54 protein-coding genes and 1 other annotated feature (1 of these 55 running past the window's edge) are annotated in these 57,671 nt (G+C 33.7%); of the genes, 8 read left to right on the top strand and 46 right to left on the bottom strand.

Annotated elements, in window-relative coordinates:
• The 22 genes from HALSAC_RS0113720 to HALSAC_RS0113615 all read right to left on the bottom strand — a co-directional run.
• Window positions 1–157: the 5' portion of an L-lactate MFS transporter gene (locus HALSAC_RS0113720; protein ID WP_027340747.1), read on the bottom strand. Its footprint begins 1,070 nt before the window's first position; 157 of the gene's 1,227 nt are visible here — the first part of the coding sequence; its start codon is at window positions 155–157; its stop codon lies beyond the left edge, outside the window.
• A gap of 386 nt (window positions 158–543) precedes the next feature.
• A complete protein-coding gene (locus HALSAC_RS0113715) occupies window positions 544–1,341 on the bottom strand; it encodes an ABC transporter ATP-binding protein (RefSeq protein ID WP_027340746.1) in 798 nt (265 codons plus the stop codon).
• Window positions 1,334–2,233 (bottom strand): ABC transporter permease, encoded by a 900-nt coding sequence (locus HALSAC_RS0113710; protein ID WP_027340745.1) that lies wholly within the window; start codon window positions 2,231–2,233, stop codon window positions 1,334–1,336. The genes HALSAC_RS0113715 and HALSAC_RS0113710 overlap by 8 nt, the downstream gene beginning before the upstream one ends.
• A gap of 11 nt (window positions 2,234–2,244) precedes the next feature.
• Window positions 2,245–3,222, bottom strand: coding sequence for an ABC transporter substrate-binding protein (locus HALSAC_RS0113705; RefSeq protein ID WP_027340744.1), 978 nt, complete (start codon window positions 3,220–3,222; stop codon window positions 2,245–2,247).
• Window positions 3,223–3,601: 379 nt separating this feature from the next.
• Window positions 3,602–4,792, bottom strand: a complete 1,191-nt coding sequence (coaBC, locus tag HALSAC_RS0113700) for a bifunctional phosphopantothenoylcysteine decarboxylase/phosphopantothenate--cysteine ligase CoaBC (RefSeq protein WP_027340743.1) — start codon at window positions 4,790–4,792, stop codon at window positions 3,602–3,604.
• A gap of 8 nt (window positions 4,793–4,800) precedes the next feature.
• The gene (gene rpoZ, locus HALSAC_RS0113695) at window positions 4,801–5,001 is read right to left on the bottom strand and encodes a DNA-directed RNA polymerase subunit omega (protein WP_027340742.1); all 201 of its coding nucleotides are present in this window, start codon (window positions 4,999–5,001) and stop codon (window positions 4,801–4,803) included.
• A 32-nt stretch (window positions 5,002–5,033) separates the two neighbouring features.
• Window positions 5,034–5,618, bottom strand: coding sequence for a guanylate kinase (gene gmk / locus HALSAC_RS0113690; RefSeq protein WP_027340741.1), 585 nt, complete (start codon window positions 5,616–5,618; stop codon window positions 5,034–5,036).
• Window positions 5,619–5,647: 29 nt separating this feature from the next.
• Entirely contained in the window at window positions 5,648–5,893 is a 246-nt protein-coding gene (gene remA, locus HALSAC_RS0113685; RefSeq protein WP_027340740.1) for an extracellular matrix/biofilm regulator RemA, read from the bottom strand.
• A gap of 256 nt (window positions 5,894–6,149) precedes the next feature.
• Complete coding sequence (locus tag HALSAC_RS0113680; RefSeq protein WP_027340739.1) at window positions 6,150–6,635, bottom strand: hypothetical protein; 486 nt, start codon at window positions 6,633–6,635, stop codon at window positions 6,150–6,152.
• Between the two features lies 1 nt (window position 6,636).
• Window positions 6,637–8,160 carry a sensor domain-containing diguanylate cyclase gene (locus tag HALSAC_RS16670; protein WP_027340738.1) on the bottom strand — a complete coding sequence of 508 codons (1,524 nt, stop codon included), beginning with the start codon at window positions 8,158–8,160 and terminating at the stop codon, window positions 6,637–6,639.
• A gap of 217 nt (window positions 8,161–8,377) precedes the next feature.
• On the bottom strand, window positions 8,378–11,167 hold the full coding sequence (ileS, locus tag HALSAC_RS0113670; protein WP_027340737.1) for an isoleucine--tRNA ligase: 2,790 nt from the start codon (window positions 11,165–11,167) through the stop codon (window positions 8,378–8,380).
• 138 nt (window positions 11,168–11,305) lie between these two features.
• Window positions 11,306–11,530, bottom strand: a binding site (T-box leader).
• Between the two features lie 70 nt (window positions 11,531–11,600).
• Window positions 11,601–12,305, bottom strand: a complete 705-nt coding sequence (locus HALSAC_RS0113665; protein WP_027340736.1) for a 5'-methylthioadenosine/adenosylhomocysteine nucleosidase — start codon at window positions 12,303–12,305, stop codon at window positions 11,601–11,603.
• 94 nt (window positions 12,306–12,399) lie between these two features.
• Window positions 12,400–12,963, bottom strand: a complete 564-nt coding sequence (locus HALSAC_RS16665) for a DivIVA domain-containing protein (RefSeq protein WP_027340735.1) — start codon at window positions 12,961–12,963, stop codon at window positions 12,400–12,402.
• Between the two features lie 11 nt (window positions 12,964–12,974).
• On the bottom strand, window positions 12,975–13,772 hold the full coding sequence (locus HALSAC_RS0113655; RefSeq protein ID WP_245579485.1) for a photosystem II electron transport protein, Sll1252 family: 798 nt from the start codon (window positions 13,770–13,772) through the stop codon (window positions 12,975–12,977).
• Window positions 13,773–13,782: 10 nt separating this feature from the next.
• On the bottom strand, window positions 13,783–14,049 hold the full coding sequence (locus HALSAC_RS0113650) for a YggT family protein (protein WP_027340733.1): 267 nt from the start codon (window positions 14,047–14,049) through the stop codon (window positions 13,783–13,785).
• Complete coding sequence (proC, locus tag HALSAC_RS0113645) at window positions 14,049–14,858, bottom strand: pyrroline-5-carboxylate reductase (RefSeq protein WP_035571925.1); 810 nt, start codon at window positions 14,856–14,858, stop codon at window positions 14,049–14,051. The genes HALSAC_RS0113650 and proC overlap by 1 nt, the downstream gene beginning before the upstream one ends.
• A gap of 94 nt (window positions 14,859–14,952) precedes the next feature.
• The gene (locus HALSAC_RS0113640) at window positions 14,953–15,654 is read right to left on the bottom strand and encodes a YggS family pyridoxal phosphate-dependent enzyme (protein ID WP_027340731.1); all 702 of its coding nucleotides are present in this window, start codon (window positions 15,652–15,654) and stop codon (window positions 14,953–14,955) included.
• A gap of 244 nt (window positions 15,655–15,898) precedes the next feature.
• Window positions 15,899–17,212 (bottom strand): PhoH family protein, encoded by a 1,314-nt coding sequence (locus HALSAC_RS0113635; protein WP_027340730.1) that lies wholly within the window; start codon window positions 17,210–17,212, stop codon window positions 15,899–15,901.
• Between the two features lie 107 nt (window positions 17,213–17,319).
• Complete coding sequence (locus tag HALSAC_RS0113630; protein WP_027340729.1) at window positions 17,320–18,240, bottom strand: biotin/lipoyl attachment domain-containing protein; 921 nt, start codon at window positions 18,238–18,240, stop codon at window positions 17,320–17,322.
• Between the two features lie 159 nt (window positions 18,241–18,399).
• A complete protein-coding gene (locus HALSAC_RS0113625) occupies window positions 18,400–19,116 on the bottom strand; it encodes a glycerophosphodiester phosphodiesterase (RefSeq protein ID WP_051412240.1) in 717 nt (238 codons plus the stop codon).
• A gap of 330 nt (window positions 19,117–19,446) precedes the next feature.
• Complete coding sequence (putP, locus tag HALSAC_RS0113620; RefSeq protein WP_035571923.1) at window positions 19,447–20,934, bottom strand: sodium/proline symporter PutP; 1,488 nt, start codon at window positions 20,932–20,934, stop codon at window positions 19,447–19,449.
• A gap of 183 nt (window positions 20,935–21,117) precedes the next feature.
• Window positions 21,118–22,581, bottom strand: a complete 1,464-nt coding sequence (locus HALSAC_RS0113615) for a sodium-dependent transporter (protein WP_245579484.1) — start codon at window positions 22,579–22,581, stop codon at window positions 21,118–21,120.
• Between the two features lie 269 nt (window positions 22,582–22,850).
• Here HALSAC_RS0113615 and HALSAC_RS0113610 point away from each other — a divergent pair, with 269 nt between their 5' ends.
• Window positions 22,851–23,522: an HD domain-containing protein gene (locus HALSAC_RS0113610; RefSeq protein WP_027340725.1), complete on the top strand. Its 672-nt coding sequence runs from the start codon at window positions 22,851–22,853 to the stop codon at window positions 23,520–23,522.
• 41 nt (window positions 23,523–23,563) lie between these two features.
• Here the strand turns inward: HALSAC_RS0113610 and HALSAC_RS0113605 are convergent, their stop codons facing one another.
• From HALSAC_RS0113605 to HALSAC_RS0113560, 10 genes are all read right to left on the bottom strand, one after another.
• Window positions 23,564–25,033, bottom strand: a complete 1,470-nt coding sequence (locus HALSAC_RS0113605; RefSeq protein WP_027340724.1) for a glycoside hydrolase family 32 protein — start codon at window positions 25,031–25,033, stop codon at window positions 23,564–23,566.
• A 255-nt stretch (window positions 25,034–25,288) separates the two neighbouring features.
• On the bottom strand, window positions 25,289–26,653 hold the full coding sequence (locus tag HALSAC_RS16050) for a sucrose-specific PTS transporter subunit IIBC (RefSeq protein WP_035571922.1): 1,365 nt from the start codon (window positions 26,651–26,653) through the stop codon (window positions 25,289–25,291).
• Between the two features lie 236 nt (window positions 26,654–26,889).
• The gene (locus tag HALSAC_RS0113595; RefSeq protein ID WP_027340723.1) at window positions 26,890–27,900 is read right to left on the bottom strand and encodes a LacI family DNA-binding transcriptional regulator; all 1,011 of its coding nucleotides are present in this window, start codon (window positions 27,898–27,900) and stop codon (window positions 26,890–26,892) included.
• A 94-nt stretch (window positions 27,901–27,994) separates the two neighbouring features.
• On the bottom strand, window positions 27,995–28,948 hold the full coding sequence (locus HALSAC_RS0113590; RefSeq protein ID WP_027340722.1) for an aminoimidazole riboside kinase: 954 nt from the start codon (window positions 28,946–28,948) through the stop codon (window positions 27,995–27,997).
• Between the two features lie 66 nt (window positions 28,949–29,014).
• Entirely contained in the window at window positions 29,015–31,261 is a 2,247-nt protein-coding gene (locus tag HALSAC_RS0113585; protein ID WP_027340721.1) for an amino acid permease, read from the bottom strand.
• 197 nt (window positions 31,262–31,458) lie between these two features.
• The gene (locus tag HALSAC_RS16045; RefSeq protein ID WP_027340720.1) at window positions 31,459–32,763 is read right to left on the bottom strand and encodes a chloride channel protein; all 1,305 of its coding nucleotides are present in this window, start codon (window positions 32,761–32,763) and stop codon (window positions 31,459–31,461) included.
• A 26-nt stretch (window positions 32,764–32,789) separates the two neighbouring features.
• A complete protein-coding gene (locus HALSAC_RS0113575; protein ID WP_027340719.1) occupies window positions 32,790–33,455 on the bottom strand; it encodes a potassium channel family protein in 666 nt (221 codons plus the stop codon).
• A gap of 269 nt (window positions 33,456–33,724) precedes the next feature.
• On the bottom strand, window positions 33,725–34,174 hold the full coding sequence (locus HALSAC_RS0113570; RefSeq protein ID WP_027340718.1) for an OmpH/Skp family outer membrane protein: 450 nt from the start codon (window positions 34,172–34,174) through the stop codon (window positions 33,725–33,727).
• Between the two features lie 280 nt (window positions 34,175–34,454).
• Window positions 34,455–35,270: a peptidoglycan editing factor PgeF gene (pgeF, locus tag HALSAC_RS0113565; protein ID WP_084804533.1), complete on the bottom strand. Its 816-nt coding sequence runs from the start codon at window positions 35,268–35,270 to the stop codon at window positions 34,455–34,457.
• A 7-nt stretch (window positions 35,271–35,277) separates the two neighbouring features.
• On the bottom strand, window positions 35,278–35,583 hold the full coding sequence (locus HALSAC_RS0113560; RefSeq protein WP_027340716.1) for a hypothetical protein: 306 nt from the start codon (window positions 35,581–35,583) through the stop codon (window positions 35,278–35,280).
• Between the two features lie 143 nt (window positions 35,584–35,726).
• On the opposite strand from HALSAC_RS0113560, the gene HALSAC_RS17185 reads away from it, so the two are divergent.
• Window positions 35,727–35,903, top strand: coding sequence for a hypothetical protein (locus tag HALSAC_RS17185; RefSeq protein WP_156924202.1), 177 nt, complete (start codon window positions 35,727–35,729; stop codon window positions 35,901–35,903).
• Between the two features lie 48 nt (window positions 35,904–35,951).
• On the opposite strand, the gene HALSAC_RS0113550 is transcribed toward HALSAC_RS17185, so the two are convergent.
• The 5 genes from HALSAC_RS0113550 to HALSAC_RS0113530 form a co-directional block, all read right to left on the bottom strand.
• Window positions 35,952–36,389, bottom strand: a complete 438-nt coding sequence (locus HALSAC_RS0113550; protein ID WP_027340715.1) for a hypothetical protein — start codon at window positions 36,387–36,389, stop codon at window positions 35,952–35,954.
• 185 nt (window positions 36,390–36,574) lie between these two features.
• A complete protein-coding gene (locus tag HALSAC_RS16040; protein WP_051412239.1) occupies window positions 36,575–37,063 on the bottom strand; it encodes a Spy/CpxP family protein refolding chaperone in 489 nt (162 codons plus the stop codon).
• Window positions 37,064–37,239: 176 nt separating this feature from the next.
• A complete protein-coding gene (locus HALSAC_RS17180; RefSeq protein ID WP_156924201.1) occupies window positions 37,240–37,401 on the bottom strand; it encodes a hypothetical protein in 162 nt (53 codons plus the stop codon).
• 45 nt (window positions 37,402–37,446) lie between these two features.
• Complete coding sequence (locus HALSAC_RS0113535; RefSeq protein WP_027340714.1) at window positions 37,447–39,276, bottom strand: HAMP domain-containing sensor histidine kinase; 1,830 nt, start codon at window positions 39,274–39,276, stop codon at window positions 37,447–37,449.
• Complete coding sequence (locus HALSAC_RS0113530; RefSeq protein ID WP_027340713.1) at window positions 39,269–39,952, bottom strand: response regulator transcription factor; 684 nt, start codon at window positions 39,950–39,952, stop codon at window positions 39,269–39,271. The genes HALSAC_RS0113535 and HALSAC_RS0113530 overlap by 8 nt, the downstream gene beginning before the upstream one ends.
• Before the next feature lie 264 nt (window positions 39,953–40,216).
• On the opposite strand from HALSAC_RS0113530, the gene HALSAC_RS0113525 reads away from it, so the two are divergent.
• Window positions 40,217–40,723 carry a D-glycero-alpha-D-manno-heptose-1,7-bisphosphate 7-phosphatase gene (locus tag HALSAC_RS0113525; RefSeq protein WP_027340712.1) on the top strand — a complete coding sequence of 169 codons (507 nt, stop codon included), beginning with the start codon at window positions 40,217–40,219 and terminating at the stop codon, window positions 40,721–40,723.
• 666 nt (window positions 40,724–41,389) lie between these two features.
• Here the strand turns inward: HALSAC_RS0113525 and pdxR are convergent.
• Window positions 41,390–42,862 carry a MocR-like pyridoxine biosynthesis transcription factor PdxR gene (pdxR, locus tag HALSAC_RS0113520; protein WP_035571921.1) on the bottom strand — a complete coding sequence of 491 codons (1,473 nt, stop codon included), beginning with the start codon at window positions 42,860–42,862 and terminating at the stop codon, window positions 41,390–41,392.
• 301 nt (window positions 42,863–43,163) lie between these two features.
• Between pdxR and pdxS the strand changes: the two genes are divergently transcribed.
• Entirely contained in the window at window positions 43,164–44,045 is an 882-nt protein-coding gene (gene pdxS, locus HALSAC_RS0113515; RefSeq protein WP_027340710.1) for a pyridoxal 5'-phosphate synthase lyase subunit PdxS, read from the top strand.
• Between the two features lie 126 nt (window positions 44,046–44,171).
• The gene (pdxT, locus tag HALSAC_RS0113510; protein WP_027340709.1) at window positions 44,172–44,774 is read left to right on the top strand and encodes a pyridoxal 5'-phosphate synthase glutaminase subunit PdxT; all 603 of its coding nucleotides are present in this window, start codon (window positions 44,172–44,174) and stop codon (window positions 44,772–44,774) included.
• A gap of 22 nt (window positions 44,775–44,796) precedes the next feature.
• Here the strand turns inward: pdxT and HALSAC_RS0113505 are convergent, their stop codons facing one another.
• Window positions 44,797–45,252 carry a PTS sugar transporter subunit IIA gene (locus tag HALSAC_RS0113505; RefSeq protein WP_027340708.1) on the bottom strand — a complete coding sequence of 152 codons (456 nt, stop codon included), beginning with the start codon at window positions 45,250–45,252 and terminating at the stop codon, window positions 44,797–44,799.
• A 262-nt stretch (window positions 45,253–45,514) separates the two neighbouring features.
• Between HALSAC_RS0113505 and HALSAC_RS0113500 the strand changes: the two genes are divergently transcribed.
• Window positions 45,515–46,255: a PHP domain-containing protein gene (locus HALSAC_RS0113500; protein ID WP_027340707.1), complete on the top strand. Its 741-nt coding sequence runs from the start codon at window positions 45,515–45,517 to the stop codon at window positions 46,253–46,255.
• Window positions 46,256–46,407: 152 nt separating this feature from the next.
• Window positions 46,408–47,493 carry a tRNA 2-thiouridine(34) synthase MnmA gene (gene mnmA / locus HALSAC_RS0113495; RefSeq protein WP_027340706.1) on the top strand — a complete coding sequence of 362 codons (1,086 nt, stop codon included), beginning with the start codon at window positions 46,408–46,410 and terminating at the stop codon, window positions 47,491–47,493.
• 163 nt (window positions 47,494–47,656) lie between these two features.
• Here mnmA and gdhA read toward each other — a convergent pair whose 3' ends face one another.
• Window positions 47,657–48,997: an NADP-specific glutamate dehydrogenase gene (gene gdhA, locus HALSAC_RS0113490; RefSeq protein WP_027340705.1), complete on the bottom strand. Its 1,341-nt coding sequence runs from the start codon at window positions 48,995–48,997 to the stop codon at window positions 47,657–47,659.
• Between the two features lie 305 nt (window positions 48,998–49,302).
• Here gdhA and HALSAC_RS0113485 point away from each other — a divergent pair, with 305 nt between their 5' ends.
• Window positions 49,303–49,812: a ferritin family protein gene (locus HALSAC_RS0113485; protein ID WP_027340704.1), complete on the top strand. Its 510-nt coding sequence runs from the start codon at window positions 49,303–49,305 to the stop codon at window positions 49,810–49,812.
• 174 nt (window positions 49,813–49,986) lie between these two features.
• On the opposite strand, the gene pepF is transcribed toward HALSAC_RS0113485, so the two are convergent.
• The 6 genes from pepF to HALSAC_RS17310 all read right to left on the bottom strand — a co-directional run.
• Window positions 49,987–51,795: an oligoendopeptidase F gene (pepF, locus tag HALSAC_RS0113480; RefSeq protein ID WP_027340703.1), complete on the bottom strand. Its 1,809-nt coding sequence runs from the start codon at window positions 51,793–51,795 to the stop codon at window positions 49,987–49,989.
• Between the two features lie 132 nt (window positions 51,796–51,927).
• Window positions 51,928–52,356, bottom strand: coding sequence for a nuclear transport factor 2 family protein (locus HALSAC_RS0113475; RefSeq protein ID WP_211231351.1), 429 nt, complete (start codon window positions 52,354–52,356; stop codon window positions 51,928–51,930).
• A 769-nt stretch (window positions 52,357–53,125) separates the two neighbouring features.
• On the bottom strand, window positions 53,126–54,538 hold the full coding sequence (locus HALSAC_RS16660; protein ID WP_027340701.1) for a DNA cytosine methyltransferase: 1,413 nt from the start codon (window positions 54,536–54,538) through the stop codon (window positions 53,126–53,128).
• A gap of 77 nt (window positions 54,539–54,615) precedes the next feature.
• Window positions 54,616–55,086 carry a PmeII family type II restriction endonuclease gene (locus HALSAC_RS0113460; RefSeq protein WP_483788282.1) on the bottom strand — a complete coding sequence of 157 codons (471 nt, stop codon included), beginning with the start codon at window positions 55,084–55,086 and terminating at the stop codon, window positions 54,616–54,618.
• 147 nt (window positions 55,087–55,233) lie between these two features.
• Complete coding sequence (locus HALSAC_RS0113455; protein ID WP_027340699.1) at window positions 55,234–56,232, bottom strand: LD-carboxypeptidase; 999 nt, start codon at window positions 56,230–56,232, stop codon at window positions 55,234–55,236.
• A gap of 966 nt (window positions 56,233–57,198) precedes the next feature.
• Window positions 57,199–57,671: hypothetical protein (locus HALSAC_RS17310; protein WP_035571920.1), on the bottom strand; the 473-nt coding region annotated here is incomplete at its 5' end.

Raw genomic sequence — 57,671 nt, 5'->3', positions numbered from 1 at the left:
TTTGAGTAGCACTTATACCAAAAAGTTCCTCAACTGGCTTTCTAAATATACTCCAAGCATATACAGTACCCATACACATAAAGATTATAAGTCCTAAAGGTATGTACATCCATCTATTCTTTTGTTGCGAAAATTTCTGATCCTCTACAACTTCCATCTTTCAATTCCTCCCTTATCAATACTCATTTAAAATATCTACTATTTGAAATCAATAGGAATAATGTAATTTCTTACTCCTATATCATTATTTTTTAAATTTAAAACTGCATATTATACTATTTATAATTATCCCTAAGATATACTATACCAAAATCCCCATCTATTTTCAAGGATTTATTAATATTTATTCATAGTTTGTTAATAATTATGCAACTTCCTTTATATTTAAACCCTCTCTAGCTACTGGCTTTTAGCTAAAAACTTTAAAACCTACTTTAGTGGATATAGTTAGCTAATAGCTAGCAACTAGCAGCAAGTATCTATCCATTAATTTACACAAAAAGATTGAGGCCATTTCTGACCTCAACCCCTATTATCTTTCTCCTATTGAGCTAATAATATTCTATCATTACTTAAGCGACTTCCTCGTGCTCTGCTAAACTGCTCTAATAAACCTTCTATTGTCATCTTCTCTCTCTCTTTTCCGCTAATATCTAAGACGATCTCACCCTTATCCATCATTATAGTCCGATCTCCTAAATCTAAAGCTTGATTTAGATCATGGGTTACCATTAGTACTGTTAAATTGTACTCTTTAATCAACTTCTTTGTTATATCTACTATATTTTTAGCAGTTTTTGGATCTAGGGCTGCGGTATGCTCATCTAATAGTAATACCTTTGGTTTCTCTAAAGTAGCCATTACCAAAGTGAGAGCTTGCCTCTGCCCTCCAGATAAGAGACCTACCTTATCACCTAACCTGTCTTCTAACCCTAGCCCTAAGATACTTAAAGCCTCTTTAAACTCCTCCTCACGCTTAGAGTTGATACCCAGCTTCAAGCTTAATCTGGAACTTCGTTTAAGGGCCAACACCAAATTCTCTGCAATCGTCATCGAGGCTGCTGTTCCCTGTAATGGATCTTGAAAGACACGACTAATAAGGTTGGCCCGTTTATAATCGGGAAACGATGTAACATCTATTCCATCTATAGATATACTCCCTTTATCTAAAGGAAAATTACCTGCAACTGTATTTAACAAAGTAGACTTTCCTGCACCATTACTACCAACAACAGTTAAAAACTCTCCACTCTTTAACTCCAAGTCCACATTCCTTAAAGCCACATTTTGATTAATCGTACCCTTATTAAAGACCTTTAAAGCACCTTTAACCTTAAGCATCAACCTCACCCTCCTTAGATCTAAAAATACCTAAATTAAGTTTTTTCAACTCTGGTCCACCTAAAGCTAATATCACAAGAAGAGCAGTCATTAACTTTAAGTCATTAGGGTTTAAATTCAACCTTAAAGCTGTCATTATTACTAAGCGATAGATTACTGAACCAAAAAGCACCCCAAGGGTTGCCCACCATATCTTATCACTTCTAATTAAGGTCTCTCCTATAATCACTGAAGCCAAACCGATAATAATAATACCAATACCCATACCTACATCAGTAAAACCTTGATATTGGGCTACTAAAGCGCCTGAAAGCGCAACTAACCCATTAGATAGACCCAGCCCCAAAATAGTCATTAAATCAGTATTTACACCTAAACTCCTAATCATCTTCTTATTATCACCTGTTGCAATTAAAGCCAAACCCAATTCAGTTCTTAAGAACCAATCGATTAGAACTTTCAAGATTATTACTGTTATTAGAAAGAAGATCAACCTATCTCTTCCAAAGATATTTAAGCCTCTAAAGTGATCAAAAATCCTAACCTCATTTAGAAGAGAGATGTTGGCCCTTCCCATCAACCTTAAATTAATTGAATAGAGTGCCGTCATCGTTAAAATTCCCGATAATAAACCAGTAATCTTTAGCTTAGTATGCAAAAGACCTGTAATTACTCCTGCTAAAACTCCAAATATAGATGCTACTAACGTCGCTACCAAGGGGTTGGCCCCAGAAACTATCATCTTAGCAGCTACTGCTCCTCCTAATGGGAAACTCCCATCCACTGTCAAATCCGGAAAGTCCAGTATCTTAAAGGTTAGATAGACCCCTAAAGCCATAATTCCATATACTAAACCTTGTTCTATAGATGGTACGATAAAATTCAAGTTCAATTTTACTCCTCCTACTCTATTACCCTCTTAGCTTCTTTGATTAACTCTTCATCTAATTCTATACCCATTGCTTGAGCTGCTTTAAGATTGATTACCAAATCTGTATTCTCTAGATATTGAATAGGCATTTGGGCTGTATCTGCCCCTTCAAAGACTTCAATAGCCATCTTGGCAGTTTGACGACCTAATTGATAATAATTGATACCTACAGTTGCCAACGCCCCTTCTTCTACTGCATTGTCCTCACCAACTACCAAAGGTATGTTACTCTCGTTAGCTACACTCACCACCGATTGAATTGCCGATATAACTGTATTATCAGTTGGAATATAGATAGCATCTACCCTACCATCTAGAGATTGTGCACTCTGATAAACCTCATTACTTGAACTTACTGTAGCTTTTACCAACTCAAGTCCTAACTCATCTGCTGCTTTTTGGGCCAAATCTACTTGGACTACAGAGTTACTCTCTCCAGCGTTATAAAGAATCCCTACCCTTTGAACATCTGGTTTTATCCTCTGAATCAATTCTAATTGCTCCTTAACCGGTGTTAGATCACTTGTACCAGTTAAGTTACTTCCAGGTTTATCTAAACTGTCAACCAACCCTGCACTCTTTGGATCAGTTACCGCTGTAATCAAAATTGGTGTCTCGTTTATATTATTTGCTACCGCCTGAGATGTTGGTGTTGCAATGGCTAAGATCATATCTAAATTATCATTAGCAAATTGGTTAGCAATTGTCTGAGCTGTTGACATATCACCCTGTGCATTCTGATAATTATAAGTAACTCCTTCTCCATCTTTATACCCTTGCTCTTCTAATACATCCATAAACCCTTCTCTTGCTGCATCTAAAGCTGGATGTTCTACAATCTGAATAACTCCAATTCTTTTTTCTCCATCCTGACTAGCTTCTTCACTACTACACCCAATTAAAATTAACCCTAATAAAAATATACTAATAAAAGTAATAACCTTCTTCATACACTTCTCCTCCTCGATTTCTCTTATTATTTAATATCATATACAAAAAAACCACTCCCGTAGGACTGGTTTATACTAAAAATAGATATAGCTATACTACACCCATTTAATAAACAATATCTCCTACCAAATTACTGTTCTACTTTTTTATCTACACTAATACACTAAATCCCTACAGCCTTACATACTACAAATCCTACTTAGCTACAAATTACCTATTACAAACTACAATGTAACGAATGTTATTGGTATTATACTAGATTATAATTAATTCTGGTGATCTTGTCAAGAAAAGATTCATAGAAAATCATTATAGACAAATATATTATTAACCTTTTCCTAATTAAATAACAAAAAAAGCAGGGTAAAACCCTACTTTTTATAAAAGAATATTTAATTGATCCAAAATCTTATCCGCTATTACTAATTTATTAGATTTAGGAATTTCAACTTCCTTATCTTCACTAATAATTACCACTTGATTAGAGTCAGATGAAAAACCTGTATCATCCTTGCTAATATCATTAGCTACTATCAAGTCTGCTTTCTTTCGCTTTAATTTAGATTCAGCATTCTCTATAATATTATCTGACTCTGCTGCAAAACCTACTAAAACCTGATCCTTTTTATCCTTACCTAAAGAGGCCAAGATATCTTCAGTTCTATCCAATTCTAAAGATAAAGGTCCTTCCTTCTTCTTCAACTTAGAATCCAACCTTCTTTTGGGACGATAATCAGCTACAGCAGCCGCCATAATAATAGCATCTTGACCCTCTCTATTCTCTAAAACTTCCTTATACATATGGGATGCACTCTGGGCTATTATAATATCTACACCCTTAGGAGGGCTTAATTCAGTTGAAGCAGATACTAAAGTTACATCCGCACCCCTAGCTTTAGCCATCCTTGCTAAAGAATAACCCATCTTTCCAGAAGAGTTATTACCAAGATACCTTACAGGATCTAATTCCTCTCTTGTACCACCAGCAGTTATCATAATTCTTTTACCCTTTAAATCCTCTTCTTGGGCTAGGAGATACGCAACTGCATTATTTACGATCTCTTCAGGGTCTGGTAACCTACCTCTTCCTTCATAACCACAGGCTAAATAACCAGCATCAGCTTCAATCACCTTATAACCCTTCTCCTTTAAATAAGACAGATTTTCTTGAAAAATAGGATTGTTATACATATTTACATTCATAGCAGGAGAAAGAACAACTTTAGCTTTAGTTGCCATAATCGTTGTTGACAACATATCATCAGCAATCCCATTAGCAATCTTTCCTATTATATTTGCTGTTGCAGGTGCTATCAACATCAAATCAGCCTTATCGGCCAAAGATATATGCTCAACATCCCAATAATGAGCTTTTCCAAACATATCTACAACGACTGGGTTATGACTTAAAGATTGAAAAGTCAGAGGAGTTACAAACTCTGTAGCTGCTTTGGTCATAATAACGTTTACCTCAGCCCCCAACTTCTTCAATCTACTTACTATATCTACAGCTTTATAAACAGCTATACCACCAGTAACTCCTATAACAATCTTCTTCCCCTTTAACATAGTATAACCTACTCCTCATTAATAGGACGCAATTTACCTGCAACAACCTCTTCTAAAGCTTTAGAAACATCTTTAGCGCCTTGATACTCTTCTAAAACCTCATCTTCCCCATCATTTATCTTTCTTGCTCTTTTAGCTGCTATAATAATTGCAGTAAAAGCAGATCCACATCTATCTACTAGATCATTCATATCAGGATAAGCTAACATTTTTTAAAACCTCCCTAACAAATTATAAAAATTTATTTTATCATACACCTTTGAGCAATAATAACCGACCTTAATTTATCCACTGCTCTATCTACTTCATCATTCACTATTAAATAATCATAATTTTTAGCTTCTTCTAATTCTTTGGTTGCATTCTCCATCCTCAAATCTATTACACTATCACTTTCAGTTCCTCTTTTAGTGATCCTATCCTTTAGATCTTCTAAAGACGGTGGGGCTAAAAAGACAAAGACCCCTCCACTAAAGTTATCTCTAACCTGCTTAGCTCCTTGTATATCAATTTCAAGAATAACATCTTTTCCTTTTGCTAAAGTCTCCTTTACATAGTTCTTAGGTGTCCCGTAATAATTATTATGTACTTTAGCCCACTCAATAAATTCACCATCATCAACTAAATTTTTAAATTTATCCTTGGACATAAAGAAGTAGTCTATCCCATCTACTTCACCTTCTCTTGGCTTACGAGTGGTAGCAGATACTGAATATGAGATATCATTATAATCCTGCAATAAACTCCTCAACACTGTTCCTTTTCCTACTGCAGAGGGACCAGATAAAACTATTAAGTTACCTTTATTATTCTTAGAATTTAACATTATTACTATTCCCCCTAACCCCAAACTTTTTATTCATCATCTACTAGTCTTTGTGAAACTGTCTCTGGTTGTACAGCCGATAATATAATATGATCACTATCAGCAATCACTACAGCTCTAGTTCTACGCCCATAAGTTGCATCAATTAACATACCCCTATCTCTTGCATCTTGAATAATCCTTTTAATCGGTGCAGACTCTGGACTTACAATAGCAATAATTCTATTAGCTGCTACTATATTCCCAAAGCCAATATTAATCAACTTAATACTCATTTTAACTCCTCCTTTAATTAATTACTTCAGATAAATAATACATACTAACCCTCTTCTACTCATCTATGAAAGTTTTAGGTTAACTCTTCTTAATTAAGATTTAAAGAATGATAGAATCAATCCATACCCCAAGCCTTAACACTGATTTTATGATATTTTTTTATAAATCTATCTCTTATAATTAAATCTTTTAACTATAGACTAGTTTATAATATATCATATATACAATATTATTTGCAAGAAATTTATTATAAAATTACCTTTCTATAAGCCTCTCTCTAACCTCTTGCACAATTAATTGATGAGTATTATAATGAGAAAATAAGTAAGAAATTAAAATATCATAGTCCCTTTGGTTAATCTTTTTATAATAAAGTAATGTATCTAAAATTGGAACCGGAAACCTCTCCTTATCTAAAATAGCTAGTAATTTGTCCTCACCATCGGGCATTTTTGCATAAATTTTCAAAGCAAAACTTGCCGGATTAAAGGGACAAGCCTTAGCCTTTTCAACCTTGTATCTATCAATTGACAGATTACAAAAGTCACAGTTGCTACTTGGTGTTGCAACCAAATAGCTTATCTGTTCAAAGGAGAACTCTAATTCACTTAACTCATATCCTAATTTCTTAAGCCTTCTCTTAGCTAGAACGGATAAGGTGATAAAATAAATTTTTTCAGCAAAAAAGATTAATACTAATAAATAAATTAACATAGCTATATTTATTGTATGTGTCGACATATTAACCCTCCCTTCTGCCACTTAAGTATTCCTTATAAGTCTTTACATTATTTCTCCCTGAATTTTTGGCATAATAGAGAGCTTCATCAGCAACATTTAATAACTCACGATCAGTTTTAGCGTCTTCAGGAAAAATTCCAATACCTGTACTGATAGTAACACTACCATTTGGCTGAGTCTGCTCTTTCTTAAACTCTGTTTTAAAGACCCTCTCTCTAACTCTTTGAGCAATAACTAAAGCTAACTCTTCTGATACATTAGGCAATATTATAGCAAATTCTTCGCCTCCAAATCTGCATACTATATCATCATCTCTTACACTATCATCTAATATCTTAGCTAACTTAACTAAAGATTCATTGCCCAAGGGATGACCATTATTATCATTATAAACTTTAAAGTAATCTATATCAATCATTAACAGCGCCATAGGCTTCTCCAAGTTCTTAGATTCCTCTATTTTTTCCTCCAAGCTAATTTGAAAGTATCTCTGGTTATATAGCCCTGTTAAATTATCCTTGATTGCCATATCCTCTTTTAACTTATGAAGTCTAGCATTCTCTATCGCTAAAGCAGCTTGATTGGCAAAAGGCATTAAAGAATCTATCTTTTTATAAGTTATTTTTCTTTGATTTGCTATGTTATCTACCGAAATTAATCCAATAGTCTTACCTTTAACAATTAATGGTACTAAGGCAAAGGAGCCCATATTAAGTTTAGCTGCTAATTGAACTTGAAACTTATCATCTGGGTTAATAGTACTTATATTATAAGGGATCATCTCCTCTATTACTTTTGTTGCAATATTATTATTTCCTAAGTCAATTGATATCTCTTTAACAATATCATTTAATCTCTTATCACTTAATTCTAACTCCTCTTGAATAGATATCATATCTTCTAAATTTATCTTGTTAGCCGCTACATTCTGCCATGTCTGTAAACCTTCTTGCCTGGTTAATGGGCCAATCCCAAGCTCTCCCTTTATTTTACCCTCATCTACTAAAAATAATATAGCTCGGTTAAATCCTAGACCATAACCTGCAGTTATTGATGATATTATTATCTGCAAAACCTTATTTAATTCTAATGTACCCTGCAATATAGCACTGGTTTCTCTTAGTACTCTTAACTCCTTAATTTGCCCGGCTAAATTCAAATTCAATGCAATATTCTTTTTTAGACCTGATTCCACCTTATAGTATATATCTCCCCCAATTAATAGGATAACCACAAAATATACAATATGAATAAAGTTCCATTGATATAAAAACACAAAAAGGAGGGAAAATAATAAAGACACTATCCCACCTTTTATTCCACCTACTAAAATACTTATAACCATATATGAATATATAGTAAATATACTCAGATCACCAAAAAAAGACTTATATATTAGCAATATTAATAGCAAAGCAATTGACCTTATCAACTTAGATTGATGTTGGTCTAAATTAAATAAAGAATAAAAAAGAATAACTAAAATCGGTATTACTATAAGCAACAAATAAAAAACATTTAACATTTAATTCTCCCCCCCTTTTTACTTTTTATATGATTAATTAATTATACTATATTAAACCTATATTAATGCCAGAAAATCCTTTTACAGTCTATATAATTCACTAAAAATAGATAAATACCTTCTTAGTCATTAAATATATTCTAATATTTAATTTATAAAAAATTAACCACTAAATAAAAAAGACCTAGAATTGATATCAATTCTAGGTCTTTTTTATTTATAATTTACTTACTACTTCTAAACACCTTGGGCATATCTTTGGATGATTTTCACTATCTCCTATACCTTCACTATAGTTCCAACAGCGATCACATTTATCTCCAGGTGCTTGTGAGATACCAACTTTAATATTTCTCTCTTTTCCAGGATAAATCTCTTCTTCTCCTTTTTCTAACACATCTATAGAAGCTACCTCCACCCTTGATACTATAAATAACTCTTTCAAGTCATCAAATTTATTCAAGAAATTATACTCTTTATCAGAAGCATATATCTTTACAGAAGCATCTAAAGAGTGACCAATTACTTTATCCTTACGGGCCAACTCTAATGCTTTAGATACATCCTTTCTTATTGCTAAAAATTCATCGAATTTAAACTCTAAACTTTCATCTAAATAAGACTCTTTAAATTCTGGCCAATCCTCCAAAAAGATACTCTCTTCTTTTCCTTCTCCAGGTAAATGATCCCAAACTTCTTCTGCAGTATGAACTAATATTGGAGCAACAACCTTAATCAATGTAGTTAGAATTTCATACATTGCTGTTTGACCAGATTTACGGATAAGGCTATCCTCTTCTAGAGTATAAAGTCTATCTTTTAGTACATCCATATAAAAGGAGCTCAATTCAACTGTACAGAAGTTATGAACACCATGATAGATTCTATGGTACTCATAAGCATCATAGGCCTCTTCAATCTCTTTAACAAGCTTCTCTAGCTTTAATAGCACCCATCTATCTAATTCAGTCATATCTTTAGAATCGACTTTATCTTTTACTGGATCAAAGTCATATAAATTGCCTAATATATACCTAGAAGTATTTCTGATTCTACGATAAACCTCAGAGTTCTCCTTTAATATCTTATCGGAGACTCTAACATCCTCTTTAAAGTTAGAAGAAGCAACCCATAACCTCAAGATATCAGCACCATATTGTTTAATGATATCATGTGGTGATACTACATTACCTACTGATTTTGACATCTTCTTACCTTTTTTATCAACAGTAAATCCGTTGGTTACAACTGCTTTATAAGGCGCTTCACCCCTTGCAGCAATAGAAGTTAGTAATGAAGAGTTAAACCAACCACGGTACTGGTCAGTACCCTCTAAATAAAGATCAGCAGGTCTATCCAAGATATCATAATTCTCTAAGACAGCAGCATGGCTTGCTCCAGAATCAAACCAAACGTCCATAATATCCGATTCTTTATCAAATTCTTCTCCACCACAAGACTCACACTTAGTTCCAGATGCTAAAATTTGACTTGCATCTAACTCATACCAAACCCCTGACCCTTCTTTAGCAAATAACTCCTTTACAGTCTCAATAGTCTCTTCAGTTACTAAAGGATCTCCACAGTCCTGACAATAAAAGATAGGAATTGGAACACCCCAAACTCTCTGTCTAGATATACACCAATCAGTTCTATTTTCGATCATATTACCGATTCTCTTCTCTCCCCACTCCGGGTACCAATCTACCTTGCTAATAGCTTCTAAAGCTTCGTCTTTGATATCTTCAACAGAAGCAAACCATTGCTCAGTAGCTCTAAAGATTACTGGCTCCTTACATCTCCAACAATGCGGATAGGAGTGATCAATGAAGTTTAGATTCATTAGAAGGTTATCCTTCTTCAAAAGATCTGTTACAATAATGTTGGCGTCATCATAGTAAACCCCCTCAAAATCTTCTCCAGCTTCTTCTGTAAAGCATCCATTATCATCCATAGGAGCAAATACATCTATATCATATTGTTGACAGATAACATAGTCATCATGACCATGGCCTGGTGCAGTATGTACACAACCAGAACCTTGTTCTAAAGTAACATGGTCTCCTAGAATTAACTTAGATTCTCTATCATAGAAAGGATGTTTACAATTAACTCCTTCCAAATCTTCACCTTTAAACTCAGCTACTATTGAATAATCTTCAATACCACAGATATCCATCACCTTATCTGCTAATTCTTTTGCAACTACTACTCTATCTTCTTCAGTTTCAACTATTACATACTCGAAGTCTGGATGGACGGATATGGCCAAGTTAGAAGGAATTGTCCAAGGAGTAGTAGTCCAGATAACTACATAATCATCGCTAGTTAATTCTTCTCCTCCTAATACTTTACCATCCTTTACGGGAAACTTAACAAAAATAGATGGCCCTCTTCTATCATCATACTCAATCTCTGCTTCAGCTAAAGCAGTACCACAGCTAGTACACCAGTGTACCGGCTTTAAACCTTGGTATAGAAGTCCTTTTAAGGCCATCTTACCAAATACATCAATCTGTTTGGCTTCATATTCAGGGTTTAAAGTAATATATGGATTATCCCAATCTCCCCAAACACCCAGTCTTTTAAATTGTTCTTTCTGTCTTTCTACATAACCTAAAGCATAATCTTTACACTCTTCTCTTACTTCAGAGATACTTAAATCTTTAAATTTATCACCTAACTCTTTGGTTACCTTATTTTCAATAGGCAATCCATGGGTATCCCATCCTGGTACATAAGGGGCTTGGAAACCTTTTAGATGATTATACCTTGTAACAACATCTTTTAATATCTTATTTAAAGCATGACCGATGTGTATATCTCCATTGGCATAAGGTGGCCCATCATGTAAAATAAACTGCTTAGCACCTTCCCTCTTCTCTAATGCTTTCTCATAAACCTTGTTCTCTTCCCATTTTTTTTGTAACTTAGGCTCTTTTTTAGATAAGTTGGCCCTCATTGAAAACTCTGTCTTAGGTAAATTCAAAGTATCTTTATAACTCATCATCCACACTCCTTGTTTTATTATAAAAGCTATCAGCTGTCAGCTGAAGATCAAAAACACATTAATAAAAAACTTAACCTTTGTAAAATCTGGAATCTCAATTCCTAATTCCTAACTACAAAAAGACCCTCATCCCTGGTAAGGGACGAGAGTCTCTCGCGGTACCACCCTAATTAATATATAATAAGCTTAATTATACATTCACTTAAAAAAGTTAACGGCCTTTACCGATCCTTCCTAATTTAAAATTTCAGAAGAATAGCTAAGAGGTGATCTTCACTAAAATTTCAGTCCCTAGGCTTCCACCATCCCCAGTTCGCTATAACTTTCACTTTAATTACTCTCCTCTATCCTTGCTTTTACTCTTTATATAATTTTGTAATTCATTATAATATAATAGAACAATTTAGTCAACCCTTATTAAAAAAGATCCTTAAATTTCTCCTAATATCCCCTTTACTATATTGTAAGAATTTCGCGCAGCTAAAGGAAGAAATTCATCAAAAGAGATATTAGCCTCACCATCTGCTTTATCTGATATAGACCTTATTATAACAAAAGGTATATTATTTAAGAAAGCAACTTGCCCTACAGAAGCCCCTTCCATCTCAGTACAAGAACCAGAAAATTTTTCTCTCAACCATTTGGCCTTGTCATTATTAGAGATAAACTGATCACCCGAAAGGACTCTACCAACCTTAACTTTAGAACCACCACCCTCACTAAGAACCTTCTCTCCTATCTCTTTAGCCATTTGAACAAGGTTCTTGTCAGCCTTAAAGGATGCTCTATTCAACTCAGGAATCTCTCCAAGTTCTCTCCCAAAAGCTGTCACATCTACATCATGTTGAACTACATCTTCTGATATGACTATATCACCGACATCTAATTGGGGGTCGACTGCTCCTGCAACTCCTGTAAAGATAATCTTATCTATCTCAAATTCATCTATTAAAATTTGAGTACAGACAGCAGCATTAACCTTACCGATACCACTCCTTACTAATACAACCTTCTTACCCTTTAGTTTACCTGAATAGAAGGTCATATTAGCTTTCTTAAACTCTTCTTCAATATCCATACCCTTCTTTAATCTTTCAATTTCAATCTCCATAGCTCCAATAATACCAAACCTCATAGCAACCCCCTTAATTTCAATTTATAATTGATACTTAAGTAGTTAATAATTAAAAATTAATTATCAAAACAAATACCATCTAAACCTACAAATATTACTCTTCCTCTTGTTTTTCTCCATCTTTCTCTAATTCAATATTTACTTTTTTTAACATACCACCTAAGGTATCAATACCCTCTTCTAAAAAAGAACTTATCCTATGTTTAAACAATCTCTCTTTTTCTAATAAATCTTTATAGTACTCTTCTTTATCTACTATCTTATCATTTGCATCTTTTAATATTTTATGTGCCTCTTTCTCAGCCTCTTCTAATAAGTTATCAGCCTTTATCTGAGCTTTACTAATAAGCTCATCTCTTTCAACTCTTGCCTCTTCTAAAATCTTATCAGCTTCTTCTTTAGCTTTATCACTTGTTGACTCAAACACCTTATGAACCTTCTTTAATGTTTGATGTAAATTTCCTTCTTCATTCTTATAGTGTTGCAATTGCTTATCTAAATCTTCTACCTCTGCTTTTAAGTCGATATTTTTTGAAAAAAGTTCTTCATAGTAAGTCGCAATTAAATCTAAGAAATCATCTACCTCTTTTGAATCATAACCACCTGTTAATTTCTTCTTAAATTCTTTGTTATATATGTCATCTGGTCTTAAAGACATTCTAACCCCTCCTAAATATACCTTTTTAGATTTAATTTGATTCTACCGCGATTAGATTCACCCAAAACCTCATCGATCTCAACCCTTCCTCTACCCCGGATTGATATTATATCATCCAAGTCTATAGAGTGAGCTGGATTATCTATAACTTTCCAATTAACTTTAACCTTACCTTGTCCTATCTCTTTGCTCATCTTATTTCTGGAAGTAGAGAAGCCAGAACTAGCTACAGAATCTAACCTTAATGACGACACTGTACTTTTTATTATTTTAACCTTCTCCTCCTCCACATTAATCCTATCAAAAGAGAACTCTTCTATCTTTACACCTATTTTATGAACCTGATCTAAGTTCATTATAATATAATCCTTGATCTCCTCTGCCACTATAGCTTGGCATGCATCTTTATTAACAAGAAGATCACCTACCATCTCTCTTTTTATACCTAAACCAAGCAGGGCACCTAAAAAGTCTCTATGACTAACCCTTTGAAACTTAAACTGCCCTTTAATATTCAAGAGAGCTATAGGACTATCAACAAGATCATTTATATAATAATCTGGCATTAGGGCTATACGATTCCTTTCAGCCCTCTTATAACCACCAAAGACCATAACCTTTAAATCAGCTATGTTCTCTAGGATAGGCTTAGCTAAGTGTAAGTGATAAGGATTTAAAAAATTAGTTGATACTGGTTGATGCCTCTTAAGGGCCAACTCTGCCTTATCTAAAATATTAGATAACTCCATTAAGTCATCCTTATCTTGTATGTGAGAAAGCATCTTTTCTTTATCTAGCAAAAAAATCACTCCTAAATATTTATAAATATATCAATAAATTAATCAATCCCCTTCTAATAATCTGCAAAACAATAAGAGCTATTATTGGAGAAATATCAATTGGCCCTAAGGGAATAAGTTCTCTAAAGGGAGCTAAAATCGGCTCTGTCATCTTGTAAGTGAACTTTAATAAATCTTTCATAAATTTATGATGAGTTGGCGGTTGTACCCAAGAAGCTATTACTCTTACCAAGATCAAATAATAATAAAATTGGAATATCAAATTAACACCTCTAATTAATAACACTAACTCTCCTCCTTTAACCTTTTAGATTTATTTGCTGATGCCTCTACTGCTTCATAAAGAGCAGAACGAAGTCCTCTTTCCTCCAAAACTTTCAAAGCTGCAATTGTAGTCCCACCTGGAGATGTAACCATATTCTTCAACTCTGCTGGATGCAAGTTAGATTCTTTGACCATCTTAGCTGAACCAATTACAGTTTGTAGACTAAGATCTAAAGCAAGTTCTTTATCCAAACCAACATTTATCCCTGCATCCATTAACGCTTCAATGATTAAGTATATATACGCAGGACCACTTCCACTTAAACCAGTAACGGCTGCCATCTGCTCTTCTCCAACCTTAGCTACTAAAGAGATTGGGCTTAACAGCTCTTCAATTATATTTCCTTCTTCTAAGCTAACAGAAGAACCTAAAGAGTAAGCAATTGCCCCCTCACCTACCAAAAGGGGAGTATTAGGCATCAACCGTACTACTTTGGCCCCTTCTTTCAAGATTTCTTCAATATTTTCAGTAGAGATTCCAGCAGCAATAGAGATAACTATCTGCGATAACTTAACCTCCTCCTTTACCTCCTCTAAAACACTAAAAATACCTTTTGGTTTAACAGCTAAGACTATATAATCTACATCAGAGACTAAATCCTTATTGTTAACTCTTCCTACTACACCATATTTCTTTTCTAACTCTCTAACTCTACTATCTTTAATATCACTTATATATATATCATCAGAAGCAAAAACACCTTCAGATAAAAAACCTTCAATCAAGGCTTCTGCCATAGCACCTGCACCAATAACTCCTATCTTATTCATCTTTCCCCTTCCCCTCATCTCTTATAAACCCTTAATAATCTTTATAATTTATTATACCATAACAACTTTAGCAATCAAGCACTAGTAAGCTTTGTCAATTATAATCTCTTTCTCCAAAAATTCCAGATCCTACTCGCAATAAAGTAGCACCCTCCTCTATAGCTACCTCAAGGTCATTGCTCATTCCCATAGAAAGTTCTTTCATCTCTACCCCCTCTATTCCTTCTTTTTTAATCTCTAAAGAAAGTTCTTTTAGCTTCCGAAAATAAGGTCTAACATTTTCAGGATCAGAAGAGTAAGGGGCTATAGTCATCAAACCTTTTACCTTTACATTATCTAAAGCACTGACTTTCTTGACAAAATCTACCCCTTCTTTATAACTAATACCGTACTTATTATCATCTTGAGCTGTATTTACTTGAACCAAAATATTCATTACTCTTTCTTCATTGTTGGCCCTCTTATTTATCTCCTTAGCTAACCTAATACTATCTACCGAATGAATAAGCTTGCAACTTGGTATTCTAGCTAAATACTTAACCTTATTCCTTTGTAAGTGTCCAATCATATGCCAATTAACCTCTTTAGAAAAGCTTTGGTACTTATCATCTAACTCTTGTACTCTACTCTCCCCAAAATCAATAATTCCCTCCTCTAAGACAACCTCCATCTTATCAAGGGAATGATTCTTTGAAACCGATATTAATTTAACCTCCGATTTACTTCGACCAGATTTCAAAAGTGCTTTATCTATTCGCCCTTGCACCTGTAAGAGTCTCTTTCTTACCTCTTCCATTATTGATAACTCCTCCTTAATTTAAACTTGGTATGTAAAAATCCAACTTGAAGTAATATATTAATCAAATAGTCAGCTATCAGCCAATGTCTTTTGTCATAAATAATTTTTAATGGCTTCCCACGAAGAGTTTAGACTTTGAAACCGAAGATTTAAAACTCACAGGTCAACCGTTAACTAAAATCACGATCTTGAAGTTCTTAAGACCTTTGGCCGATAACTAAAAACTGATAACTAGTGTAGCTTATAGACAACTTGCAGCTAATTCAGCTAATTTAGATCTTTCACCTTTATTTAGAGTCATATGACCAAACAACTTTTTATCCTTCAAACGCTCAACTACATAAGTCAAGCCATTACTATTACTATCTAGGTAAGGGTGATCTATCTGATATGGATCACCAGTTAGAATAATCTTACTATTCTCTCCAGCTCTAGTTATAATGGTCTTTAACTCATGAGGAGTTAAATTCTGGGCTTCATCGACAATAATAAATTGATCTGGAATACTCCTGCCTCGTATATAAGTGATAGCTTCCATCTCAATTAGATTCATCGCTTTCAGATCAGCAACTGGATTCCCACCATCATTATCATTACCACCTACTAAAAATTCCATATTGTCAAAGATAGGCTTCATCCAAGGGGCCAACTTTTCATCTTTATCCCCTGGAAGATAACCAAGGTCATTGCCCATTGGAACGATAGGCCTTGTAACTATCAACTTCTTATACTCCTTCTCTTCAACAACCTTTTGCAGACCGGCTGCCAAAGCCAACAAAGTCTTTCCGGTCCCTGCCTTACCAACTAAAGTCACCAACTTAATATTATCATTTAAAAGCAATTCAAAAGCACATTTCTGTTCGCGATTTCGAGGGCTAATCCCCCAAACCTCTTTCTTATCAAATATAAGAGGAACCAAAGATTTACGAACCATATCATACCGACATAAAGCAGATTGTGATCCTCCAAATTCATCCTCTAAATTAACATATTGATTTGGGTGTAATTCCTCTTCCAAGCCTAATTCTTCTAATGATAAATTCTTAGTTTTAAAGAATTTATCAATCTTAGCTGGTGAAACTTTCAAATTTAAAAGACCAGAATAAAGTTCATCAACATTTACAGCATCAGTCTCATAATCTTCCGCTTTTATATCAATAGCATCAGATTTAATTCTCATATTTATATCCTTAGATACCAATATAACTGAATAGTCCTGACTTCTTTGAAGATATAAAGCTGTAGCTAATATCTTGTTATCAGCTTTATTTACATCAAGGCCTTCTGAAAAATCTTTTTCATATTCAGACTCAATCCTTACAAGACCAGAAGATTCTAATTCTACACCTTCTGATAACTTGCCTTTTTTTCTTAATCCATCCAGATACCTGGAGAATAATCTAGCATTTCTACCTACTGAATCTTGTCTCTTCTTTTGATCGTCTACCTCCTCAATTACAACCATAGGAATAATAACAAGGTTGTCTTCAAATGAAAAGATTGCCCTTGGGTCATGTAAAATAACATTTGTATCCAACAGGTAAATTTTTCTCATAGCTATTCCCCCTCTTTTTATATTAACAGGTAAATCCGATAAAAGATCATATATCAGACAATACCTGTCTCTACCTTAGAAAACATACTTTTTGAAATAATATCCAACTAGTTAACAAAGATATCAAAACCTGGTCCTATCCCCTTAATAATAGCCTTCTCTCCTACCTCTCCAATCACTTCAACTTCTCTAAAGTAATTCTTAGTATATCCATTTACCAAAACTCCTATTTTATCTTTATTTTCAATTAAAGCAGAATTGGGTATAACAATACCATGATATTGCCTTCTAACTACTTTGACCTCAGTCTTTCGTAAATTTAAGAGTTCTGGGATATATCTCCTTATCTCTATCAACATAATGTTCTGGGGATTATCAGGTATTATTTTATCTACCTTAGCTCTAAAATATTGACCTTCTACTTCTGAAAATAAAATTTCAACACCTGTTCCAACCTCATACTTTGATAATTGCTCTTGAGGTAAAAGAACTGCCAAATAGAACTTGAAATTATCAACAATTTTAAAAATTGGTCGACCGATATTTACCTTGTCACCATCTCTTATCGGGTTAGACTTTCCTTTTAAACTATTAAACCTAGAATAATCTAATTTCTCTCTCTCCTCCATCCTTAAAGTTGATTCTAAACCATCAACTTTATAACTTAAAAGACCAGACCTATAATTATATAGATCGACATTTTCTCCAGCGTCTTCAATTGTAGCAATATGGTTTCCTATACTAACCCTCCTACCTTCCTCCAGATGCAGTTTGACTATACCTCCCTTTGAAGCTAAAGTTACCTCTTCATCCCTAATTAATATTCCTTTAGTATTAAATTCATCCCTAACCCTTCCATAGGATGTGGTGATCAATCTAGTCGAATGGTATCCAAAAAAGTTAACTGCCAATATAACTAATAAAGAAAGAACTATAAGACCCATTACGACTATAATAAAGGAGTTCAAATTATACTTTTTAGGGCTTGGCTTCTCAATATAACTAGTTTTTCTTCCATAATCTCTCATAAGAACCTACCTTACTTTATAAAAATTTTAAATCTATCTATATTTATATAATTCTCCTTCCATCACTATAATCCCTACATATTTTTTGAAATATTATAGAAAATTCATTTACTGGTCTTATATCCTTGTTATTTATATTTACTTAAATCTTACATTGAGTTATTCCTCATTTTTGAATATTTTTGGGAAATCTGTCATAATTCCATCAACTCCCCACCCACAAAGTTCATCTGCTTTTTCTTTATCATTAACCGTCCAAGTATTAACCATTAGCCCTAAACCCTTATAACCTTTAACCTTTCCCTCTGTTAATATCGAGTGATGAGGATGTACAGCCTGAAGTTTTAGCTCTTGACTAATCTTTAAAGCTTTAACTCTTGAGGAGGAAAAGATCAAGGCTAAACTAATATCTTTATCCATAGATCTAGCCATATTTAAAAGCTTTTTATTAAAAGAAGATATAATAACCTCACTCTTAAAATCTTCCTCTTCCAAAAGATCTATCACCTTCTTAACTACCAACTTTCTTTTTCTACCCATTTCCTTGATCTCAATATTTAAACTCAACTTTTCTTTTGCTAGTTCAATAACCTCTTTTAAAGTCATTATTCTTTCTCCTTTGAATTCATCTCCAAAACTACTTCCAATATCTAAAGCTTTTAAATCTAATAAGTCCATTGAATTTACAGTCCGCTTAACCCCAGCCATCCTCTTTAAATCTTTATCATGAAAAACAATTAATTCTTCATCTTTAGATAACTGCACATCCAACTCTACCATATCCATTCCTAACTCTATTGCTTTAAGAAAAGCACTTCTAGTATTCTCTGGTGCAATCCCTGAAGCTCCTCGATGCCCTATCTTGATCATCTTCATCCATCTCCCCTTTACTATCTATTTATATAGATTATAATACCATTTATTTGATTTTGCTATAATATTAACGCAAGCATTTATAGTAATAAAGTGGCACTTTCGTGCCACTAGTAATGGGTAATGAGTGAAGAGTAATGAGTAAAGTCAAAAATCTCAAAACCTCTTATAAGTCTTAGGGAACAAAGGGGTTTCTGTTTTCTTAAGGTTTTACCCATTACTGATTACTCATCACCAGTAATAAAGCTACGCTTTATTACTATAAAACAATATCCCCATATAAAAAAAGATAGCTATCACCTAAGCGATAACTATCTTTTTTATATCAAAATATTAAACTGTTATATCTCCACTGATAACCTCTCCTGCTTTAACAGCTTCTTCTACTTGATTAAACTCCTCTAGTATCTCCTCATTATCATCTACAATAAAGAAGTTCATTGTATAAATGACCAATATATTAGCTATAAACCCAGGCACTATCTCATAAAGATGGGCATCTAAGCCTACCTGCTTCCAAATAACTAAGACAAGTGTTCCTGTTATCATCCCTGCTAAAGCAGATTTCCAAGTAGTCTTCTTGGAAAACAGGGCAAAAAGAACTATCGGGCCAAAGGCTGCACCAAAGCCACCCCAAGCATAAGCAACTAGTCCCAAGACTGTATTATCTGGATTTAAAGCTAAAAATAAAGCTACTATAGAGATTAAAAGAACACAGATTCTTCCTACATGCATAAGCTCCTTTTCTGTAGCCTCTTTTTTGATTACCTTGCTATAGAAATCCTCAGTTAAAGTAGATGAAGAAACCAAAAGCTGCGAATCTATTGTTGACATAATAGCAGATAATATTGCTGCCAGTAAAATTCCTCCTACCCAAGGATTGAAGATATAAGCGATCATCTCAATAAAAACCCTCTCACTATCTGCAATCTGCGGGAACATAGGAATAGAGATTAACCCTACAAATACTGCCCCAATAAGAGAGATAAAGACCCAAACTATAGCAATAGTCATAGACTTTGGTATCTTCTTAATCGAATCGATACTCATAAACCTAGCAAGGATATGAGGTTGACCAAAGTAACCAAGACCCCATGCCAAGGTAGAGATAGTAGCTAACAAAGAGAAATTTCCATTACCAAATAAAGAAGTCGATATCTCATTTGCTAACATAGCTTCACTTATAGCCTCCATACCTCCAACTGAATTATAAGCTAATGCTGGTACTATAATAATAGCAAAGAACATTAATATACCTTGGAAGAGATCTGTCCAGCAAACAGCCAAAAATCCACCTAAGAAGGTATACAAAATAATTATAACTGCCCCTATAACTACAGCTAACGTGTAATTCATTCCAAACATAGATTCAAACAATATTCCCGACGCTACCAAACCTGAAGATGAATATATTGTAAAAAATATAAGTGTTATAAGTGCACTTATAATCCTCAAAAGACCAGTTGGATCTTTAAACCTGTCTTCAAAAAATGAGGGTAAGGTCATCGAATCGGTCTTGCCTGTATAAACCCTCAATCTAGGGGAGACAAACTTCCAGTTTAAAGCTGTACCTATAAATAACCCAATTGCAATCCAAGATTGTTCTACTCCTCCTAAATAAACTGCCCCAGGTAATCCCATAAGAAGCCAACCACTCATATCACTAGCTTGGGCTGAAAGGGCTGTAACCCAACTTCCCATACCACGACCACCTAATAAATAATCTTCAACATTTGTTGTTTTCTTATAGAAATAAAGCCCTACCCCCATCAAAAAGATGAAGTAGACCAAAAATGTAACTAAAGTTTGCGTTTGTATCATCCTACTCACTCCTCATTATCTTAATCTTAGACTATAATACCATAAAGTAAGTTTTTATTCAAAAAAACTTATAATTATAAACTTTACGTTATGCACTATATTATTCAAGTAATTTAAATTAAAGAAGTTCTCCTTGACTCTAAGGAGAACTTCTTTGTTGTCTAATAAAATTATATTCTAAAATTAAAATTTATCTATAATACCAGCAAACATAACTATAGCAATTGCAACTGGTATAAAGTACTTAAGCATTATCTCAAACCAATTAACTAAATAAACCTTTTTACTAGCTTCTGCACTCTCTTCTCCTTTTTCCTTATTAAAAGGAACTATAAGACCAGAAATTAAATAACCAAATTTACCTTTTGTATTTTTACCTATTTCTTCTGATGTATTTTTAGTTCCCCAAACATAACCAGCGAATATTGCTGTTAACAAACCACCTAAAGGCAAAAAGATATCATTAGCAAACCAATCATAAGTGTCTAAAATATCCATTCCTAAGAAACTAACATCAGAAAGAACACTATAACTTAATAAAGGTGGTATTCCTACTACAAAAATAATTCCACCAACAATAGCTGAAGCTTTCTTACGATCCCAATTATGCTCATCAACTATATAAGACACAACTACTTCAAGTAAAGAGATAGATGAAGTTACAGCTGCAATTGTCAATAAAACAAAGAATAAGAATCCAAATATTCCACCTAATGGCATCTCAGCAAAGACAGCAGGTAAAGTAATAAAGGTTAATCCTGGTCCTGCAGCTGGATCTAACCCTAAGGCAAATACTGCTGGGAAGATAGCAAAACCTGCTAACACAGCAATCAATGTATCTAAACCTACTACAAATCCGGCACTGTCACTAATACTGTCCTTATCTGACAAGTAACTACCATAAGTAATCATAGCTCCCATACCTAAACTTAATGTAAAGAATGCTTGAGCAATAGCATCGTTAAAAGTTCCTGTTGTAATCTGACTAAAATCTGGAGTTAGATAAAATGCCAAACCTGCAGATGCCCCTTCTAAGCTTATAGAACGAAATACCAATAGTAATAATAAAACAAATAATATCGGCATTAAAACCTTTACAGCTTTTTGAATTCCTTTAACTACACCAGCACTGATGATTCCTACTGTTACTGCCATAAAAGCTGCATGCCAGAACAAAGTAGAACCAGCACTACCAATATGCTCTACAAACATCACATCAAATTCTGCCCCACTAGCAAAACCAGCGATTGATTTTCCAATATAAGCCATTGACCATCCACCAATAACTGAATAATAACTCAAAATAACAAAACCTGTAAATACACCTAATCCACCAACCAACCACCATGGTGTTTTAGGAGCAATAGCTTTAAAAGCTCCAACAGGGTTCTTATGGCTCTTTCTTCCTAATGCCATCTCAGCTGTCATTACTGGATAACCTATTAATACAATAGCCACTAAATAAATTAACAAAAATACTGCTCCACCATTAGTTCCCGCTACATATGGGAAACGCCAAATATTCCCTAAACCTACTGCCGATCCAGCAGCAGCTAAGATAAATCCAAGTCTTGATGTCCAATTTTCACGATTATTCAAGCTATTCTCCATCCTTCTCACTCCTCTTTTTAATTTCAATTTTCTCATTTTTTTCGCTTCTACTCACTACTAACTACTAACTACTAAAAAACGACAAATTAACCCTTTAATCAACGTTGATGTGAATAATATGTGATAATTTAGGTTAATTATAAACTCTTTTACTTTAGATGTCAAGTAATTTGTCCATACTCTAGACTGTATATTATTAAGTAAACCTTTTTAAATATTACAAATTTATTGTTTAGTTTTAATTTTTATCTGAAAGGTGTTAAAATATCTATATACTATCAAAACAGGAGGAGAGATTATATAAAATGACTACAGTTTTAGATGTCAACAAAAAATTAAAGTTATATATCGAAAATAATATAATCACACAATATAAGAAATTTGATAAAGCACATAACAAAAAACATATATACAATGTAATAAGCTCTGCTTTAAAATTAAATACTTCTTTCAATGCAGATCCAAATATAGTATTTACTGCAGCTTCATACCACGACCTAGGTCTTGGTTATCTAAAATACAACCCTAATAAAAGCAGAAGGAGACATCATATCTATTCTGAAAAGTTAGTTCATATGGACCAGAAGCTAAAGGATTTCTTCACTCTCAAAGAGATAGATATAATTGCCCAAGCATGCCTCTATCATCGCGCTTCTTCCAAAGATAATCCTCCTAGCATCTACGGCAAAATAATCGCCGATAGCGATAGAATGGATGGCTTAGAAATAAGAGATATGATCCTTAGAGCATGGAATTACTCCAACTCCTTCTATCCTAACTTAGATATTAAAGCTAAACAGAAAGATATCTACCATCACCTAAGAGATAAATACGGTGAAGGTGGATACCTATATAACTCCTTTTATCTAAAAGAAAGTAAAGAGATGATAAAAGAGGTAATCAAAGAATCAACCGCTATCCTAGCTTCTAAAGACCGTTTTAATAGATTATTTGAAGAGTTGATAGCTAATAACTAGAAACTAGTAGCAAACAACTGCGGCACGAAAGTGCCACTATCTTAATCTAAATCCCACTTCTCTACCTTCTTCAATTTAACTTTTCCACTTTTAGCAAAGAAAGATATACCCTTACTCTCTTTATCAGGGTATATTCTAGCTGAAAATACTTCTACCCCTTCATTAACAAAGATCTCAATTGAAGATCTATCTATAAATATCTGTAGTTTCAGCTTATTTATATCTTCTAATAGAACTCTCCTAATTCCTTTACCACCTCTACCAGATCTCTCTCTACTTAAAATCAATTTCTCTCCTACAGAGTCATATTCTATTAAAGTCTCCTCTTTAGCATCTTCTGATCTTCTGACCTTAAGTCCAAAGGAGGAAGCATTCCATTCTTCGAAATGGACCAACAACTCTACAACATCCCCTTCAACCTCAACAAAATTCATTTCCTCATTGTTAAGGATGATATCATTGTAGCTAATATGATTCTTTCTTAACTCCTTTAACTCTTCAATAGGCTTCTGTATAAGTTTATTATTTTTTAAATCTAAAACTCTAGGGATGGTCATAGAGTGTATCCAGCCTTCTTCTCTCTCTATATATTTATGATCCTCTTCAGGTAATCCCATCCATCCTATTAATAACCTTCTACCTTTATCATCTAAGGTTGTCTGAGTAGCATAAAAGTCAAAACCTCTATCAAGCTCTATAAATTCACCATAGCTATACTCACCAGAATTATAATCTAAATTACCAATAACATAACCTGCCTGATAAATATTATTGTAAAGATCACCTTTAGCTTCTAATCCCTGGGGTAAAAAAATTAAGACATCCTTTCCTTTTAACGAAAATAGATCTGGACACTCCCACATATAACCAAAATATCCAAAACCATTATAATTACTACCACCTATAATATTAATATATTCCCAAGACTTTAGATCTTTAGACCTATATAATAAAACCCTTCCCTCTTCTTCTATAGTTTGGGCTCCAATTACCATATACCAATAGTCCCCTTCTTTCCAAACCTTAGGATCTCTAAAGTGGGCTGTATAACCCTCAGGTTGCTCTTTAATAACAGGATCATCTTCTTTCTTGAATTCAATACCATCTTCACTGCTAGCTAAAATTTGATAAGCACTTCTAACCCCATCATTCTTTACATTACCTGTATAAAGAAGGGTAAATTCACCATCATTATCGACTGCACTACCTGAATAGCAACCATGGGACTCATAACACTTAGTTGGAGCAAGAGCTACAGGAAGCTCTTCCCAATCAATCAGATCTTTACTCTTATAATGACCCCAATATTTGAGCCCACTCTCTGCAGAGAAAGGATGAAACTGATAAAAGAGATGGTATTCTCCCTTAAATTGAACAAAACCATTAGGATCATTTAACCACCCAATTGGTGGCATTATATGATACTTCAGTCTATAATAGCCATCCTTAACCTTATCACGATTCTCTTCTATATACTTATTGGCTTCTCTCAACATCTCGTCTCTCTTCATAACCTTCTCCTTTCTTTCGTTTAATAGTAATAAAGCGTCACTTTATTACTGGTGATGAGTAATCAGTAATGAGTAATGGGTAAAACCTTAAAAAAACAGAAACCCCTTTGTTACCTAAGACTTATAAGAGGTCTTGAGATTTTGACTTTACTCATTACTCTTCACTCATTACCCATTACTAGTGGCACGAAAGTGACACTTAATTACTTATATTCTTTCAAATTGAAAAAAAGGGGGCTTGCCCCCTTTTTTAATTTATTTCACATCGTCAAATCCTATTGCCCAAACCGATGCAAAAGCACCACCGAAGGCGATTAAGAAACCGATTAGATAATTGATCATACCTCCAGATTCAACTATACTTATACCTGGTATTGCAGTAAGTCCAACAGCTGTCATTCCTACATTTGTCAAAACTACATAAGCACCACCTAAGGCACCACCAATCATTGCTCCTATAAAGGGCTTAACTAACCTTAAGTTAACACCAAAGATTGCAGCTTCAGTAATCCCCAATAAACAAGAGGTAGCAGCTGGTAAGGCTATCGCCTTCATCTTAGTACTCTTGGTCTTAAAGTAGACTGCTAGAGCTGCCCCACCTTGAGCTATATTTGCCATTGACCAAATCGGCAATAAGAAGTTTCTTCCAACATTATTCAAAAGCTCTGCTTCAAAGGCATGAAAACTATGGTGTACCCCTGTAATTACTATTAAAGAATAGACTCCACCAAAGATTAACCCTGCCAAAACACCTGCAGTATCATAAATTGTAAATAAAGCCATTGAAATTCCATCACCAAGTAACCTACCAAAAGGGCCAATAACCATCAAAGATATAAATCCACTTGCCAAGATAGTTACGAAAGGAGTTATTATTATATCTAAAGCATTTGGTACATACCTTCTAGTTGTTCTTTCTATATACCCCATAATCCAAACTGCAATCAAGATAGGAAGTACTGTTCCTTGGTATCCTACCATAGCTATCTCAAAACCAAATAGATCAAGGGTCTGTTCAACACCTGCACCTAATGTCCAAGCATTCTGTAATGCCGGGTGGATCATAATTCCACCTAATACTGCTGCCAGATAAGGGTTAGCTTCAAACTGCTTAGCAGCGCTGAAAGCAACAATTACTGGCAAGAATACAAAGGCCGCATTAGAGAACATATCCAGTAAAATCAATAATGAACTATCAGCGTCTACCCACCCATAGGTATTCATCATACCTAAAAGTCCCATCAATAAACCACTAGCAACAATCGCTGGAATGATTGGAACAAAGATATTGGATAGAGTTCTAGCAAAACGCTGGGCTGGATTTAAATTCTTCATCGCAGCCTTCTTTACATCTCCAGTGCTTGCCTCTTCAACATCACCAGATCTTTTAAGCTCTGCATAGACCTTATTTACTACACCCTGTCCAATGATGATTTGAAACTGTCCCGAGTTAACAAAAGCTCCTTTAACCCCTTCTACACTTTCTACTTTACCCTTGTCTGCCTTATCATTATCCTTTAATACCAAACGTAACCTTGTAGCACAATGAGCTGCACTATCAATATTCTCCATACCACCAATTGCTTCTAAAATCTCTTGGGCTATCTTAGTATAATTCATTTTATTACCTCCTCATTTTTAGTAAATAACATAAAAGAGGATCTTATTTTCTTATTAGCTTATCATTTCCTCTATTTCTAATAATAAAACTTGTTTTATTATTAGAGTAAACTTAAAAACACAAAATCATTTCTTATAATCTTATAAATATTTTGAACCTATATCTATATAAATATTTTTTATTCTATTTGGGAACGTTCCCAAATAGAATAAAAAATATAGATCACAATCTTCATCTATATTTTTTGCATACTCTCTCTCTCAATAATCTGATAGTCCATTATCACCTTATCTTTAGGCAGTTGCCCCTCTTTTATTGACTTTAGTAATATCTCTGAAGCAATCTCTCCTACCTTCAAATGATCATAACGAACAGTAGTTAAAGGTGGTGTTATTAAAGAACTCATCTGAGCATCCCCAATACCCACTACAGATATATCTTCAGGCACCTTATAACCCTTCTCATTAAGAGCTTTAATAGCGCCAATAGCTAAACGGTCGGTAGCTGCAAATAATGCAGTCGGTACTTCTTTAACCCTTTCTAATATAACCAGCATACCATTATAACCAGATTTTATGCTAAAATCTCCTCTGTAGATATACTCTTCTCTAAAAGTCAATGAGTTCTCTTCCAAAGCTTTTTGGTAACCTTCTCTTCTGAGCTTACCAACAGCTATATCCTTCTCCTCAATCCCAATATAGGCTATATCTTTGTGACCATTATCTATTAATAAGTTTACTATATCTTTAGCTGAATTAAAGTCATTATGGATTATACAAGGAAGGTCAATCTCTCCACTTGTATCTTGGCCCATTATTACTGCAGGAATCTTTAAATCTTCAAAAGCCTTCTTATGGGCATCAGTTACTTGAGTAGCAAAGAAAAGTATCCCACTTACCCTCTTCTTCTTTAAGAGGTCAAGGTGCTTAATCTCCTCTTTTAAATCTAACCTTGTATTTGTTAATAGAAGATTATATCCCTTAGCATATACCACATTACAGATTCCCTCTACTGCTGATGAGAAGGTACTTGTATTAATCTTTGGCAAGACAACACCTATAGTATTAGTTTTATTTCTCTTTAAATCTTTTGCTAAGTGATTAGGTACGTAGCCTGTCTCTTTTATTACCTTTTCTACCTTCTCTCGCGCTTTATCACTGACACTATCTGCATCATTGATAACTCGAGATACTGTGGACTTTGAGACTCCAGATAGCTTAGCTATATCTTTTATTGTTAGTCTCATGATTCCATCTCCTCGATTATTGGGAACGTTCCCAGTGATTATGTTAAAATTATACCCAAGATATATTTAAAAGTCAAGTCTTTGACGAAAAAATTTATTTTTCTTCTAATATATCTTCCACTTTATCTAAAGTTGGCAAAGCTGACATAGCTCCCTTCTGAGACGCAGCTAAGGCACCAGAAACAGCAGCAAACCTAGTTATATTGTCCATCTCTTCCTTGTTAAGTTCAGTTAAATCCTTGTTGATCTCATTAATATTATACAAAATTCCAGAAACGAAAGCATCTCCTGCCCCTGTTGTATCTACAGCCTCTACCTTCATAGCAGGAATAAAGTTCAATTCACCATTATGGTAATAATAAGAACCTTTACTACCAAAGGTGACATAGATTAAATCAACATTATATTCATCACTTAAAACCTTTACACCTTTTTCTAGATCTTTAATACCTGTGATAAATTCTAATTCTTCTTCAGATACCTTTAATATATCTGCTTTATCTAAGATAGAGATAATAGTATCTTTGGCCCTCTGCTCATCTGGCCATAGATTCAATCTTAGGTTAGGATCATAAGATATTAACATCCCTGCTTCTTTAGCCTTATCTACAGCATACCTGGTAGCTCTAGCTGCAGGTTGATGAATCAAAGAGATTGAACCAAAGTGTAGTAACTTATTCTCTTTAAAGATACTTTCATTGATATCCTCTTCTCTTAATAGAGTATCTGCACTAGGATCTATGTAAAACTCAAAACTTCGCTCTCCACCTTCACCTAAGGTTACAAATACGAGACCAGTCTTTGCTTCATCAGTTAATACCATACTTTGTGTCTTTACCCCTTCATCATCCAACACCTTTTTAAGAAATCTTCCCATGAGATCATTCCCGACTTTACCTATAAATGAAGATTTAGCACCCAATCTACTTATTCCTACTGCTACATTAGCAGGTGCCCCTCCTGGATTCTTCTTAAACTCCATATTCTCCTTATCCAAAGGAATGAAGTCAATTAATGCCTCACCTAAAGTAATAACACCTTTCTTCATAACTTATACCACCTTTCTTATTAATTTTACTAGTTATTATATATTGTTATAGTGAAAAGTGCAACTCTATTTCTCTATCCGCCCCTTTACCCTAGTTGAGATATCTCTAACCCTCTTTCTCTGCAACAGAGTCTTTGGCCCTCTAATAACAAGACCATTACATTCAATCTTATCCATAATCTGATCTGTCTTAGATCCAGTGATATAACCTTTAATTCCCCATTCACTACTTGCCCCTAAGACTACTAAATCATATCCCTTTGACTCCTCAATAACACCCTCTACAATAGAAGGAGCTTTCTTTATAATAACATCCCCTTCTAACTCTAAGTTCTCTAAACCTTTACACATAATCTCTCTTTTTTCTTCAATCTCTCCTTTAGATACTTCTTCACCTACTACCCTATAAAAGGTTAAACTTGCACCACTGCCTTCAGCAATCCTCTTAATTATCTGGGCTGTTGCTTGAGAGTGATATCCTCCTCCGTAGGGATAAAGTATGTTCTTAACCCCATCTACTTCTTTACTCTTAGATCTTTTAAATAAACCAATTGTCTTTGGCACCTCTTCAAGAACTTTATGAACAATCCCACCTAACATCTTATAAGAGAACCCTGACTTATGCCAACCCATCAACAGAAGATCAGCCTCAGTCTCATTCATAGTAGATTTTATTGCATGGACTACATTCCTTGAAATAACTGATAAAGGTTCTGCTATATACTGACTACATTCTTCGAAATCATCGATGCTTCTAATGATATTTTCATACATATTCATCTCATCTTTAAATTGTCCATAGCGAGAATCTATCGGGATAACCTCTGGGACATCTATTACATGTAAAGGAATAGTTCTACCCTTATAAGATTTAGCAATATTTATACTTAAGTGTAATAAAGGGTGTATAGTATCCGGATAAGCAATAGGTAAAAGTACCTTATAGCATTTTTCTAATTCCTGCCGTTTATCTTTAGCCTTAAATTGTAAACTTGGAATTGGTTGAGGAGTAATCCCTTTAGGCGCTCCCTTTAATTTTGGTTTAACAACATAGTAATATATTATACCTAAAATCAAAATAATAAGAGCAACAAACAAAGCCATAAGATCACTTATCATTAGCTGAAATACCAAAAATATATTAACTAAAACCCCTAATATCGGTGTTATAGGATAAAAGGGAACCTTAAAACCTCTTTTAACTGTCGGCAACTTAGTACGGAATATAATTACCGCCACATTTACAAAACTATATCCTGTCAACGAGAAAATACTTGTAATTGTTGATATATGCTCCAAATCTCGTATAGTCGTTGCTATTATTACAATAAATGCTGCTCCAATTACAGAAAAGACTGGAGTTTTAGTCTTTGGGCTAATGCTTTTAAATAAAGATGGTAAATGTTTATCTCTTGCCATAGCAAAGGAGGTCCTTGAAGCGGCCATCATTGCCGTATTAATAGAAGAGACTGTAGCCAATATTCCTGCTAGAGCAAATAGGTATCCTCCCATACTTCCAGCTATCTCTATGGCCGTATCTATCATAGGGGTGCCTGTATAAGCAGGAATTAACTTCTCCCAATTAACTATCGAGCTACCTATTAGAAATACAGCAGTCTTAACAAAAGTTACAAGGGCCAACGATATCATAATAGCCCTAGGAATCGTCTTCTCTGGATCTATTACCTCTTCACTAGCTGTGGTAATTAATCCATATCCAATATAAGTTATGTAAAGTACCCCCATAGCCGTGAAGGTCCCTGAGATTCCCCTCGGAAAATAAGGAGTCTGCTTAGCTAAATCCATATAAAAATAACCATAAACAATATATCCAGATAATAAAACCATCAATCCAGTAGTAATAATATTTTGTAACTTCCCTGAATTTTCAACCCCTTTTATATTGGTAAAAGTTACATAGGCAATCAGAAGATAAGAACCTATCATAGGTGGTATAAATGGAAAGAAATAATTTAAAAAAGTACCAAATCCAAGAGCAAATAAACCACAGGACATAGCATAACCTAGCCAAAATCCCCAACCTGTTATAAAGCCCAATACCCCATTATCAGTGGCATCCCTTACATAAGCATAACCACCCCCAGCTGTTGGGATAAAGGTTACCAATTCAGCAAAGGAGAATGCTGTAAACACCGCAGCTAAACCAGCTAAAAGTACAGCTAATGAAGCCGATGGCCCTGCCAAGTCAAAGGAAGTCCCAGCTAGAACGAATATAGCCGAGCCAATCATCGTACCTACACTTATTGTTATTGCAGAATAAAGCCCAAGAGTTCTATCTAACTTCTGTTTCATTACTAAACCTCCTATCTAGTGACAGTTTCGTGCCATTACGTCAATAATTAGCCTTTGAAGATTTAAAGATTTTTATTCAATTAATTAAACCTATAATTTCTTATATAGACTTTAATTTATGTATATGTAAAATATAAAACTGCCATAAGCTCTTTTGAGCTTATGGCAGTTTTATATTCCTTATTCTAAATATAATTTTAACCTTCTTCTAAACCAAATCGATGTAGAACCTTTGATTTTCTAGTTTTGCTAACATAAGATTCTCTATACATGGTATCATTACGAGCAATCCAAGCACCAATAAAACATACTATTGTAGCCGGCTTTATTAATTCCATACCAAAAACTTCTGCTGCTAATAGAACCGTTGTTATAGGTATATGCGCTGCACTACCCAATAGTCCAACAGCACTAGCAGAAATTAAAGCAAAGGGAAATGGGTAATTAAATACTTTGGCTAAAAATGCTCCACCAAGAGCACCAATAGTTAAACTTGGTGCAACAACACCACCACTTCCTCCAGATCCAATAGTAAAGGCTGTAGCTAAAATCTTACCTATCATTAGCAAGAATAGAAATCCTGCACTAAAAGAAGATTCTACTGATATGGCTTCTATCAAAGACATACCCGTTCCTAAAATATAAGGTGTAGCTATAATAGCCATTAAACCAGTTAAAGCACCACCTAAAGCTGTCTTATAGTAATCAGGCATCTTAAGCTTATGATTTAACTCTTCATAACCATATAAAGCCTTGATAGATATTAAACTTAAAATTCCAATAAAGATACCAACCATTACAAAGAATAAAATATCTCTTTGTGGTATGAAGGTATAATCTGTAGGAATAGTAAATTTAAAGAGCCTATCTTGGCCAAGGATAACAGAGTGAATATAATAGGCTGTTATACTTGATATAAAACTGATAAAGAGACTATTATACTCTGTATCATCCATATAAAGAACCTCGGCTCCAAAAACTCCACCTGCTATAGGAGCTACAAATATAGAACCAAAAGAGGCTGCCATACCACATATAACTATCTTTTTCACATCTGTTAATTTAAGTTTTAACTTCTGACCTATGAAATAGCCAAGGCCTCCACCCATCTGAACTGTTGGTCCTTCCCTTCCTGCAGATCCCCCAAAAGCAATGGTAAATACACTAGCAATTAATTTTACAGGGACTACAATAATATCTACCTTCCCCCATTTTTCATTATATGATTTAATAATGGCATCTGTACCATGCCCTGCAGCTTCTGGAGCAAAGGTTGATGTTATAAGTCCACTCATTAATAGACCAAAAATTGGCATAACATATACCAACCATGTGTTACGTAACCCATTCAAAAGACTTATACCCCAATTAAGGCTAGCAGTAAATAATACTGCAGCTAAACCTACCACTACACCAACCAAGACAGATATAGCAGTCCATTTAAAGATGTATTTAACTGATTCATTGGTTTTTATAAAAAAATCACTATTTAAAAGTTTCATTTATCAAAATCTCCTTTAGACCTTATTTATATATTTAAATTAAAGAAGTTACCTTTGTCTTTATTCTTTTGCTTCCAAGAGATTACAACATCACCTTTTCTAACCTTTTTAATATTTGAAGGCAAATGATGCTTATCATCACGAATAATAAGTATAGGGTATACATCTTCATTAATTATTTTAGCTAACTCAGTAATTTTAACACCTTCAATTTGAGGATAATCGTCTACAGAACATCTCTTTAATTCCATATCTAAATGTAGCTCATGTATCAATTCAGCAACATCTATCCCTGTTAATCTAGTTATTAACTGAGCAGAAATAGCATCGACTGGATCGACAACATTCTCTAAATCCATTACTTCTGCTAACTTCTTATGTTGAGTCTTCACTACCTTAACTATAACTTCTGCAACCCCCATCTTCTTAGCGGCTTTAGCTGACAATAAATTTATATGGTCATTACCAGTCATAGCTATAAATACATTAGCTTTATTAACCTCTGCTTCTTCTAAAACTTTAGTATCTGTTGCATCTCCCCAGATAATATTTACTTTAGGAAAACCTTCTGAAATTAATTCACAAACTTTAGAATCATTTTCTATTAGAGTAAGCTTATGATCTGAATAACCCTTTAAAAGTTCAATTAATTTCTGACCATTGGCCCCTCCTCCAGCAATAACTACCTTCATAATTATATCATCTCCTTAAATTATAGTATGTTTTCCTATTTAAACACAAAAATAAAACTGCAGAGAAATCCTCCACAGTTTTATCTGAAGTCACTTTTTAGTGATAATAACCGTTAAGATTCCCCTTTAACGCTTATGAAGATAATCAGTTAGGGTTAGGGCCAAGGGTAGCCCCTCTACTAAAGTAGATTCACCATAAAAATAAAAATTTGATTATCCCCACTTCCAAAATTGGAACTCAGCGATTTAAATCTATTCTATTTTCAATTCTATAAGCTTTGGAAATACTCTATAACCTCTGCAGTTACATCTTGTCCACCGCTTATAATCAACTCTCCATTTAAGATAACATCATAGCCTCTTTTCTCTCTAAAGGAGTCTAAGTCAGACTCTAATCTTTCAAAGATACTATTTTGCACCTCTCTTTGCTCCATCTCAAATTGTTGCTGGAAATTCTGTTGTAAAGCTTGTAGTTTTTGAGCATCCTCTTCAGGATTTAAATTACTAGCCTCTTCTTGTAATGAAGCTTGTAATTCTCCCATTCTTTCCTGTAACCTTTGATTTGCCTTCTCTACCTCAGGATGAACAATATAAGCTTCTGACAAATCAACATAAGCAACATTAGTCCCTGCTGCAAATGTTCCTCCAGTATTAACTAATAGAGCAGCTGCTAAAAACAATACTCCCACTACCAAATAACTAAACTTTCTTTTAAACAAAATAACACTTCCCTCCAATAGATTATCTACTTATTACAATTTAAATCCAGAATAGACTTAAATAAAAGAGTAGATTAGATGATAATAATTAAATTCTCGAACTTTAACAAAAGACCTTCAATTAATTTAAATTTACTAAAATTAATATTAAGGATTAAAGCTAGGCTAGCTTTTTTTATAGTATAAGACGAAATTATGACGAAACTGTGACGAAATCTTGATAGCTAAGGATTTATTCCTTAAAAACAATTAATATTTGCTAACACATACATTAATATTTTTACTTTAATTTAATTAAACTTGCCATTCTACCTGTTCTACCTCCATCTCGCCTATAAGAGAAGAATAGCTCACTATAACATGATGTACATAATTTACTCTCTATTATACTCCCAACTCCTACTTTTTCTAACCCCTTCTTATTTGCCAAAGACAGATTCAGCCTCCACCTTGCTTCTTCATCCTCTTCAACTACTTCTTTCCAATAATCTAATTCTTCTGACAAAGGGCCAACAACCCTTTCATCCACCTGATAACAACAAGGGCCTATCGTTGGACCAATACCAGCTATAATATCCTCAGGATTACTCCCATAAACCTCACTCATCTTTATGACAGTCTTCTCTCCTATCTTTTTTACAGTCCCTTTCCATCCTGCATGAGCAAGACCCACTACTTTCTTTTTAGGGTCTAGTAATATAATAGGAGTGCAATCAGCATAGTAAGAAGATAATAGAATGCCTCTTTTATTTGTGATTAAAGCATCTATCTCTTCTATAGCCCCCTTATAATCTAAAGCCCCTCTACCCTTATCTTTATCACTTACAATATAAACTTTATTATCATGAATCTGCTTAGCTGCCACCATATCCTTTAGGTCAGCTTTTAATATAGATCCTACTCTCCTTCTATTCTCATTTACTTTTTCAAGATCATCATCTACATGCTGGCCCATATTCAAACTCTGATAATCTCCTTTACTCACTCCGCCAATTTTGGTAGTAAAACAGTGATCTACCAATCCTGTCTTAGCCAACTCTTCAATAATATAATACCTAATCCCACTCTTCTCTTTCAGTTTAAAGATCTTCAACACCTCCAAATTATGTAAACTTTCCTCTCCCCTCTACTATTTCTTTAAATAACCCCTCTAACCCTTCTTCAAAACTCCGATTAAGCTCTCCTTCCTCTATTTTAATAATTGAAAACCATTCATCCTTTAAAAGAAGAAGGGATTTAGGTATCAAATAACCTCCTACACCACCCAATAGCTTCCCTTTTTTATCTGTAACTCCAACTACTATAATCTCAGCTAAAAAAGAAACCACCATACCTTTTAAATCAAAAGAATTTAAAATAATCTCTTCTCTCTTCACTTTATAATCGAAGCAATCTCCCAAAGAAATCACCTTATACTCCACCCCCATTAAATTAGTTTATTCTTTTTTCAAGATTTAATACAATTAAATCTTCTTTTATATAGCTAATTTATAACCTCTTTTAGAATAAATCAATTATAAAAGGTAAACAATATAAGGTGAGGAGGGATCTAATGAACAGAAAAAATCTTCTAGCTAAACAAGGGATAAAGTCTGCTAAAAAAAGAGATGATCAGTTAACTACCCGAGTTTTAAAAAAAGAAGATGCCTTAGAGATGAATGAAGGTCGACAGGATCATAAGGGAACTCCTCCAGTTGCAAGAAATAATTTAACTTTAGACACTAAATAATAAGCAGGGCTGTTAAACAGCCCTGCTTATTATTTTATTTATATTAAATTATTCCTTCTCTTTATGACAACTACTCTTTCTACTCTCCCATTCACTTACCCACTCTTTTAATTGTTCTTCTGACAATAATTCTCTAATCTCTAATTTATACTCATTTCTTAGCCTAAATAATTTATTCTTTAAATATATTATCTCCTCTTGTAAGAGAGTTAATACCTTAGAATCTACACTCTTGTCCAAATACTTTTCCTTAAACTCAAATTCTTTGGCCCTTAACTCTTCTTTTATAACTTCTTTCTCCTTCAAATACCTCTCTTTTAATAATTCTATCTCTTCAGTCTGACTTGCAGAAAGGTTCAACCTTTCTTCTAAACTTTTTTCTTCTTTTGGCACCTCTTTCTCCCCCATTATTCCATGGACCAACTGTGTATTCACTAAAGAAAACACTAGCAATAAAAAGAGAGCAAACCCAACACTTCTTTTCACCTTTTCACCTCCTTTTTGATATTTTTTTGCTACATTTATATTATGTCTTGAAGAATAATCAATTATTTAAAAGAGTATCAGAAGATTATAATACTTCTTTTAATATTTATTCTAAATAACAAATAAAAACAATCAAAATAAAAAAACTAGCAGATAATCACTGTGATTATCTGCTAGTTTTTTTATTAATAACCCATCATACCTCTCATATGTCCTCTTCCTCTAAATGAACTCCCTCTAGCTCCATAGCAATCTGCTTCATCCATTCCTCTTCCATATCTAGAGTATTCTCTTAATTGATCCTCTAACAATAACTCCCTTACCTCTAAATCATAATCTCGTCTCAACCTTGTCAATTCATTCCTTAATTCAATAACTTCATCTTCTAATCTCTTTATTTCTTTAGAGTCTACACTCTTATCTTCATATAATCTTCTAAGGTCATAATTTTTATCTCTCAACTCTTCCATTAGATCTCTTCTATTTCGGTAATACTCATCTTCCAGTCTTTTAATTTGATCAATTTGTTCTGTAGATAAATCTAAATTTCTATGGTAACTACTACCTTCACCTCTAACACTTTCCCTTCTTCCCATCATACTATGAGCAAACCCAATATTAGCTAATCCTAAAACCAAAAATCCTACTAAAACCAAACTTAATACCTTTTTCATTATTATCTCCTCCTAATGTTTATGTCTTTAACCTTATTATACGGAGAGAATATTAAGAAAGTATTAAGAATTTTATAAATTTTCTTTAAAGAGTGTTATTTTTTAAAAGCCATAGAAAAATACTTTTATTCAAAAAAATAAAATGAGCTATCTATAGATAGCTCATTTTATAATAACTATCGTTGATAATAATCATCTCTTATCTCTTCAAGCTCATCTCCTGATATATTCTCTTGCAAAAGACTATACATCTTCTCTTGCTTCTCCTCCATCTCTTTAATCTTCGCATTTAATATTGATAACTGACTCTCTAAGTCCTCTGGAACTCCTTCCTTCACTAACAAGCACCCCCTTATAAATTTTTAATACTATTAGTATCTTCATTAATCAAATAATTTATTTAAAACAAAATAAAACCTACTACCTTCCCCTTCTTCACTCTCTACCCCCAGTCTACCTCCAAGACCTTCTATTATCTCTTTGACTATAGAAAGGCCTAAGCCAGTTCCTTCTTTATCAGGCCTGCGAGCCCGATCAACCTGATGAAACCTTTCCCAAATATAAGAGAGTTCTCCTTTAGGAATTCCTAGCCCATCATCTATAACCTCTACTAAAACATCTCCGTCTCCTTCTTTTACCCTAACTTCAACCTTCCCATCTTCTTCTGTAAATTTGATGGCATTTGTTAAGAGATTGATCAAGACCTCTTCTAACCTATTTGGATCACTTCTAACTATCAGCTGACCTGGGCCAACGACTTTTACATCCCTTCCCTCGAATCTCCTCTCTAGGTTTCTTAATACACCTTGGACTAAAGAGGTTAAATCGAATGATTCAATATTAAACTCAAGTTGTCCAGATTGTAAACGGGCCAAATCTAAGATATCTTTAATCAGCCTTGACATCCTATCACCCTCAGATAGAACCCTCTTTAAATAATCTAACTCTACCTCCTTATCCTCTACTACTCCATCAACTATAGCCTCTAAGTAACCACGAATTGCTGTTAATGGAGTCTTTAACTCATGAGAGACATTAGCAACAAATAATCTTCTCATCTCATCTAACTTTCTAATCTCAGTAACATCTCTAATTAGAATAATTACACCCCAAAGCTTATCTCCATCCTCTTTAATAGGTGCACCATGAGCAAGTAAAACCTTCTCTTCAAATTCAAACTCACCTTTCACCTCTTCTTCTTCAATTAATACTTTATCTATCAATACCTTTAGTTCATCTATAAAACAATCTGAATAATCCTCTCCAATTATATCTTCATTCAGTTTAAATATTTCCTCTATCTTAGGATTTGTTAAAATAACCTCTCCACCTATAGATACTCCTAAAACACCTTCAGCCATACTGGTTAGCATCTCTTTCATTCTCTTCTTTTCATTAGATAAGGCTCGAATGTTATACTCTAATTTTTCTGATAGAGTATTGAATGCATCTCCTAAACTACCAATCTCATCCTTAGGTAAGTTCTCTAAAGGAACTGCAAAGTCTCCTTTTGACATCTTGTTAACCTTATCTTGCATATCTTTTATTGGTTTAGTAATCCCTCTAGATATAAAGAAACCAAGAATTAGAGCCAAAAGAGCACCACCTAAAGTTACCCTAAGCGCTAATCCATTAACCTTGTCTACAGTCTCTTGAACTCCCCTTAAAGGAGATAGTAAGAATACTCCCCCTTCATCTAAAGGAGTTCCCACACCTATTATAGGTTCAACCAGCATTTGGGATTCACCTTTAAAGCTAACTTCTCTCCCCTCTAAAACCCTATCGATCTCTTCTTCTAATCGTACAGCACCATAATTATGAATTCTACTTCTAATATTACCCGCTATTTCATTATGATCCTCCATCTCTCCATGAAACCTATTATGCATTTCATGCGTTCTACCAGAGTGATGATCTCTCATTAAATCTCTCATCATCCTACCCTGATTAATAGTTCTACCCCTTTGGTCGAAAAGCAGAATACTGGTATCCATTATCTTCTCTAAATTTAATATTAAATTATTCAGTTCTCGCTTATCAATCTCTTCTATTAAAGCAACTACAACTTCACTCTTATTTAAGAGCTCTCTTTCTTTGGCCCTAGAAAAATACTCCTCTAAGTAAGTTGGTAAAATTGTAATCAAAATTAACAAAATTAATAAAGGTATGAAAATATAAGATACCATAACCTTAGCAAAAAGGGTTCTAATCATCTACTTTCACCTCAAATTTATAACCAACACCCCAAACTGTCTTTATATAATCAAGGCCAATCTTATCTCTAAGCCAATTTATGTGTACATCCACAGTTCTAGTATCCCCATAATAATCCATTCCCCAAATCCTATCACATAAGACCTCCCGCTTAAACACCTGTTTGGGATGCCTTGCTAGTAACAATAGCAACTCATACTCCTTTGGAGAAAGATCAACCTCTTCTCCTTTGACCTCTACACTTCTATCCTTAGGATGTACAATCAAATTAGGGTAGCTTATAAGATCTTTCTTATTATTCTCCAATCTATTTACCCGCTTTAATATAGCCTTAACCCTTGCTATAACTTCCCTTGGACTAAAGGGTTTAGTAACATAATCATCTGCCCCCAACTCCAAACCTAAGACCCTATCAAACTCTTCACCCTTAGCCGATAATAAAATAACTGGAACTTCATTATCCTTCCTTAAAGATTTCACTACTTCCAGACCATCTATTTTAGGCATCATAATATCTAAAATTATTAAGTTAGGATTGAACTCTTTAGCTTTATCCAAACCTTCCTCTCCATCCTTTGCCATCATCACTTCAAAATTATCACGTTTTAAATATAAGGACAATATCTCTAAGACATTCTTGTCATCATCAATAATTAAAATTCGCTTACCTTCCATTTTAAAAACACCTCCAGGAATATATATAATTTGCCGATTCAATCTATATTATAAGTATAATATGAAGATATTAAGAAAATATTAAGGGTAAATGATTGTTTATAAAAGTAAAGCTTAATAATAATACAGTGTCAGTGCCAGTGTTAGTGTCAGCAAAGTCAAACCCTCAAACCTCAATGTAACTCTAGCTCTCTTCTGATTCGTCTGAGGTTTTTACTGACATAGACACTCACACTTACACTAGTAATAAGGAGAGTGATCAACTTGAATAAAGCTGTATTTCTAGATCGGGATGGTGTTATTAACTCCTATGATAAACCTGTAAACAAAGCAGATGATTTAGAATTGTACCCTTGGACCTCAGAATCGATTAAAAGGTTAAATAATGCTGGGTATAAAATTTACGTAGTTACTAACCAAGGTGGTATAGAGTGTGGATATTTTACAGATAATGATTTAGATAGTATTCATAATTATATGACCGAAAGATTAAAAGCAGATGGAGCCAAGATAGATGATATTGAGTACTGCCCCCACTTCAAAAAAGATTGCTCTTGTAGAAAACCAAAACCTGGTATGATTACCAAACTAGCAAAAAAGTATGATGTCAATCTAAAAAATTCTTTCATGGTAGGAGATAGAGATTCAGATGTAATAGCTGGAAATAAAGCAGGATGTAAGACTATAAAGATAGGGGCCAAATTTCCCCAAGCCGACTATTCTGTAGAAGACCTTAGCGATGCCACCGACATTATATTAGATCACCATTAAAGCTTTACTTTATCAGATCTAATCTGTGTTCTTTCTGCGCAAATACCTTTGATCTTTATCTTTTTAAGACCTTAAAACCTAAATCTTTAACTCTGACAACACCTGCGACTAAACATTTGACTAAATTCTGACTAAAAATTTTCTGTTTTTTATTCTCTTGTCTGTCCTTTGTCTTCAGTTGTCAGGCTCTTGTCAGAGTCTATGTTTTGTTTTTGATTTTGATCTTATTAAAACCTTAAAATCAAGGACTTAACGCAGATTAAAGTCAGATCAAAGCCGATTAAATCTGATTTAAACCTTTTTTTAATTTTTATACTTTAATCAGAACTTTATCAGACCTTATCCGTGTTTATCACCCCATAAGTACTTCTTCAGGGTTTATAACAACCATAAACCCTTCGTGGGATTTCAATTTCAAATGTCCTCCTCGGTCGTTCCTCCCTCAGGGCGCTGCGCAAATGCCTTTGATTTTGATCTTTTTAAGGCCTTAAAACCTAGATCTTTAACCCTGACAAAATCACAGACTAAACCTTTGACTTACTCTGACTAGAACTTTTTTATTCTTTATGCTCTTGTCTGTCCTTTGTCTTCAGTTGTCAGGCTCTTGTCAGAGTCTATGCTTTTGCTTTTGATCTTCCTAGAAGCTTTAACTGACAGCTGATAGATCTATACTAAGGGCATTGAAGACGGGTCCCACTTATACCCTTCTTCTTTTCCAATCTCCTCTTTTATAACCCCTGCTAAGATCTTGATACCCCTCCGGATATCCTCTTTATCTACTGCTGCTATTGTTAGTCTAAGCTTATTATCCTCACTACTACCGCTGTAGAATAGCCCCCCAACAGCAGTATTTACCCTCTTTGCTAAAGCTTTCTGATAAATTTTTTCTATTGATATATTATCAGGAAAGTTCAACCAAATATTCAACCCACCTTTTGGTTCTATAAAGTTAACCCCTTTAGGCATATAAGTTCTCAAAGAGCTAATCATCTCTTCATACCTTCCTTGATAAGTCATCTTCAATTTCTTTAACTGCTCTTCCCAAACCTCTTCTCGAAAATAAAGGTCCAACACTCTCTGTACAAGACCATCAGTAAAGATATCTGACATATACTTAGATAGGAGTATATCATTATAATATCTAGGTGGTATTATCAAAAATGCTAACCTTAAACCTGGCATAAAGATCTTAGAGAAGCTCTTAATATAGATAACCCTGCCTTCCCTATCTAAAGACTTTAAAGATGAAGCTTCTTCCTTACCATAATTAAGGTCACTTAAACAATCATCCTCAATAATTAATAGATCATATTTATTAGCCCATTCCAATAATCTCTCTTTCTTCTCTTTAGAATAACTATATCCGGTTGGATTTTGAAAATTAGGCATTAAATAAAGAAATTTAGGCTTCTCTTTCTTTAATTTATCCTCTAACAACTCCATATCTATACCATTCCCATAGATAGGAAGTTCGTATATTTTAGCTTTTCTAGACTTAAATACTGAAATTGCTCCAGGATAGGTTGGCTTTTCTACAAATACAGTATCCCCATAGTCCAAAAAAGTCTTAGCTAAAATATCTATCCCTTGCTGTGCCCCTGAAACTATTTGAACCTCTTCTGGGCCAACATTAATACCAAAACCCTGAATGTAATTACTGATAGATTCTCGTAAAGGAAGATATCCTTGACTCTTCTGATAACCAAATGCATATCCCCCATCTCGATCTAAAACTCTATTAAGGAGGCGTTTAAAGGGATCTATAGGAAAGAGATCAGGAGTTGGTGCTGCAGTAGCAAAGTTAATCTCTTCTTCCTTTCCCTTAGAGCTAAATTTAGTATCCTCATCGATATAAACCTCACTATCAAGACCCATTCCCTCCCTTTCTGGTTTATAGAAGGGAGAAACAAAGGTTCCACTTCCAACCTTCTTATAGATCAAACCTTCTTCCTCTAATAAATTATAAGCATTCACCACAGTTACATTATTCACCTCTAGTACTTTAGAAAACCTCCTGATTGGAGGTAACTTTTGGTGCTCCTTAATAGCCTTCCCCTCAATTAGCCCCTTTATCTGGCGATATAACTGTATATAAAGATGTTTATTAGAATTTTTATCTAATTGTATCGATTCAATCATATCAATTCCCCCTTTTTTAGTAAAGCATAGCTTTATTACTAACTGTGAGTCCTGTATCATAAGCTATGAGCTAAGTTCAAAACCTTTAATCTCTTGATTCTGACTGAAGACTGATGGATGACAGCTAGTAAAGTTTAATTGTATCCCTCTTGACAATACAATTAAATTTTGTATATAATAACAAGTGGGTACAATTGGCTTTTCTGATTACATTGTACCAATACAATTATTATAACCCAAATTGAATCTACTGTAAAGATAATAAAAAGTAGAAAATTTAAAAGAGAAGGAGATAATCTATATGACAGATAGTAGGTATGATCTTAATAAGAACTTGGCACAAATGTTAAAGGGTGGCGTTATCATGGATGTAACTACTCCAGAGGAGGCTAAAATAGCAGAGGAAGCAGGAGCAGTTGCAGTAATGGCTTTAGAGAGAGTTCCAGCTGATATTCGTAAACAAGGAGGAGTTGCTAGAGCTTCTGACCCTTCTATGATCAAAGGCATCATTGACGCTGTATCGATTCCAGTAATGGCAAAGGCAAGGATTGGACACTTTGTTGAGGCTCAAGTATTAGAGGCCCTTGGAGTTGATTACATAGATGAAAGTGAGGTTTTAACTCCAGCCGATGAGGATAACCATATCGATAAGACATTATTTGATGTTCCATTCGTCTGTGGAGCAACTAACTTAGGTGAAGCTCTAAGAAGAATAGGTGAAGGTGCTTCTATGATTAGAACTAAAGGCGAAGCTGGTACAGGAAATGTAGTAGAAGCAGTTCGCCATATGAGAACTATGAACTCTCAAATGCGTCGTCTAACTACTATGGACTCTCACGAATTAATGGCTGCTGCTAAGGAGATTAGAGCACCTTTTGACTTAGTTAAATTTGTTGCAGAAAATGGGAAGTTACCTGTAGTAAACTTTGCTGCTGGTGGAGTAGCTACTCCTGCTGATGCAGCTCTTATGATGCAATTAGGATGTGATGGTGTATTTGTAGGATCAGGAATCTTTAAATCTGGAGACCCAGCTAAGAGAGCTAGAGCCATAGTTAAAGCTACAGCTCACTACGATGATCCTAAAGTGATTGCAGAAGTTTCAGAAAATATCGGTGAAGCTATGGTAGGAATTAATATAAGCACCCTTCCAGAAGAAGAGAAACTGGCTAAACGCGGATGGTAATTAGTGTAACTAAAAGTTACACTAATTAGCTATCAGTCATCAGCTATCAGCTAAAGAACTTAAAGCCTTTAAGCCCTTGATCTTAGCTGACAGCTGAAAGCTAATAAAGAAAGAAGGTGTTTGCAAATGAGCAAAATAGGTGTTTTATCCTTACAAGGTGGTGTGGAGGAGCATTTAGAACTCTTGTCTCAAATTGAAGGTGTGGAGCCTTTGGCTGTTAAGAAGAAGGATGATATTTTAAAAGTAGATGGATTAATCCTTCCAGGTGGTGAGAGTACTACTATCGGAAAATTATTAGATATCTTTGACCTAAAAGATACTATTGTAAGTAGGGCCAACGCAGGAATCCCTCTTTGGGGAACTTGTGCTGGAATGATACTTCTAGCCAAGGAGATTGATGGGGAGAAAAGCCACCTTAACCTGATGGATATTAAGGTTAGAAGAAATGGATATGGCAATCAATTGGACAGTTTTAAAAGGGAAGTTTCTATTCCTAAAGTTTCAAATAAAGCCATCCCCCTTGTCTTTATTAGAGCACCCTTTGTAGAGGAGGTTGGCCCTAGTACAGAGATATTACTAAAATTAGATGGAAAGATAGTTGGTGTAGAGGAAGAGAATCTTTTGGCAACATCCTTCCACCCAGAGTTAGAAAATGACCTGAGTTTTCATAAATATTTCGTAAATAAAGTTAAAAAAAGTTCCTATTCAAATCTAAAAATCGCTAAATAGATATAATAAAGACTAGTTTATCTTAAGATAAACTAGTCTTTATTATATCTAACACCTCTTCCTTACTATCTGCCTTCAATAACTCTTCCCTAAACTCCCCTTGACGTATATTATGGGCCAATCCACCTAATAGTTTTAAATACTCTCTAGAATGACCTTCAAAATCAGCTACCATAAAAAAGATATGAACTGGATTCCCATCTAAGCTATCAAAATCAACCCCATTTCTAGATATCCCTAAAGCAAGAGATAACTCTTTAACTTGACTGCTCTTTCCATGAGGGATAGCTACACCCCTGCCCATGCCTGTAGACCCTTCCTCTTCACGAGCCAAAACTTTCTCATAAAATTCTTCTTTATCCTCTATTCTCCCACTTTTATGTAATAATCCTACCATTTCCCATAAAACTTTTTTCTTATTATTACTTTTCAAATCCAATTCAATCATATCTAAAGTTAATATATTAGTTGTATTCATAAATATCACCTCATATTAAATATTTAAAAAACTTCTACTATTCATTATTATCTTCATAATCAAAAAAACCTTCTTTATAATTAAAATTTATCAAGAATTCTATGATCAAGAATCTTGAAAGTTAATATAATATAGTAATTAATATTCAAATTACAAATTTAAATGAAGATTTCTTAACTCTTTTAAATATCTTAAATCTAAGTTGTAGATTATAGCTAAGATTGTTATAATAATAATAAAATATCTTTAGAAGGGGTCGATTATGTTAAAAAGATATTCTTTATCTACTTTTTTTGATGATTTTTTAACCCAAGACTCTTTTGACTACGTTGATCTTCACATCCACACAAGAGCATCTGATGGCTTAATTACTACAAAATTTTTAAAGAACTTTTTAAAAGATAGAAATCACCTTATCTCTATTACTGATCATAATGAGATAACTAGTTGTTTAGAACTACACACAATAGAAGAACTAAATATAGTCCCAGGAATAGAAGTTGGCTGTTCAGATGGCTTCGAATTATTAGTATATTTTAAAGATATAGTTGAATTAAAAGATTTTTATAATAACCATGTAAAACCATTTAAGAACAGATATAAAATAACCAGAACCAACAAAGGGTATCAATATTATTTGAAAGAAGCTCAAAATTATGACTCTTTTATCTCAATACCCCATATATCCGGAATTGCTCAAAAGAACTATATAAAGAACAAAGATTATATTGAAGATATTATTCCTAAGGTTGATGGAATAGAGAGCTATAACCACTCCCTCCCTAAGAGAAGGAACTCTATTGCTTCTAAGATAATGACTAAAAGCAAAAAATCACCTACTTTTGGTAGTGATGCTCATATCACAAAAGAAATGATATCTTTTTATAATTTACAAAATAATGACTTTTCTAAGTCCTTTTACCTTAGAAAAAACATCTACCACCTCTGCTCTATAATTGTCTTATTTGCTAAACATTTATACTACTTTATGGGTGTAAAATAATTAATTCAAATTAATTGTTTCTACTTTAACCTATTAGTCTAGTAGAATTTAAGTTATGTACCTTAGCAATTAACAAATAGAGAAAAAGATAATGAATAATAGATAATACTAAGGAAAAGATATAAGTAATTATTAAAAAAGGAGTTTAACCTATGACTAAAGCATCTAAAGATACAAGAGTTGTTATCGGAATGTCAGGAGGGGTTGATTCTTCTGTTGCGGCACTCTTATTGAAAGAAGAAGGTTATGATGTGATTGGAATCTTTATGAAGAACTGGGGAGAAGAAAATGAGGATGGCATCTGTCCAGCCGATGAAGATTATGAGGATGTTAGAAGGGTCTGTAATCAAATAGATATTCCCTATTATATCGTCAACTTTGAAAAGGAGTATTGGGATAATGTCTTTACCTATTTCTTAGATGAGTATAAGGCGGGCAGAACTCCAAACCCTGATGTTATGTGCAACAAAGAAATTAAGTTCAAAAAGTTTTTAGACCATACCCTTAAGATAGATGCAGATTATTTGGCTACAGGTCACTATGCTCAAGTTGATCACTCTGATGGAGAATTTAAGTTACTCAAAGGAATAGACTCTAATAAAGATCAAAGCTACTTCTTATCTATGTTAAATCAAAGACAATTATCTAAAACCCTCTTCCCTTTAGGAAAATTAAAAAAGACCAAAGTAAGAGAAATTGCAAAGAAGGTAGGCCTAGCTACAGCAAAGAAAAAAGATAGTACCGGCATCTGCTTTATCGGCGAAAAAGACTTTAAGGAGTTTCTACAGACCTATATCCCAGCCCAACCAGGAAAGATTATGAACCTACAAGGAGAGGTTCTAGGAGAGCACCATGGGATTATGTACTATACTCTAGGGCAACGCAGAGGCTTAGGTATTAGTGGAGAAAATCCTTACTTTGTCGTCGATAAAGATATTGAAAATAATATCCTCTATGTCGGGGCAGGCGCTGATAATAAACACCTCTATTCTTCTGCATTAATAGCCTCTAAGCCTCACTGGATTAGTGGTCAAGAGGTTAATTATCCAATAGAATGCAAGGCGAAATTTAGATACCAACAACCTGATCAAAAAGTAGTTGTTTATCCGGATGAAGGAGAGAGGATAAAGGTGGTTTTTGAAGAAAAACAGCGGGCCATCACTCCTGGCCAGATTGCTGTCTTTTATGATGGGAAGGTCTGCTTGGGCGGGGCGATTATAGATAAGGCAATTCGATAGAAGCAAAAAACCTCCTTTGAAACTATGAATCCACAAGAATAAGCACGAATTTAAATCAAGATATTAATTTTTGAATTATAAATCCCACTTAGCTTTAACCACCTCAAAATAACAAAAGAGAAGACTAAGTTAACTTAGTCTTCTCTTTTATCAATCTATTTAATTAAATTACACCTTGATCGATCATAGTATCAGCAACCTTTAAGAAACCGGCAATGTTGGCCCCTGCTACTAAATCACCTTCCATACCATATTCCTTAGCTGTCTTGCTTGCTGTCTTATAGATATTAACCATAATATCCTTAAGCTTTACATCAACCTCTTCAAAGGTCCAAGCATCCCACATAGCATTTTGAGTCATCTCAAGGGCTGAAGTAGCAACTCCACCAGCATTAGCAGCTTTACCTGGAACATATAAAATACTATTATCTTGTATTACCTCTACTGCCTCTGGAGTACACGGCATGTTGGCCCCTTCTCCTACAGCAATAACTCCATTCTCTACAAGAGTCTTAGCAGCATCTTCATCCAATTCATTTTGAGTAGCACATGGAAGAGCTACATCACATTTAACATTCCAGATAGCAGTACTATCTGCAACATACTCTGCCTCTGGATGAGATTCTAGATACTCTTTAATCCTACCACGCTCTACCTCTTTAATTCTTCTAACTGTATCTAGCTTAATACCTTCTGGGTCATATACATACCCTCCAGAATCACTTACTGCAACTACCTTCCCACCTAACTCTTGTACCTTTTGAGTAGCATAGATTGCTACGTTACCTGATCCAGATACTACAACAGTCTTTCCTTCGAAGGATTGACTATTATCTTTAAGCATCTCATCAACTATATATACCAATCCATACCCAGTAGCCTCAGTTCTAGCAAGGCTTCCTCCCCAGTTTAATCCCTTACCAGTTAGAACACCTGCATCAAAGGAGTTTTTAATCCTCTTATACTGTCCAAACATATACCCAATCTCACGACCACCTACACCGATATCTCCTGCCGGAACATCAGTATTTGGGCCAATATGACGATAAAGCTCAGTCATAAAGCTTTGACAGAATCTCATAACCTCTCCATCAGACTTACCTTTAGGGTCAAAGTCACTTCCACCCTTACCTCCACCGATTGGACGACCAGTTAGAGCATTCTTGAAGATCTGTTCAAAACCTAAAAACTTAATAATTCCAGTATAAACTGATGGGTGGAATCTCAAACCACCTTTATATGGGCCAATGGCACTATTGAATTCAATTCTAAATCCACGATTAACCTTCACATTACCTTCATCATCTACCCAAGGAACTCTAAAGATTATCTGTCTTTCTGGTTCAACAATTCTTTCTAGAATTCCAGCTTCCCTATATTCAGGATGCTTCTCAAAGACAGGCTCTAAAGACTCTAATACCTCCTTAACAGCTTGGTGAAATTCAGCTTCACCAGGATTTCTTTCAACAACCTTAGTCATTACCTCTTCAATATAATTACTCATCTTCTCACTCCTAAACTTAATTTTAAGATAAATTTAATAAAAGCACCTAATCAACTACTCTTTTTTCACTTTGTGAAAGGTGTTTTCAAAATCACTCTCTACTTTTATATTCTATAGGTGATTAAAGATTCCTTCTTTTTTTTAAAATTTTATCTAATTTATTAAGTAAAAAAGATAATTAATCTTCAAATACCCATAACTATTAGTCTAAACTGATAATTTATACCTTATTTCAATTGTATAAAATCCTATTCATTAGTAGAAAATATATAAAGAGAATAAAATAATTCAAAGGGGAGGTTAAAATGGCTATTAAATCAGAATCACTAGATTTAGCAATTAAAATGGAAAAGGAAAGCTATCACTATTATAATAACCATATTGATGGCGCAGAAAACCCCTTATCTAAAAAAGTTCTAGAGAGTTTGGCCTCACAAGAATTAACTCACATAGATAAAGTAAAGAAGATAGCTGGAGATAAACCAATAGAAGATAACGACTGTAATCCTCAAAAGATTGAAAATAAGGTCAAAGAGGTCTTTGAGGAGTTCTCAGATAAAGAAAGAGAGGATTGGAAGGAGTCTAACACCAACATATACAAGCACGCTATGGAACTAGAGCAAGACACCTATGAAATCTATGAGCGCCTTGCAAAACAAGCCAAAAATGAAAAAGAGAGAGATTTCTTCCATGCCCTTATGCAAGAAGAAAAGTGGCATTACCAATCCTTAGAAAATGTCTACAACTACTTTGAGAGTCCAGGTGATTGGTTAGCAGAAAACGAGAGTGAAGTTTGGCCCTGGATGAATACTTAATAGTAATAAAGCTATATGCTATCAGCCCTCAGCTGTCAGTCAATTATTTTTATTACGGAGAGTTTTTATTTTTTAAAACTCGTAGGGTCAAATCTTAAGTATAAAATAATGTAACAAGAATAAAGATAAGGCTTACTCCTAGGAGTAAGCCTTATCTTTTATGAATAATTATCATTACACTAAACTCTTCATCTCTTCTACCAACTTAGAAAATTCATCTAATGCCTCTTGGATTGGCTCTGGCGATTTCATATCAACACCTGCAGTCTTCAACAGTTCGATTGGATAATCAGAGCTTCCTCCTTTTAAGAAATTTAGATACTTTTCTACAGCCTCTTCCCCCACCTCTAATATCTGTCTAGAAAGGGCTATTGCTGCTGAGAATCCAGTAGCATATTGATAAACATAGAAATTATAATAGAAATGAGGAATCCTTGCCCACTCTATTCCAATCTCCTCATCTAAAGTAATATTATCTCCATAGTATTTACGATTTAAATCTAGATATTCTTTAGAGAACAATTCAGGGGTTAGTGGTACACCCTCTTCTGCTTTATCGTGTATCAGCTTTTCAAACTCCGCAAACATTGTCTGGCGATAAACAGTTCCTCTAAATTGCTCTAAATAATGATTTAAAATATACTTTCTCTTCTCTTCATCTTCTGTAGTTTCTAATAGATGCTGCATCAATAGAGCTTCGTTGACTGTAGATGCCACCTCTGCTACAAAGATACTATAATCAGCATAGATATATGGCTGTTCTTCATTTGAATAATAAGAGTGAAGAGCATGACCTAGCTCATGGGCCAAGGTAAATAGATCGTCTATATCTTCGGTATAATTCATCAAGATATAAGGATGGGCATCATAGGATGAAGCCGAATAAGCTCCACTTCTCTTACCCTTATTCTCATAGATATCGATCCAACTCTCAGAGAAAGCCCTCTCTAATAAGCTTAAATACTCTTCTCCTAAAGGAGCTAGAGCTTTCATCAAAATATCTTGAGCTTCTTCATAGCTAACCTTCATCTGAACATCCTTAACTATAGGAGTATATATATCATACATATGAAGCTCTTCAACACCTAATGACCTCTTCCTTAAATCTATATATCTATACATAGAATCTAAATTATCACTTACAACTTTAATCAAATTATTGTAAACATCAACGGGTATATTATTACCATCTAATGCCGCCTCTAAAGAGCTATTATACTTTCGAGCTCTCATATAAAATAGATCTCGCTTAATATTCGAGTTTAAGGTAGTAGCTATAGTATTTTCAAGTTCTTGATAAGAACTATAGTAAGCTTTGAAAGCATCCCTTCTAATATGGCGATTCTTGTTCTTTAAAAGCTCTACATACCGACCATGAGTTACCTCTACTTCTTCACCATCTTCACCTTTAATTGAAGGAAAGGCCATATCGGCATTATTAATCATCCCAAAGATATTTGCTGGACCCTGGGCCAACTCACCAGCCAAAGCAAGTAATCTCTCTTCCTTGGGAGATAAGAAATGCTCCTTCTGCCGTAATATCTCATCTAAAGAATGTTTATATATCTGTAAACCTTCCTCTTCTTGAAGAAAACCTTCTATCTCCTCTTTAGGAATCTGAATAATCTCTGGAACAATAAAGGCACTGGCACTTCCTACTGCATTATAAAGGCCTTGTACCTTAGATAACATTCCTTGATAAGTATTATTGGTTGTATCCTCATCACTCTTACGGGAAGCATAATTATAAAGATTCTCTAACTTTCTACTTATCCCATCACTAAATTTAAGCCCTTCTAATAATTTGGCTGCTGATTCACCAAGTTTTCCTCTATATTCTTGAATCTTTGGGAACTCTTCTTTTACTTTGTTGAATTCTTCCTCCCACTTTTGATCACTCCCATATATAGAAGTTAAATCCCACTTGAATTTTTCATCTACTTCATCCCTTTTTGGCAAAGTCTTTCTTTCTTCATTAGACAAATCAAATCCCTCCTTTTTAATTTAAAACTCACTTTTACTATTATTGCCTTCAAAATAATCTTCTATGTATATTCTAAACCTAATCTCTACTTAATAGTACTGGACTTTTATAATTAAAGTTTAAATTATAATTTACCTTGGGATTAATGTTCCTTGATGAAATAACATCTTCCAGTTATCATCTGTTAATTTCCATATTGAACTGCGTAGGGAGTGTTTTTTCTGCCCTTCTAAATCATTACCTTTGAGCAGTTTATATTTAGCTAATATTAGGTTGTCAGCTAATATATCAATAGAAAAATCTTTAATTTTCCAAGATTCCTTATAGTCTCCAGTAGTAAAAACATCTCCCGGTTGATATTGATATACTTTGCCAGAGCTACAAAATTCGCTGAAATCATCTGCTAGCAGTTGATTTAGACTTTCTGCTGATTGACGTACATTGGCATCAAGTAATTTTTCCTCTAACCCAAGAACCTCTTCTCTTAATTGTTTTTTATCCTTCATCATCTTCTCCTTTGCCATATCAAGATGGTCATAATATATAGGGTTTTCTTCCAATTATTTAATTCTTCAAACAAGTTCCAAACTCCTTCTAACCCTAATTTTTAATTTATTGTTTTTTGTCACTCTTATCGGATCTTAATCCGCACTTATCAGATCTAATCAGTGCAAATACCTTTAATCTTTATCTTTTTAAACCTTAAAACCTCAAGTGCAAAATCATTAGGATTTATTTACTTTGCTATTAATAGATTAATGGATAAAATTAAAGAGTTAATTTAATTCAATTATCTATAATATTAAAAGCTTATCAAGAGGAGTCTAGACTTCCCTTGATAAGTTTTTTTCTATTTATAACTATGTATCACGTAATAAACCGCTCTTTAAAATCTCTCTTTATTAATTCCCAAATATAAGCAATATCTTTGTCTTCTAATATTCTTCCTTTAGCCATTTTTATATTAATAAATGGCATAGCGATAACCTCCTAAATTCTTTATGATTTAAGGTGAAATTTGTCTTTTAGTCCTAGTATATAAACAGGGCCAACGCCTCACGCCTAAGTTAACTTCCCAGTCCCCGCCACTTCAAACCCTACATATGGTTTTATCCGCTTTTTTTGTTCTAAAAGATCTTACTTTAATATACCCTTTAAACCATTTATATTAGCCAACCTTTACTTAACCTTAAATTTTATTAGCTAGTTTAAACGAAGTCCTCTTTTTACCAAATAAATTTTTATCATAAACTATATATCAGTAATTTATAGATCTAAATTAATATAATGAAAAGAGCAACTAAATATAGCTGCTCTCAAAACATTTGTTCAAATTGCTTCTTTTTGTCTTTTTTCTAAAAACTGAATAATATGTTCAGCTATAGCTTTTGCCATTAAAGGTGGAACAGCATTACCTATTTGAGTGGCAATTGCATCAAATTCTCCTTCAAATATAAAATCATCAGGAAAACTTTGAATTCTTGCTCCTTCTCGCAAAGAAAGTCCTCTATTCTCAAAAGGATGCAACTTTTCTCTAGCATTAAAATCTGTAGTTAAAATAGTATTAGATTGATCCCCCCTGTTAAGTCTCATATAACGAGGTCTAATACCTGATTTACTATTAAGGTCATAAGCTGTTATTCCCTCTTTCTCTTTTTTACGTAACCAACCAGATTCTTTTAAACTTCTAATATCTTTAATAGTTATACTAAATTTTTGTTCAATTAATTCTTTAAAACCATAATTGATAGCTTCTTGTAAAACTTTTCTATTCTTTAAAGACTCAATAATTTTATTTTCAGGTATATAATCTGGGCCACTCTTTTTCTCTAACTTATAAGCCTTTCTCCCGCGGTGCCTAGCTATAAACCATAATATTAGTCTTTGTTCAAAAGTAAATTCATCTTTAAACAAATCCCAAACACCTACATATTTATTACCAAACCTAGTACTACGATACATTTTACCTTCTGGAATTTTTTCTACTATAAACATATCCTTTTCACGTGGAGATTTAGCAATATGATTGTAAACTTTTTTACTATACCGTCTCATAATTCTTTGATATTTATTTTGAGAATTTAATTTATAATCTAAAATTTCATTACTATCTATATTAGATTTTGGCAAATCAGAAATAGCATCTCCTACTGTTATATGTGATTTAAATAATTGCTTATCATTAAATAAATTCAATTGCTTTCCAGTAATAGGTCTAGGCAACGAAGGGCAAGTCATATCTTTTTTAGTAGCTATAAAAATAGCTCTCTTCCTTTTTTGAGGCACTCCAAAATCCTTTGAATTTAATACATCATACTTAACAACGTATCCACTTTTATCATATTCATCTTCAACCTCTTTAAGAAAATTATCACTAATAGTTAAAATTCCTTCCACATTCTCCATAACTACTACTTTAGGTTGTATTTCTCTTACCCATCTAATAAAATGAAAAACTAAATTATTTCTTTCATCCTCTAATTTTCGGCTTCCTTTAGCATCACTAAACCCTTGACAAGGAGGAGAACCAATTAATACATCTATGCTACGATCTTTTAAATATTCAGGTACTTTTCCAGTAATATCATAATTAATTCCTTCTCCTTGATGATTAACATTATAAGTTTTTAAAGCTTCTTCATTAACATCATAAGCTTTAAAAATATTAAATTTATCTGACATTTCGAAACCTTTACTAAAACCTCCAGCACCACAAAATAAATCAACTGTTTTATACTTCATTTATTAACCCTCCATTTAATACTACAACTATACTACTATTTATTTTAGTATGTACAATATAAATAATTCTAGTAAAACTATAAATTTACATCCTCTGCTTTTTTCAACGATTCTTTATTAATTCCTCCATAAGTATTTTCCCATTGAACTAGTAATTCTTCCTTTTTAATATCAATTAAGTCAGAAATTTTCTTTTCCTTATGCTTAATTTGATAATTATAAGCAGCTTTTGAAACTATATTCAATAATTCTTCTGACATATTGTACTTTTCTGAAATAAAATCCCAAAAATCATTTCCAATTATAATTTTCTCATCAGCATTAATAAGATTATCCATAATTTGAGTTGAAATAGCCTTTTTATTACCAAAAGTCATACCTAATAACCCAACATTTTTAGAATCTTTTTCTTCTATTTTCTCTATCATTTCATTCAAAGATTCTACCATACCAACATTCATTGTATTGAGACCACTTTTTACTTGAATATAATACTTCTTTCCATCTTTCTCTTTTTTAACATCGAATTTCTTTCCATTAGCTGACACATTCTCTTTCCTGGGAATACTTTCTGCTCCACAAGAAACTGCCAACTTTTCAACTTTAGTCCCCCAAGAAGTAACAATAGAACGAGTAATTCTTTGATATAAATAAAATAATATAAATAGCCATTATTAGCTGGTTTAGGTGTAGTGCTACCCCCGCGGACTATCTAATATACTAACTTTTTTATTAGTAACATCTAATTCGACTTTTGAACCAATCGGTAAGGTTAACATAGGATGAGTATGACAACAATCAAATTTAGCTAAAAAAGGTATCTTTTTATCTTTTAAAACTTCTTTTAATATTTCATAAGGTTCTCTACCTGTTCTCTGATCATCAAATAATTCATGCTTTCCTAAAATAATTCCTGATATTTTATCAAATACACCACTTACTTTAAGTAAAGAAAATATTTTTTCCATATGTGATGCAGTTTTTGTTGTATCTTCAATAAATAAAATATCTCCTTTTTTAATCTCAGGCATATATTCACTTCCCCAAATACCAGACATAGTATTTAAGTTCCCACCTATTATTCTTCCAATTGTTCTACCCTTATTAACTGCTATCCACTCATTTTTATTTTTTAATTTTTCTCTTTCTTTTTCTTCCCAATTTATATGCTCATCTGTCCAATACTCTGGTACTTTATAGCTATAAGGTAAGCTTTGTTCTTCTATTAAAATATCGCTAAAATAATTATATGTATTATGAACAAAGGGAGGGAATTCTCCAAAAGAAGGGACTAAAGCTGGTCCATAAAAAGTTTTTATTCCCGTTTTAGCATATATAGCTAATAAAATAGCAGTTACATCTGAATAACCTATTATAATTTTAGGGTTTTCCTTAAATGCTTTGTAATCAATATATGGTAATATTGAGTTAGAGTTTGTCCCACCAATTGTCGACATAATACATTTAACTTTAGGGTTTCTAATTAATTCATTTAATTCCTCTGCTCTTTCTTCTATACTCCCTGATCTATAAAAGTCTTCTTTACCAGTCAATTTTCCAGGTAATAGATTAAACCCTTTACTTTTAAGATATTCCTTAGCTCTTTCAAATCTTTTTGGTGAAGTATACGTTACCGGTGAAGAAGGAGAGTAAAATCCTATTATATCTCCTTTTTTCAATTTATTTAATTTCATTATACTATCTCCTTTCGTATAAGGTAGCATTTCACCTGCAGGGCCAACGCCCAACATCAAAGTTAAATTTCTAGTCCCCACCCAGATGCTAAAAGCTCGAGCGTAATATGTTGGCCCATTCGAAGCTATGAGCTTCAACGTTTTGATCTCTCTCCATATTTCCATTGATGCTACAAGGTTTTGGCTTTTACATTAACCTTATTTTAAATGTGTACCTCCTAGTTTAAAACTATCAATTGTGGCTATCCCTCCACTCTTCTTCTAAAGTTTCATAGGTACTGTGCCACTAACTAATATTAAGAAAGATTATATAATTCTTTCTCTATCACCAATTCATTGAGATTAAGCTCTCCTTGTTATTAGCTTTCTTTGTTCCAAAAGACTTTACCCGTGCATATATCTTTAGACCATTCCTATAAGCCTGTATCCTTGACATAACCTGTAATCATATAAGGTTGTTCATATTAGCGAATCTTACTTAACCTCAGATACCTCAATCTCCGTAAATTTATTACGTTAGGCTGTTAAGCCTATAAGGGATATAACTATTTCTAATTATTGCAGCTTTAGACCCTTACATTCGGAATTTTGTCAGTCTCTCATAGAGACATTCTAGTCTTGGATATTTTGTGGGAGTCCGACCTATCACAACCTTGGCTACCTCTAGCTACATTTCCTATAATTAGGGGGTGCTCTCAGCCGACTTCACCGAGCTTACCACAAAGTAATTCTTAATAATTACTTTGCAGTTCGGAGTATCAACTCTAACCCTTCCAGTCGCACCCAAAGAGTACTTCCTCAAGAAGCAAAAATCGCTTCTCTCAGGGCGTTACCCCTTCATTTGATTAGTCAAGTCTTTTAGTTCTAAAACATTTATCAGTTTTAGGTAATTCTTTTCAAATTACAACAAATCGCACCGTTAAACTAATGTTAGCTGACGTACGGCTTTTTAGTTTAAATACTTTTTTATATTTTATTTCTGATACAGTATTCTTCGATTAATTCTCTACTCAAAAATAAATAAATTATTGATGGAATTTCAATTATCTCTTTTAGATTTTTTCTCCAGTTATATAATATCTGTAAAATTTCATGTAACCTATAATCTTTACTAGAATCAAATTCACTAGGATTAATCTTCTCAACTAATTCACTTGCTAAATTCACAATTTCAAGTCTATCCATATATTCAGGCTTAAATCTTTCAGGATGATTATTTAAATAATCAAGTAAACATCGAGTTCTATTTTCCAAACCATTCATAATCTTTTTTAATAATCTAGTTGTTTTTTCAAATTTAATGAATACTTTCTCTATATATTCATCAGTATAATTTTTAAGTATTTCATTTGCTAATAAATTTTCTTCTGATAATTCTTCTAATCCTTTTAATTGGGTAACATGAAATAAATAATTATATAGTTCATAAAATTCAACTT

The organism is Halonatronum saccharophilum DSM 13868 (assembly GCF_000517025.1).
Lineage (GTDB): Bacteria > Bacillota > Halanaerobiia > Halobacteroidales > Halobacteroidaceae > Halonatronum > Halonatronum saccharophilum.
The sequence above is the reverse complement of the archived record's forward strand: the minus strand, read 5'-3'. Positions and strand labels throughout refer to the sequence as shown.

Coding starts and splice junctions, on each gene's coding strand:
- HALSAC_RS0113715 (WP_027340746.1), bottom strand. CDS start 1,341: ATGCTTAAGGTTAAAGGTGCTTTAAAGGTCTTTAATAAGGGTACGATT.
- HALSAC_RS0113705 (WP_027340744.1), bottom strand. CDS start 3,222: ATGAAGAAGGTTATTACTTTTATTAGTATATTTTTATTAGGGTTAATT.
- coaBC (WP_027340743.1), bottom strand. CDS start 4,792: ATGTTAAAGGGGAAGAAGATTGTTATAGGAGTTACTGGTGGTATAGCT.
- rpoZ (WP_027340742.1), bottom strand. CDS start 5,001: ATGTTAGCTTATCCTGATATGAATGATCTAGTAGATAGATGTGGATCT.
- gmk (WP_027340741.1), bottom strand. CDS start 5,618: ATGTTAAATTCTAAGAATAATAAAGGTAACTTAATAGTTTTATCTGGT.
- remA (WP_027340740.1), bottom strand. CDS start 5,893: ATGAGTATTAAGTTGATTAATATTGGCTTTGGGAATATAGTAGCAGCT.
- HALSAC_RS0113680 (WP_027340739.1), bottom strand. CDS start 6,635: ATGTCGACACATACAATAAATATAGCTATGTTAATTTATTTATTAGTA.
- HALSAC_RS16670 (WP_027340738.1), bottom strand. CDS start 8,160: ATGTTAAATGTTTTTTATTTGTTGCTTATAGTAATACCGATTTTAGTT.
- ileS (WP_027340737.1), bottom strand. CDS start 11,167: ATGAGTTATAAAGATACTTTGAATTTACCTAAGACAGAGTTTTCAATG.
- HALSAC_RS0113665 (WP_027340736.1), bottom strand. CDS start 12,305: ATGAGGTTTGGTATTATTGGAGCTATGGAGATTGAAATTGAAAGATTA.
- HALSAC_RS16665 (WP_027340735.1), bottom strand. CDS start 12,963: ATGTCTTTAAGACCAGATGACATATATAACAAAGAATTTAAGAAGAAA.
- proC (WP_035571925.1), bottom strand. CDS start 14,858: ATGAATAAGATAGGAGTTATTGGTGCAGGTGCTATGGCAGAAGCCTTG.
- HALSAC_RS0113640 (WP_027340731.1), bottom strand. CDS start 15,654: ATGGAAGAGGTAAGAAAGAGACTCTTACAGGTGCAAGGGCGAATAGAT.
- HALSAC_RS0113635 (WP_027340730.1), bottom strand. CDS start 17,212: ATGAGAAAAATTTACCTGTTGGATACAAATGTTATTTTACATGACCCA.
- HALSAC_RS0113630 (WP_027340729.1), bottom strand. CDS start 18,240: ATGAGAGATTATGGAAGAAAAACTAGTTATATTGAGAAGCCAAGCCCT.
- HALSAC_RS0113625 (WP_051412240.1), bottom strand. CDS start 19,116: ATGAAGATGATCAAGATAGGGCATCGAGGAGCTTCAGGGATTGCACCA.
- putP (WP_035571923.1), bottom strand. CDS start 20,934: ATGATACAAACGCAAACTTTAGTTACATTTTTGGTCTACTTCATCTTT.
- HALSAC_RS0113615 (WP_245579484.1), bottom strand. CDS start 22,581: ATGAGAAAATTGAAATTAAAAAGAGGAGTGAGAAGGATGGAGAATAGC.
- HALSAC_RS0113610 (WP_027340725.1), top strand. CDS start 22,851: ATGACTACAGTTTTAGATGTCAACAAAAAATTAAAGTTATATATCGAA.
- HALSAC_RS0113605 (WP_027340724.1), bottom strand. CDS start 25,033: ATGAAGAGAGACGAGATGTTGAGAGAAGCCAATAAGTATATAGAAGAG.
- HALSAC_RS16050 (WP_035571922.1), bottom strand. CDS start 26,653: ATGAATTATACTAAGATAGCCCAAGAGATTTTAGAAGCAATTGGTGGT.
- HALSAC_RS0113595 (WP_027340723.1), bottom strand. CDS start 27,900: ATGAGACTAACAATAAAAGATATAGCTAAGCTATCTGGAGTCTCAAAG.
- HALSAC_RS0113590 (WP_027340722.1), bottom strand. CDS start 28,948: ATGAAGAAAGGTGTTATTACTTTAGGTGAGGCATTAATTGACTTCATT.
- HALSAC_RS0113585 (WP_027340721.1), bottom strand. CDS start 31,261: ATGAAACAGAAGTTAGATAGAACTCTTGGGCTTTATTCTGCAATAACA.
- HALSAC_RS16045 (WP_027340720.1), bottom strand. CDS start 32,763: ATGAAACTTTTAAATAGTGATTTTTTTATAAAAACCAATGAATCAGTT.
- HALSAC_RS0113575 (WP_027340719.1), bottom strand. CDS start 33,455: ATGAAGGTAGTTATTGCTGGAGGAGGGGCCAATGGTCAGAAATTAATT.
- HALSAC_RS17185 (WP_156924202.1), top strand. CDS start 35,727: ATGAACAGAAAAAATCTTCTAGCTAAACAAGGGATAAAGTCTGCTAAA.
- HALSAC_RS16040 (WP_051412239.1), bottom strand. CDS start 37,063: ATGAAAAAGGTATTAAGTTTGGTTTTAGTAGGATTTTTGGTTTTAGGA.
- HALSAC_RS0113535 (WP_027340714.1), bottom strand. CDS start 39,276: ATGATTAGAACCCTTTTTGCTAAGGTTATGGTATCTTATATTTTCATA.
- HALSAC_RS0113530 (WP_027340713.1), bottom strand. CDS start 39,952: ATGGAAGGTAAGCGAATTTTAATTATTGATGATGACAAGAATGTCTTA.
- pdxR (WP_035571921.1), bottom strand. CDS start 42,862: ATGATTGAATCGATACAATTAGATAAAAATTCTAATAAACATCTTTAT.
- pdxS (WP_027340710.1), top strand. CDS start 43,164: ATGACAGATAGTAGGTATGATCTTAATAAGAACTTGGCACAAATGTTA.
- pdxT (WP_027340709.1), top strand. CDS start 44,172: ATGAGCAAAATAGGTGTTTTATCCTTACAAGGTGGTGTGGAGGAGCAT.
- HALSAC_RS0113505 (WP_027340708.1), bottom strand. CDS start 45,252: ATGAATACAACTAATATATTAACTTTAGATATGATTGAATTGGATTTG.
- HALSAC_RS0113500 (WP_027340707.1), top strand. CDS start 45,515: ATGTTAAAAAGATATTCTTTATCTACTTTTTTTGATGATTTTTTAACC.
- mnmA (WP_027340706.1), top strand. CDS start 46,408: ATGACTAAAGCATCTAAAGATACAAGAGTTGTTATCGGAATGTCAGGA.
- gdhA (WP_027340705.1), bottom strand. CDS start 48,997: ATGAGTAATTATATTGAAGAGGTAATGACTAAGGTTGTTGAAAGAAAT.
- HALSAC_RS0113485 (WP_027340704.1), top strand. CDS start 49,303: ATGGCTATTAAATCAGAATCACTAGATTTAGCAATTAAAATGGAAAAG.
- HALSAC_RS16660 (WP_027340701.1), bottom strand. CDS start 54,538: ATGAAGTATAAAACAGTTGATTTATTTTGTGGTGCTGGAGGTTTTAGT.
- HALSAC_RS0113455 (WP_027340699.1), bottom strand. CDS start 56,232: ATGAAATTAAATAAATTGAAAAAAGGAGATATAATAGGATTTTACTCT.